This window comes from Shewanella vaxholmensis (assembly GCF_031932135.1).
Lineage (GTDB): Bacteria > Pseudomonadota > Gammaproteobacteria > Enterobacterales > Shewanellaceae > Shewanella > Shewanella hafniensis.
In genome coordinates, this window is record NZ_JAUOEV010000010.1 from 1 (window position 1) to 57671 (window position 57671).

50 protein-coding genes and 1 riboswitch are annotated in these 57671 nt (G+C 46.6%); of the genes, 24 read left to right on the forward strand and 26 right to left on the reverse strand.

Going from position 1 to position 57671, the window contains the following annotated elements; genetic code table 11:
* Positions 1–154: 154 nt before the first annotated feature.
* From Q4Q46_RS10370 to Q4Q46_RS10395, 6 genes are all read right to left on the reverse strand, one after another.
* Positions 155–643: a CSS-motif domain-containing protein gene (locus tag Q4Q46_RS10370; protein WP_311905903.1), complete on the reverse strand. Its 489-nt coding sequence runs from the start codon at positions 641–643 to the stop codon at positions 155–157.
* A 173-nt stretch (positions 644–816) separates the two neighbouring features.
* On the reverse strand, positions 817–1689 hold the full coding sequence (locus tag Q4Q46_RS10375) for a DMT family transporter (RefSeq protein WP_311905904.1): 873 nt from the start codon (positions 1687–1689) through the stop codon (positions 817–819).
* 195 nt (positions 1690–1884) lie between these two features.
* A complete protein-coding gene (gene kdsA, locus Q4Q46_RS10380) occupies positions 1885–2733 on the reverse strand; it encodes a 3-deoxy-8-phosphooctulonate synthase (RefSeq protein ID WP_071938555.1) in 849 nt (282 codons plus the stop codon).
* Between the two features lie 64 nt (positions 2734–2797).
* Entirely contained in the window at positions 2798–4045 is a 1248-nt protein-coding gene (locus Q4Q46_RS10385; RefSeq protein ID WP_014615390.1) for a DUF819 family protein, read from the reverse strand.
* Positions 4046–4199: 154 nt separating this feature from the next.
* Positions 4200–4988 (reverse strand): SirB1 family protein, encoded by a 789-nt coding sequence (locus Q4Q46_RS10390; RefSeq protein WP_006080264.1) that lies wholly within the window; start codon positions 4986–4988, stop codon positions 4200–4202.
* Positions 4988–5383 carry a SirB2 family protein gene (locus Q4Q46_RS10395; RefSeq protein WP_006080263.1) on the reverse strand — a complete coding sequence of 132 codons (396 nt, stop codon included), beginning with the start codon at positions 5381–5383 and terminating at the stop codon, positions 4988–4990. The genes Q4Q46_RS10390 and Q4Q46_RS10395 overlap by 1 nt, the downstream gene beginning before the upstream one ends.
* 119 nt (positions 5384–5502) lie before the next feature.
* Here Q4Q46_RS10395 and Q4Q46_RS10400 point away from each other — a divergent pair, with 119 nt between their 5' ends.
* Positions 5503–5916 carry a GNAT family N-acetyltransferase gene (locus tag Q4Q46_RS10400; protein ID WP_259214898.1) on the forward strand — a complete coding sequence of 138 codons (414 nt, stop codon included), beginning with the start codon at positions 5503–5505 and terminating at the stop codon, positions 5914–5916.
* 135 nt (positions 5917–6051) lie between these two features.
* Here Q4Q46_RS10400 and prmC read toward each other — a convergent pair whose 3' ends face one another.
* The 3 genes from prmC to hemA are packed head-to-tail and all read right to left on the reverse strand — an operon-like array spanning position 6052 to position 9259.
* Complete coding sequence (gene prmC / locus Q4Q46_RS10405) at positions 6052–6900, reverse strand: peptide chain release factor N(5)-glutamine methyltransferase (RefSeq protein ID WP_006080260.1); 849 nt, start codon at positions 6898–6900, stop codon at positions 6052–6054.
* Positions 6901–6902: 2 nt separating this feature from the next.
* On the reverse strand, positions 6903–7994 hold the full coding sequence (gene prfA, locus Q4Q46_RS10410; protein WP_012090152.1) for a peptide chain release factor 1: 1092 nt from the start codon (positions 7992–7994) through the stop codon (positions 6903–6905).
* Positions 7995–8008: 14 nt separating this feature from the next.
* Positions 8009–9259: a glutamyl-tRNA reductase gene (hemA, locus tag Q4Q46_RS10415; RefSeq protein WP_012090153.1), complete on the reverse strand. Its 1251-nt coding sequence runs from the start codon at positions 9257–9259 to the stop codon at positions 8009–8011.
* Between the two features lie 253 nt (positions 9260–9512).
* Here hemA and lolB point away from each other — a divergent pair, with 253 nt between their 5' ends.
* The 3 genes from lolB (at position 9513) to Q4Q46_RS10430 (ending at position 12073) form a co-directional block, all read left to right on the forward strand.
* Positions 9513–10157: a lipoprotein insertase outer membrane protein LolB gene (lolB, locus tag Q4Q46_RS10420; RefSeq protein ID WP_006080257.1), complete on the forward strand. Its 645-nt coding sequence runs from the start codon at positions 9513–9515 to the stop codon at positions 10155–10157.
* A gap of 1 nt (position 10158) precedes the next feature.
* A complete protein-coding gene (gene ispE, locus Q4Q46_RS10425; protein ID WP_311905905.1) occupies positions 10159–11013 on the forward strand; it encodes a 4-(cytidine 5'-diphospho)-2-C-methyl-D-erythritol kinase in 855 nt (284 codons plus the stop codon).
* Positions 11014–11125: 112 nt separating this feature from the next.
* Positions 11126–12073 carry a ribose-phosphate pyrophosphokinase gene (locus tag Q4Q46_RS10430; RefSeq protein WP_006080255.1) on the forward strand — a complete coding sequence of 316 codons (948 nt, stop codon included), beginning with the start codon at positions 11126–11128 and terminating at the stop codon, positions 12071–12073.
* Between the two features lie 198 nt (positions 12074–12271).
* Here Q4Q46_RS10430 and Q4Q46_RS10435 read toward each other — a convergent pair whose 3' ends face one another.
* The gene (locus Q4Q46_RS10435) at positions 12272–14134 is read right to left on the reverse strand and encodes a methyl-accepting chemotaxis protein (protein ID WP_311905906.1); all 1863 of its coding nucleotides are present in this window, start codon (positions 14132–14134) and stop codon (positions 12272–12274) included.
* A 437-nt stretch (positions 14135–14571) separates the two neighbouring features.
* On the opposite strand from Q4Q46_RS10435, the gene Q4Q46_RS10440 reads away from it, so the two are divergent.
* Genes Q4Q46_RS10440 through Q4Q46_RS10450 form a run of 3 tightly spaced genes read left to right on the forward strand, consistent with a single transcriptional unit; the run spans position 14572 to position 16642 of the window.
* Positions 14572–15105, forward strand: coding sequence for an RNA polymerase sigma factor (locus tag Q4Q46_RS10440; RefSeq protein ID WP_300479197.1), 534 nt, complete (start codon positions 14572–14574; stop codon positions 15103–15105).
* Positions 15105–15689 (forward strand): anti-sigma factor, encoded by a 585-nt coding sequence (locus tag Q4Q46_RS10445; RefSeq protein WP_300479194.1) that lies wholly within the window; start codon positions 15105–15107, stop codon positions 15687–15689. The genes Q4Q46_RS10440 and Q4Q46_RS10445 overlap by 1 nt, the downstream gene beginning before the upstream one ends.
* Positions 15686–16642, forward strand: a complete 957-nt coding sequence (locus Q4Q46_RS10450; protein ID WP_311905907.1) for a DUF4097 family beta strand repeat-containing protein — start codon at positions 15686–15688, stop codon at positions 16640–16642. The genes Q4Q46_RS10445 and Q4Q46_RS10450 overlap by 4 nt, the downstream gene beginning before the upstream one ends.
* A gap of 77 nt (positions 16643–16719) precedes the next feature.
* Here the strand turns inward: Q4Q46_RS10450 and rsuA are convergent, their stop codons facing one another.
* Positions 16720–17472 carry a 16S rRNA pseudouridine(516) synthase RsuA gene (gene rsuA, locus Q4Q46_RS10455; protein WP_311905961.1) on the reverse strand — a complete coding sequence of 251 codons (753 nt, stop codon included), beginning with the start codon at positions 17470–17472 and terminating at the stop codon, positions 16720–16722.
* Between the two features lie 77 nt (positions 17473–17549).
* On the opposite strand from rsuA, the gene Q4Q46_RS10460 reads away from it, so the two are divergent.
* The 5 genes from Q4Q46_RS10460 (at position 17550) to Q4Q46_RS10480 (ending at position 22842) form a co-directional block, all read left to right on the forward strand.
* Complete coding sequence (locus Q4Q46_RS10460; protein ID WP_012588521.1) at positions 17550–18104, forward strand: sugar O-acetyltransferase; 555 nt, start codon at positions 17550–17552, stop codon at positions 18102–18104.
* A 263-nt stretch (positions 18105–18367) separates the two neighbouring features.
* Positions 18368–20452, forward strand: a complete 2085-nt coding sequence (locus Q4Q46_RS10465; protein ID WP_311905908.1) for a M13 family metallopeptidase — start codon at positions 18368–18370, stop codon at positions 20450–20452.
* Between the two features lie 227 nt (positions 20453–20679).
* Positions 20680–21465 carry a RelA/SpoT domain-containing protein gene (locus Q4Q46_RS10470; RefSeq protein WP_311905909.1) on the forward strand — a complete coding sequence of 262 codons (786 nt, stop codon included), beginning with the start codon at positions 20680–20682 and terminating at the stop codon, positions 21463–21465.
* A gap of 438 nt (positions 21466–21903) precedes the next feature.
* A complete protein-coding gene (locus tag Q4Q46_RS10475) occupies positions 21904–22311 on the forward strand; it encodes an SMI1/KNR4 family protein (protein ID WP_011845817.1) in 408 nt (135 codons plus the stop codon).
* Between the two features lie 30 nt (positions 22312–22341).
* Positions 22342–22842, forward strand: a complete 501-nt coding sequence (locus Q4Q46_RS10480; protein WP_107403792.1) for a DUF4447 family protein — start codon at positions 22342–22344, stop codon at positions 22840–22842.
* A 148-nt stretch (positions 22843–22990) separates the two neighbouring features.
* On the opposite strand, the gene Q4Q46_RS10485 is transcribed toward Q4Q46_RS10480, so the two are convergent.
* Both Q4Q46_RS10485 and Q4Q46_RS10490 read right to left on the reverse strand, forming a co-directional pair.
* Complete coding sequence (locus tag Q4Q46_RS10485) at positions 22991–23623, reverse strand: glutathione S-transferase family protein (RefSeq protein ID WP_011845816.1); 633 nt, start codon at positions 23621–23623, stop codon at positions 22991–22993.
* A 144-nt stretch (positions 23624–23767) separates the two neighbouring features.
* Positions 23768–26353: a TonB-dependent receptor gene (locus tag Q4Q46_RS10490; RefSeq protein WP_311905910.1), complete on the reverse strand. Its 2586-nt coding sequence runs from the start codon at positions 26351–26353 to the stop codon at positions 23768–23770.
* Positions 26354–26596: 243 nt separating this feature from the next.
* Between Q4Q46_RS10490 and Q4Q46_RS10495 the strand changes: the two genes are divergently transcribed.
* The 4 genes from Q4Q46_RS10495 to Q4Q46_RS10510 all read left to right on the forward strand — a co-directional run bounded on the left by Q4Q46_RS10495 (position 26597) and on the right by Q4Q46_RS10510 (position 31144).
* Positions 26597–27136, forward strand: coding sequence for a PH domain-containing protein (locus Q4Q46_RS10495; RefSeq protein ID WP_311905911.1), 540 nt, complete (start codon positions 26597–26599; stop codon positions 27134–27136).
* 151 nt (positions 27137–27287) lie between these two features.
* Positions 27288–28562: an NRAMP family divalent metal transporter gene (locus Q4Q46_RS10500; protein WP_311905912.1), complete on the forward strand. Its 1275-nt coding sequence runs from the start codon at positions 27288–27290 to the stop codon at positions 28560–28562.
* Positions 28563–28714: 152 nt separating this feature from the next.
* The gene (locus tag Q4Q46_RS10505; RefSeq protein ID WP_006080239.1) at positions 28715–29179 is read left to right on the forward strand and encodes a YehS family protein; all 465 of its coding nucleotides are present in this window, start codon (positions 28715–28717) and stop codon (positions 29177–29179) included.
* A 276-nt stretch (positions 29180–29455) separates the two neighbouring features.
* Positions 29456–31144 carry an NAD-dependent malic enzyme gene (locus Q4Q46_RS10510; protein ID WP_006080238.1) on the forward strand — a complete coding sequence of 563 codons (1689 nt, stop codon included), beginning with the start codon at positions 29456–29458 and terminating at the stop codon, positions 31142–31144.
* A gap of 128 nt (positions 31145–31272) precedes the next feature.
* On the opposite strand, the gene Q4Q46_RS10515 is transcribed toward Q4Q46_RS10510, so the two are convergent.
* On the reverse strand, positions 31273–31707 hold the full coding sequence (locus Q4Q46_RS10515) for a DUF3069 domain-containing protein (RefSeq protein ID WP_006084096.1): 435 nt from the start codon (positions 31705–31707) through the stop codon (positions 31273–31275).
* Positions 31708–31743: 36 nt separating this feature from the next.
* Entirely contained in the window at positions 31744–32268 is a 525-nt protein-coding gene (locus Q4Q46_RS10520; RefSeq protein ID WP_011845810.1) for a phosphatase PAP2 family protein, read from the reverse strand.
* A 155-nt stretch (positions 32269–32423) separates the two neighbouring features.
* Between Q4Q46_RS10520 and Q4Q46_RS10525 the strand changes: the two genes are divergently transcribed.
* Entirely contained in the window at positions 32424–34346 is a 1923-nt protein-coding gene (locus tag Q4Q46_RS10525) for a tetratricopeptide repeat-containing diguanylate cyclase (protein ID WP_311905913.1), read from the forward strand.
* Here Q4Q46_RS10525 and Q4Q46_RS10530 read toward each other — a convergent pair.
* A complete protein-coding gene (locus Q4Q46_RS10530; protein ID WP_259509681.1) occupies positions 34343–35140 on the reverse strand; it encodes a substrate-binding periplasmic protein in 798 nt (265 codons plus the stop codon). The two genes, Q4Q46_RS10525 and Q4Q46_RS10530, sit on opposite strands and share 4 nt — an antisense overlap.
* 175 nt (positions 35141–35315) lie before the next feature.
* Here Q4Q46_RS10530 and queG point away from each other — a divergent pair, with 175 nt between their 5' ends.
* A complete protein-coding gene (gene queG / locus Q4Q46_RS10535; RefSeq protein ID WP_311905914.1) occupies positions 35316–36518 on the forward strand; it encodes a tRNA epoxyqueuosine(34) reductase QueG in 1203 nt (400 codons plus the stop codon).
* A 203-nt stretch (positions 36519–36721) separates the two neighbouring features.
* Here queG and metE read toward each other — a convergent pair whose 3' ends face one another.
* On the reverse strand, positions 36722–38992 hold the full coding sequence (gene metE, locus Q4Q46_RS10540; protein ID WP_311905915.1) for a 5-methyltetrahydropteroyltriglutamate--homocysteine S-methyltransferase: 2271 nt from the start codon (positions 38990–38992) through the stop codon (positions 36722–36724).
* Between the two features lie 200 nt (positions 38993–39192).
* Here metE and Q4Q46_RS10545 point away from each other — a divergent pair, with 200 nt between their 5' ends.
* Positions 39193–40098 carry a LysR family transcriptional regulator gene (locus tag Q4Q46_RS10545; RefSeq protein ID WP_220591102.1) on the forward strand — a complete coding sequence of 302 codons (906 nt, stop codon included), beginning with the start codon at positions 39193–39195 and terminating at the stop codon, positions 40096–40098.
* A gap of 100 nt (positions 40099–40198) precedes the next feature.
* On the opposite strand, the gene Q4Q46_RS10550 is transcribed toward Q4Q46_RS10545, so the two are convergent.
* From Q4Q46_RS10550 to Q4Q46_RS10565, 4 genes are all read right to left on the reverse strand, one after another.
* The gene (locus Q4Q46_RS10550) at positions 40199–40927 is read right to left on the reverse strand and encodes an HDOD domain-containing protein (protein WP_311905916.1); all 729 of its coding nucleotides are present in this window, start codon (positions 40925–40927) and stop codon (positions 40199–40201) included.
* A gap of 280 nt (positions 40928–41207) precedes the next feature.
* Positions 41208–43166 (reverse strand): TonB-dependent receptor, encoded by a 1959-nt coding sequence (locus Q4Q46_RS10555; RefSeq protein ID WP_311905917.1) that lies wholly within the window; start codon positions 43164–43166, stop codon positions 41208–41210.
* Positions 43167–43275: 109 nt separating this feature from the next.
* Positions 43276–43508: riboswitch (cobalamin riboswitch) on the reverse strand.
* Between the two features lie 136 nt (positions 43509–43644).
* Positions 43645–44313, reverse strand: coding sequence for a hypothetical protein (locus Q4Q46_RS10560; protein ID WP_311905918.1), 669 nt, complete (start codon positions 44311–44313; stop codon positions 43645–43647).
* Positions 44314–44528: 215 nt separating this feature from the next.
* Positions 44529–45971 carry an RCC1 domain-containing protein gene (locus tag Q4Q46_RS10565; RefSeq protein WP_311905919.1) on the reverse strand — a complete coding sequence of 481 codons (1443 nt, stop codon included), beginning with the start codon at positions 45969–45971 and terminating at the stop codon, positions 44529–44531.
* Positions 45972–46205: 234 nt separating this feature from the next.
* Between Q4Q46_RS10565 and rihA the strand changes: the two genes are divergently transcribed.
* The 3 genes from rihA (at position 46206) to azu (ending at position 48896) form a co-directional block, all read left to right on the forward strand.
* Entirely contained in the window at positions 46206–47162 is a 957-nt protein-coding gene (gene rihA / locus Q4Q46_RS10570; protein WP_311905920.1) for a pyrimidine-specific ribonucleoside hydrolase RihA, read from the forward strand.
* A 19-nt stretch (positions 47163–47181) separates the two neighbouring features.
* Positions 47182–48093 carry a ribokinase gene (rbsK, locus tag Q4Q46_RS10575; RefSeq protein WP_311905921.1) on the forward strand — a complete coding sequence of 304 codons (912 nt, stop codon included), beginning with the start codon at positions 47182–47184 and terminating at the stop codon, positions 48091–48093.
* Positions 48094–48419: 326 nt separating this feature from the next.
* Positions 48420–48896 carry an azurin gene (gene azu, locus Q4Q46_RS10580; protein ID WP_106651603.1) on the forward strand — a complete coding sequence of 159 codons (477 nt, stop codon included), beginning with the start codon at positions 48420–48422 and terminating at the stop codon, positions 48894–48896.
* Positions 48897–48995: 99 nt separating this feature from the next.
* On the opposite strand, the gene Q4Q46_RS10585 is transcribed toward azu, so the two are convergent.
* A complete protein-coding gene (locus Q4Q46_RS10585; protein WP_259559033.1) occupies positions 48996–50180 on the reverse strand; it encodes a DUF3103 domain-containing protein in 1185 nt (394 codons plus the stop codon).
* Between the two features lie 366 nt (positions 50181–50546).
* Positions 50547–50849, reverse strand: coding sequence for a DUF3622 domain-containing protein (locus tag Q4Q46_RS10590; protein WP_006080221.1), 303 nt, complete (start codon positions 50847–50849; stop codon positions 50547–50549).
* A 370-nt stretch (positions 50850–51219) separates the two neighbouring features.
* Here Q4Q46_RS10590 and Q4Q46_RS10595 point away from each other — a divergent pair, with 370 nt between their 5' ends.
* Positions 51220–52497, forward strand: coding sequence for a glycerophosphodiester phosphodiesterase family protein (locus Q4Q46_RS10595; protein ID WP_311905922.1), 1278 nt, complete (start codon positions 51220–51222; stop codon positions 52495–52497).
* Positions 52498–52589: 92 nt separating this feature from the next.
* Here Q4Q46_RS10595 and Q4Q46_RS10600 read toward each other — a convergent pair whose 3' ends face one another.
* Positions 52590–53156, reverse strand: a complete 567-nt coding sequence (locus Q4Q46_RS10600; RefSeq protein ID WP_006080219.1) for a phosphoribosyltransferase — start codon at positions 53154–53156, stop codon at positions 52590–52592.
* 291 nt (positions 53157–53447) lie between these two features.
* Entirely contained in the window at positions 53448–55214 is a 1767-nt protein-coding gene (locus Q4Q46_RS10605) for an alkaline phosphatase D family protein (RefSeq protein WP_311905923.1), read from the reverse strand.
* A gap of 255 nt (positions 55215–55469) precedes the next feature.
* Here Q4Q46_RS10605 and Q4Q46_RS10610 point away from each other — a divergent pair, with 255 nt between their 5' ends.
* Positions 55470–55895, forward strand: coding sequence for a CBS domain-containing protein (locus Q4Q46_RS10610; RefSeq protein ID WP_011845794.1), 426 nt, complete (start codon positions 55470–55472; stop codon positions 55893–55895).
* Between the two features lie 59 nt (positions 55896–55954).
* On the opposite strand, the gene Q4Q46_RS10615 is transcribed toward Q4Q46_RS10610, so the two are convergent.
* Entirely contained in the window at positions 55955–57316 is a 1362-nt protein-coding gene (locus tag Q4Q46_RS10615; protein WP_311905962.1) for an MATE family efflux transporter, read from the reverse strand.
* Between the last annotated feature and the right edge of the window lie 355 nt (positions 57317–57671).

Below are 57671 nucleotides of genomic sequence, written 5' to 3' on the forward strand. Positions count from 1 at the left end.
CCTAGTAACACTGAAAAATTGTGCTTATCAGAATCGAGCGTCATCACCTCATTTTTCATAAATCCGAGTGACTCTGGAATCGTTTTACCATTGATTGCTAAAGCAACATTCACAACAGCGCTAGGGAACACATCGGGCTGTACAAAGGAATCTACTAATATTTCCCTTCAATAATCACAGCTGCGCCGTGCTTAGATATCGGTTCCCAGTTTGATGCCACTATCGCAGGCACCTCAGGCATAAAAGGCGTGCCGCCAATAATAAACTGGTTAGGTATTTCAAGATTTTCAGTGGTACTGACTATACCTAAAGGAACGTCGATATCACCTGTTTTAGATGAGCAATAAACACGGTGCGAATCATATAGTAAAGCCGAGCGAAAGTAGGGTTGGAACAACATATAGTTGTGTAACTCTTGGCACTCAGTGTCCTTCAGCGCCAATGCATAATGGCTGATTTCATCGGCATGAGAGATCAACGTATCTATGTGGCCTACATAAATAGCTCCCACACCTTTTACTTTATCTTCAAAAAAATACTGTGCAGAGAGATAACTTGCGACAACAGCAATTCCAATTGGAAACAATATGACTGCCAGCCATTGCCATAATGGTAGATTTAATTTTGCTAACTTTTTTCGCATAGTTCTCTGTTTAGTTCCTTAACTCGCACAGCACTCGGTTAAAAATGGTATCAAAATCTAAGCGGCAAGGTATGTATATGTTTGTATCTCAGTTCATATCAGCTTGATATAAACTGGCTAAATCGAGTTTTATTCTAGTATAAAAAACCAGTATGACATCAATGAGTTTTAATCTACTCCCACATCACCAAAATAGCGGCGATAGCGATAAGCACTAATCCAAGCATATCTTTTATCTTCACTTTTTCCTTCAGCCAAAAGGTGGCAATCAAGATCATAAAGAAGACTTCAACTTGGCCTAAGGTTTTAACATAAGGCACAGCCTGCAGCGACATAGCACTAAACCAGCCGATAGAACCTAAACAACTGGCGGTACTGGTAAGTAAAGTTAGCTTGGGACGCTGCCATAACGCTGTCAGTGTGGATTTATCCTTGAGTAACAGATAACTGACTAACAACAGCGTCTGTAAGCTGATCACGAATAACAGCACCCAAGCGGCGCTATGGGGAAAGCCGATATTCAAACACAAACTCGCCTCCCGCACCCAGAGCGATGTCAGCGCAAACGAAGTTCCACAGGCTAAACCAATCAATACCGTATTGAGCGACAGACTTCGAAGACCTTGTTTGGCACTCATCAAAAAAATCGCCACACCACCCAGCAACACACCCGACCAACCTAATGGCGATAAATGAGTGCCGAAAAATACTGTCCCTAATATCGCCGCAACGACAGCTTCGCTCTTTGCTAGCCCTGCCCCAATGGCAAAGTTCTGTTGCTTGAACAGTTTTACCATCAAGCCTGTTGCTAGGATTTGCATCGCCGATGCACCTAAAATAAAACCGATAAAACGGCCGCTAAAATCGGGGATACCGACATCCTGCCAAAGATATAAACCTGCTAGATACACGGCAGCAATAGGCCCTGCCCAAATAAAACGCGCCAAGGTCACGCCCGCAACACTCACCTCTTTACTCAGTTGGCTTTGAAACGCATTACGCCAAGCCTGCATAAATGCCGCCAGCAAAGTTAATAAGATCCACATGTAGGTATTCCCTAAAGAATGAGGTCGGCAATAGAGACGAGAGTAAGGCAAGCCTCATCATAAAAACATTCATGTTTCAGATAGCCATGGGGTGATGGCAGTCTAATTGTTTCTGCTGAAAAACAAAGCCCCGAACGAGTCGGGGCTTTGAGATTTAATCACTAAGTCACTAATTCATTAAGTCTTAGCTTGCGATTACTTGCTGGTATCGATGGGATCGAAAGACTTAACCAAATCATCGATTGCTTTCATCTGCTTCAGATAATTTTCTAACTGATGCAAAGGCAGCGCACATGGGCCGTCGCACTTAGCGTTATCAGGATCGGGATGCGCTTCAATGAATAGACCCGCTAAACCTAGCGCCATACCGCTGCGCGCTAACTCGGTCGCTTGAGCACGACGCCCGCCCGCAGAATCGGCACGGCCACCTGGACGTTGCAGCGCATGGGTCGCATCGAAAATGACAGGGTAACCAGATTGTTTCATCTCATCCATGCCCAACATATCAACGACTAAGTTGTTATAGCCGAAGCTTGAACCACGTTCACACAGGATGATCTCGTCATTACCCGCTTCGTTAAACTTAGTGATGATGTGGCGCATTTCGTGCGGCGCTAAAAACTGTGGCTTTTTCACGTTAATGATAGCGCCGGTTTTTGCCATAGCGACAACCAGATCTGTCTGACGGGCCAAGAATGCTGGCAACTGAATGATATCAACCACTTCAGCAACAGGTGCACACTGGTGCACTTCATGCACGTCAGTGATCAAAGGTAAGTTAAAGGTCTTTTTGATTTCTTCAAAAATCTTCAAACCTTCTTCCATACCTGGGCCGCGGTAAGAGTTGATTGAAGAGCGATTCGCCTTATCAAAGGACGCCTTAAACACATAAGGAATACCCAGTTTTTGGGTCACTTCGGCGTAGGTTTCAGCAATCGACATAGCGAGATCGCGAGACTCAAGCACGTTCATGCCACCAAACAACACGAAAGGTTTATCGTTAGCAATCTCGATTGAACCTAGGTTTATGATTTTATTACTCATCGCAACTTCTCTCTAAAATGCTGGAACCTTTCCCAGCGATGAACTGAATATAGGGCTAAGGCCGCTATGCTGCAACTAGCTGTAAAAGTTGACCACAGAGCCACGCCATGTAAGTCCCTAACGCATAACCAAATACGGCTAACAACACACCAACAGGCGCTAAAGCGGGGTGAAATGCCGCAGCAACAACAGGGGCAGATGCCGCACCGCCGACATTTGCTTGGCTACCCACGGCCATGTAAAACAGCGGGGCTTTAATCAACTTAGCCACCAATAACATAAAGCCGGCGTGCACTAACATCCAAATAATGCCCACTAAAAAGTACAGAGGCGTGTCGAGCACTTTACTCACATCCATGTGCAGACCAATCGTCGCCACTAAGATGTAAAGGAAGGCCGACGCCACTTTTGATGCCCCCGCCGCCTCTAAATGGCGCACAGGGCTGAAGGACATAGCCAAACCAATGGTTGTGACTATCACCACTAACCAGAAGAACTTAGAGGTTAAGCTGTAATCTTCGGTCCAAGGGTAGTTCGCTTCAAAAAATGGTCCAAGGAAATCGGCGGCCATATGGGCAATACCTGTGATACCAAAGCCAACGGCGACAATCAGCATAAGATCGCGCAGATTAGGAATGCGGGCATTTTCAGCGTGATACTTTTCTACTTTATCTTTTAACGCTTCAATTGCTGAGGTATCGGCACCCGTTCTGGCATCAATCTCTTTCGCCTTTGAGGCCATAAACAACAATACGGCCATCCAGATATTGGCGACAATCACATCGACTGTCACCATCACAGAGAAAATATTGCCACCTACCGCATAGATTTCTTTCATCGCTGCTTGGTTTGCGCCGCCACCAATCCAGCTTCCGGCTAAAGTCGTCATGCCGCGCCAAACCGCATCGGGACCATCGACCCCAATCAAAGAGGGCTCGATGATCGACACTAACAGCAAAGCAATTGGGCCACCGATGACGATACCGACAGTGCCGGTTAAAAACATGATTAAGGCTTTCGGCCCTAAACTTAAAATAGCTTTTAAATCAACGCTTAAAATTAATAAGACTAAACACGCTGGCAGTAAATAACGTGACGCCACAAAGTACAGCTGTGAGGTATTACCGTCGATCACCCCAAAGGTATTCAATAAAGAGGGCAAGAAATAACACAATAAAAGGGCGGGAATGAAACGATAAAACTTCTGCCAAAAAGGATGACTACTGCTACTGGTATAAAATACAAAACCTAGAATTGTCGCGAGTATCCCTAACGCCGTGGCATCGTTCGTCACTAAAGCCGTGCTTGTCATGCTAATTTCTCCCTGTTAATACAGTTATTATTTTATTTTTATTAGAGACTTAACCTTTAAGTCCCTGGGTCAAACTTTCATCTGCCCAGTGTTATTATTTTTGCTGATTGGATTGAACAGTTGATAAATAAGAAGAGCCCCGAAAGGCTCTGCTTTAATGGTAAATCTCGGCATGCTCGTTTAATTCTTTGAGCTGCATCTTCACGATTTCGATCACGGGGTCGTGGGGGCTGTTATCGACAAAATGCTGCAAATCAGCAGCGGCCACATTGATACAACCCAGCTGCTGCGCGATAAAGGCTCGCTCACGATTGAGGTGCACATCATCGCTATGCCATTGCAACAGCAGACTGCAACATTCCATCGCCGCCTCAAATTGATGCGACACTATGCAACCGGCTTTTAGCTCATGCAGCATACGCGTCAGCAGTTTTTTCACCGTTGCAGGTTTTAAGTAACTCGCCTTAAGCTCGGCCGCATTACCTAACTCGCCGCGCACTAACACATGCAACTGGTGACGGCTGAGCTCCTTGCCCGTCAAAGGGTCCAGATAACTCACTTCACCGGCAATCTTGCAACGCAGCACCGTATTGCCGGGTAGCAATATCGGTTCAAGCTCAAGATCTAACTGTTTTGCCAGTAACATCAAGACAGTTGCCAGCGTAGTGCTATTGCCTTGGCGGCTAATCAAGCAAGTGCCTAAATCCGCTGCCTCAGTACTAAAGTAATTATCGCGGACACAAAAGCCTAAATCCTCGTAAAACCAATGTAACAGCGCATTAAAACGCTGTTGTTGGTCAACCAAGTAATGACTTAATACGGCTCCCGCCATTTCAAACCAAGCCCATTTAGCGGCTTCTAGTTTAGAAAATCCAAGGTGCGCACCTACATCCAATGCCGACTCGGGCAATGAAATGCCATCTTGCAGAGTGTAGTTACCCATTAACCCAATAATACCGCTTGTTTAAAATGAGCCAATTTAGCAGCATAAACCAACCAGCCTATCGCGCCTAAGTAAGCAAACACTTTGAACAACTTGTTTCTGTTCGCCTTTATAGCAATCGCGCCTAGTACAATATAGGCAACCACAGCACCGATTTTTTCGGTCATCCAAGGATCGACAAAAGGAAATTGCTGGATCATAAAACACAGAGTTAAGCCCGACAGCAGTAAGAAAGTGTCGATAACATGGGGCGCTATCTTGAGCAGTTTCTTCTCCATCAAAGCCGATTGGCGCAGATGCAGGACAAAGCGCACGGTAAGCAGCAACACGCTCAACGCGATAAAGGTAAAATGCAGATGTTTAACCGCAGGATATAGACTGTAAAAAGTTTCCATTACGATACTTATGGCCAGTGACAAAGGCGCTAGTTTACCCTAATCCGTGACGGCATACCAATGCCTATCAGCCTAGATAGTCAGAGCTAACATCATAAAAAATCAAACGAGAAGAGACGATGAATTTAAGCTTAATTAACGATGAATCAACCGAGTTCGCCGATGCCGTAAAACAAAAAATTGTCGAATTTAACCAAGCCCAATGGCAAGGGCTTAGCCGTAAGAATCTCGGCATCAAATTACAAGACGCCGAAGGTAAACTGTTAGCAGGAATAAGCGGCAAAACCTTCGGCTATTGGTTGTTAATCGAGTATCTGTGGGTCGATGACGCCCTAAGACACCAAAAAATCGGCACGCGCTTGCTATTAGAAGCCGAAAGCCAAGCAAAAGCGCGCGGCTGCCAATTTGCCCTACTCGATACTTTAGATTTCCAAGCTAAGCCCTTTTATGAGCGCCACGGCTATCGCGTGCAATGGATACAACAAGCCTACCCAGAAACCGGCAGTAAATTCTTTATGGTGAAAGCGTTGTGATGTTTAAGGTTTGCGATCGTCACCTTAACATCTGCTTAAGGTGATTATTTAGAAAACAAAAACGCCATTGGCGATAACCAATGGCGTTCGTTAAATCGGTATAACTGGATAAATATCTTCACTTAAAGCAGCGCGTTATTCCGCCCATTTACCCATAGTACATCTGTCATTGCTGCCAAAGTCTCGCACTGTAGCGACATTCTCATAGCCCAGTTCGATAAGCTTAGCTCTGAGTCTTACCGCCTGTTCGAAGCCATGCTCGAGCAGGATATAGCCGTTAGGCTTTAAGTAATCTCGGGCAGTGTTGGCAATATAATACAGATCGGCAAAGCCTTCCTCGGCGGCGGTTAACGCGCTTTGGGGCTCGAAACGCACGTCACCTTGGTGTAAGTGTTCGTCAGTCTCATCAATATAGGGCGGATTTGAGACGATTAAGTCAAAGTCACGCGACTTTACCGCGCTAAACCAATCACTTTGAAGAATATCGACCTGCGGCAGCTTTAAGTTCTCACGGTTCGCGATAGCCAAAGCCACGGCATCATCGACTTTATCAACCGCCGTGATTTGCCAAGACTCACGCTCAGACGCTAACGCCAGCGCAATGGCCCCAGTGCCTGTACCTAAATCGAGCACTTTAGCGTAGGTAGAAAGCGGCATATTCAAGGCGGTTTCGACCAGAATTTCCGTGTCGGGACGCGGGATCAAAGTCGTGTCGTTGACGATAAAAGGCAGTGACCAAAATTCGCGCTCACCGACAATATGTGCCACAGGCACGCCCTTTTGGCGTTTCTGTACCATTTGCTGGAAGCGTTTCCACTGCTCAACCGTCAGGGATTTTTCAGGCCAAGTATATAAATAGCTGCGACTTTTATTGAGGCAATATAACAACAAAACCTCTGCATCCAGATGAGCGGATTCAGAGGTTGATGCTAACTGCACATAAGCCCATTGCAGGGCTTCGGCTATGCTAGATTGATCTGACAAAACTATCCCTGCTCGTCAGCCAGTGCGGCTAACTGATCGGCTTGATGCTCTTGCATCAGAGGCAATAAAATAGCATCGAGATCGCCTTCCATTACTTCGTTCAAGCGATATAAGGTCAAGTTGATGCGGTGTTCGCTCACGCGGCCTTGCGGGAAGTTGTAAGTACGTACACGTTCGGAGCGATCACCACTGGCAACCAGACTACGACGGGTCGATTCTTCGGCGCTACGGCGTTTTTCGTCTTCAACAGCTTGAATACGTGCGGCCAGAACACTCATGGCTTGGGCACGGTTCTTATGTTGCGAGCGTTGATCTTGGCATTCCACCACTATCCCTGTTGGAATGTGGGTAATACGAATGGCAGAATCAGTTTTGTTAACGTGCTGACCACCCGCACCCGATGAACGGAAAGTATCGACTTTCAGATCGGCAGGATTGATTGAAATCGCTTCCGCTTCAGGTACTTCATGCAGTACAACCACAGTCACCGCAGAAGTATGCACACGACCTTGGGATTCGGTTTCTGGCACACGTTGTACGCGGTGACCGCCGGATTCAAACTTAAGTTTGCCGTATACGCCTTCACCGCTCACCTTCATGATCACTTCTTTAAAGCCACCATGTTCGCCTTCGTTACAGCTCATAATTTCAATCTGCCAGCGATTTGCTTCGGCATAACGGCTGTACATGCGGAACAAATCGCCCGCGAAAATCGCGGCTTCATCACCGCCTGCACCTGCGCGGATCTCAACGAAGGCGTTTTTATCGTCGTCGGGATCTTTTGGCAGTAAAAGAATTTGCAGTTCATCTTCAAGATGCTCGAGTTTGGCCTTAGCGGCTTTCATCTCTTCCTGCGCCATTTCGCGCATTTCTGCATCGTCTTCTTCCAGCATTTCTTTGGCAGAATCAAGATCAGCCTGCGCTTGCTGATAGGCTTTAAAGCCAGCAACAACGTCTTCTAACTGGGCATATTCTTTCGATAACGCACGAAACCTGTCTTGATCAGAAATGACGCTAGCATCACCCAGCAAAGCCATGACTTCTTCATTGCGCTCGAGCAAGCCTTCCAGCTTGCGGATAACGGATTCCTTCATTTAACTCGCTAACCTTAGTGTTTATCTAATCCAAGCGCTGATCTTAACTGACCGAGAGTATTCAAATCGCCCTGACGACTCGCTGCCGTGAGGGCCTGTGTCGGTGCGTGGATAAGTTTATTGGTCAGGCGATTGGCTAGTTCAATCAATACCTGCTCAGTGTCTGAGCCCTGGGCTAGTTTATTCAGGGCACGTTCTACTAACTCATCTTTTACCGCCATGCTCTGGCTGCGATACTCGCGAATACTGTCGACCGACTCTAAAGAACGGATCCAATCCATAAATAGGAAAGATTGTTCTTCAGTAATTACTTCAGCTTGCTCGGCGGCTTCTTTTCGAGAAGCCATATTCTGTTCAATAATGCTATGCAGGTCGTCCACTGTATACAGAAACGCGTCATCCAAATCGGCGACTTCCGGCTCAATATCCCGGGGAACTGCTATATCAACCAATAACATAGGTTGATGGCGACGCTGCTTTAGCGCTTTTTCGACCATGCCTTTACCTAAGATAGGCAGAGGGCTGGCGGTAGAGGATATCACGATATCGGCTTTTGGGAGATAATCTGGTATCTGTGCCAGTGTAATTGCTGTTGCGCCAAACTCCTCACACATGCCTTGGGCGCGCTCTAACGTCCGGTTTGCTACGACCATAGACGCCACGCCGTTGTCTTTAAGATGTTTAGCAACCAGCTCTATAGTTTCACCAGCACCAATCAACAGCACTTTTGTGGTCGATATCGACGAGAAAATATGTTTCGCCATGCTCACCGCGGCAAATGCCACAGACACTGCGGCGGCGCCGATTTCAGTGTCGGTACGGACTTTTTTGGCGACAGAAAAGGTATTTTGAAAGAGTCTGTCTATTGTTAGTGCAACAGTTCCAGCCTCTTTGGCCTTAACGAATGCTTGTTTTACTTGGCCGAGAATTTGCGGTTCACCCAAGATCAACGAATCGAGCCCAGAGGCCACACGCATCAAATGCCTGACGGCATCCTGACCGTGATAATTATAGAGACAAGGCGCGACGTCCTTATGATCAAGGCCGTGATATTCTTCAAGCCACGCAATAATATCGGCCTCATCGCCGTTGTTGCAATACAACTCAGTGCGGTTACAGGTCGAGACAATAACGGCTTCACCTGAGCGTGTACGACTGGCCAGACTCTTCATAGCGTCATGAATTTTGTCCGGAGAGAAGGCAACTTTCTCACGCAGGTCTACCGTGGCTGTTTTATGGTTAATACCGATTGCTACAAGGCTCATCTGACTCTTTCTAGATTCTTGGCGACTCTCTTAATAAGGGCATTCTACTGAATCGGCCCAACTAAAAACAGAATACGCTTAACAAAACCGAATAAAGGTCTAACTTCTTACCTAAATTTTCTATCAATGATAGGTAAGGCAGGATTTGCCCCGAAGGAGCAAATCTAAGTGACCGCCGATGGAAATTTTACGTTTGGCATTGGTATTCTTTCCAAGCCCTCGTATCATAAGGACTTTGGTATATCAGTCATAGATGAATAATTTGAAGCGCCTCACAAAAACCATTTTCTCTTGTTTTACCTTAAGCGCCCTACTCTTGCTGGCGGGGTGTGAAACCTTGCCGCCGATGACTGACCTAAGCCCAATCACAGTCACGGATGCGCGCCAAGCAACCGCTTGGGAATTACAGGGTAAACTGGCGATAAAAACCCCTGACGATAAGCTCAGCGCTAATATCTACTGGCGCCACAGTGAAGATCGCGACGAACTGACACTCACCACTATGCTAGGTACGACGGTGTTGACGCTTAACTCAACCCCGAACTCGGCCCATTTGCATATCGATGGCAAAGACTTTCGCGACGATAATGCCCAACGTTTACTTGAGCGTGTCAGCGGTTGGTCGATCCCCTTGGCCGATTTACCTTTGTGGATCACAGGCCAAGTTGGCCCCAATGATCAGGTCATCGTACGCGATAGCCAAGGCAAACCTAAACAGCTAACCAATACTCAAACCCCGCCACCTTGGCAGGTCGCATTTTTAAGTTGGCAATCCCAGAGCGGCGCCAGTGTGCCCCATCAATTAAAGCTTGAACGTGGCGATTTACAACTCAAACTACAACTGAATCAATGGCAAGCTCTTGGCAAGCCCGCGATCTTAGTCGGAGAACAACCTTAAGATGCCCGCTGCAATTTCCCGCAATTGGCCTGCGCCAGCCAAGCTCAACTTGTTTTTACACATTAATGGCCGCCGTGCCGACGGTTACCACGAACTGCAAACCTTGTTTCAGTTTATCGATTGCTGCGACATGCTCGATTTTAAGGTCACTGAAACCCCTGAACTGATTTTGCACTCCAATATGTCGGGCGTTGTCGCTGACAGCGATAACTTAATTCTGCGAGCCGCAAAATCATTACAGCAAACCACAGGCTTTAAAGGCGGCGCTGAGATCTGGCTAGATAAACGACTGCCCATGGGCGGCGGTTTAGGTGGCGGCTCGTCCGATGCAGCAACCACATTAGTGGCATTGAACACGTTATGGCATACCCAATTATTAACCGAAGAATTGGCAAGAATCGGCCTTAAATTGGGTGCCGATATTCCTGTTTTTATTCATGGTTTCGCCGCTTTTGCCGAAGGTGTAGGTGAACGCTTACAAGCGGTAAATCCGAGTGAGCCTTGGTACTTAGTCATAGCTCCCGATGCGCATGTTTCCACCGCTGAAGTATTCCAAGATCCACTTTTACCGCGTGATACCCCGAAACTGGCCATAGATACCTTAATGAGCCAACCTTGGGCAAATGATTGCCAAAAACTCGTCGTTTCTAAATACCCTCAAGTTGCCAAGGCATTAGGCTGGCTGCTAGAATATGCGCCGTCGAGAATGACAGGAACAGGCGCATGCGTGTTCGGGGAATTCACACAACAGCAACAAGCTCTCGCAGCCTTGGCGAAATTACCGTCTGAAATGCAAGGATTTGTTGCACAAGGGATGAATATTTCGCCGCTCATCACGCGACTCAATCACCCTTAAACTACTTTCTTCTAGAGTAACCACTTAACGATAACGCCTCGGGTTCCTCCCGTCCCTACATCGTCGTTACTCTAGCCACTAAAATATAAAGCAAACGCCTGAGGTTCATACAGTGCCCGACATCAAGCTCTTTGCTGGGAACGCCACCCCCAGTCTCGCTAAAAAGATAGCCGATCGTCTATTTTGCAAACTCGGAGACGCAGTGGTTGGTCGTTTCAGCGATGGTGAAATCAGTGTCCAAATTAACGAAAATGTACGTGGGGCCGATGTGTTCATCATCCAATCCACTTGCGCGCCGACAAACGACAACCTGATGGAACTCATCGTGATGGTTGACGCGCTGCGCCGTGCATCTGCTGGCCGTATCACAGCCGTTATTCCTTACTTTGGTTATGCTCGTCAAGACCGTCGCGTTCGTAGCGCCCGTGTACCGATTACTGCAAAAGTCGTTGCCGATTTCCTGTCTAGCGTGGGTGTTGACCGCGTTCTGACCTGTGACCTGCACGCTGAGCAAATTCAAGGTTTCTTCGACGTTCCTGTTGATAACGTATTTGGTAGCCCAGTGCTACTAGAGGATATGTTAGCGAAGAACTTAGATAATCCAGTCGTTGTTTCTCCAGACATCGGTGGTGTTGTTCGCGCTCGCGCAGTAGCAAAACTGTTGGATGATTCTGATTTAGCGATCATTGATAAACGTCGCCCACAAGCGAACGTTGCGCAAGTTATGCACATCATTGGTGATGTTCAAGGTCGTGACTGCATTATCGTTGACGATATGATCGACACAGGCGGCACTCTGTGTAAAGCGGCTGAAGCCTTAAAAGAACATGGTGCGAACCGCGTATTTGCTTACGCAACTCACCCAGTGTTCTCTGGCAAAGCGGCTGAAAATATCGCTAACTCAGTGATTGATGAAGTGATTGTGACTGACACTGTTCCTTTAAGCCCAGAAATGTTGAAAGTGGCTAAAGTAACTCAGTTAACTATGTCTGCGGTACTGGCTGAGGCAATTCGTCGCGTAAGCAACGAAGAGTCTATTTCTGCCATGTTCCGTCACTAACTGTTCCGTCACTCATAGTAGTCACTGAACGTTCTGACTAATCTGAGTGGTTCCGATGCACAGTGTGCTGTTTTAACGAATAACTAAGCTTGCAGAGCTAATCACTCAGACATAAAAACGCACTCCTCGGAGTGCGTTTTTGTTAGTGTATTTTCTAAGCTAGCTTTTGCTCATCAGATTAGCATTGGCTTTTAAATATTAGATTTTAAAATTACTGACTGCACGGAATAAGAATTCAGCCTGCGCTTTCAGCTCATCCGATGCCGACGCATTGGCATCGGCCGCATGGGAGGATTCTTCGGCGATATCGCGGATCACCACCACGTTCTTATTCACTTCTGCCGCCACCATGCTTTGCTCTTCAATCGCCGCGGCAATTTGAGTACTCATGTCCATGATGTTACGCACATCTGTATTTATAAGCTTGAGTAAGGCACCGGCACTCGCCGCTTGCTCCGCACTCTCAACACCTTGTTTTTGACTCGATTCCATCAATTGCACAATCGAGCGAGTACGCGTCTGTAAGGTCTGAATAATGTTCGCAATCTCTTGGGTTGACGATTGAGTCCGCATCGCTAAGTTACGCACTTCATCGGCAACCACGGCAAAACCACGACCCTGCTCACCCGCACGCGCCGCTTCAATCGCCGCATTCAAGGCCAAGAGGTTGGTCTGCTCAGCAATACCGCGGATCACATCTAACACGCTACCGATTGTCTCGCTGTCACGTTCCAGCTCATTAACGACCGCAGCCGAGCTATTGAGCTGCTCAGCAAGTGACTGGATTTTATGAATCGTTTGCTCAACTTCTAATTGGCCGCTTTGCGCATTATCGTGGGTCTGACCCGCTTTTGATGCCGCTAACTCAGTTGTTTTAGCAATTTCGTCAATGGTTGCGCCCATTTCTGTTATCGCCGTTGCAACCATATCAGTCTCATTGAGCTGTTGACCTACGCCTTCAGAGGCAAGCATGGCATTTTCGGATACGCGCTTACAGGAGGTGTTAATTGTCGCGACTGACTCAATCACTTGCTCAATCAATTGCTGGAAGCTACTCACCATACTATTGAAATGCTGCGCAATTTCGCCAAGTTCATCTTGCGTTGATGCATCGCATCTCAAGGTCAGATCTTTACTCACTTCGATACGAGCAATGATCTGCGTGATGCGCTCAACCGGGGCGATAATACTGCGGATAATCAAATAGGTAATGATAGATAGCAGCAACGTGATAAAGATAAACACAGCAATACCTACATTAACGCTGCTGCTCTCAGCATCATCAATCGCCTTAAGCGCTAGGTTATGTAAGTCATTCGCGCTACTTTCAATTTGTAGGTTGGCAGCGACAAGACGCGCCATAGTGCCATCTTTCTCGGTTAAACCGAGTTGCTGCTCTTTATTGGTTAAGCTTTTAAAATCTTTCTGATACTGAGTAATAAGCTCTGCAATTTTATTTTGGGTATCGGCATCTAAGCTCGATGAACGTAGCTTGTCATTAAACTTGCCAATGTTGGCATCGAAGGTTTCAACATAACTTAGCTCTCGACGCAGCATAAAATCTTTTTCGTTACGTCTCAGTTGCAGCATAGCCACTTCGAGTTCGAGCTGATTGTATTGCTTCAGCAGCGTTTCAACATTATGCACCGCCGTACGCAATGTGCCGTACAAACCTGTTTTAGGCGTTAAGCCAATTTCCTGCTGTAGCTGCACCACTTCAGAAAAAGCAGCTTGATACTGATTTAAATTACTGTCAAAACTTTCAAGCGATGCCGTCGACACACCGTAATCTTTAAACACTTTCTCTAAATCGGGGACAATACCGTCGATGGCCATGTGGCTTTGTTTATGTAATTCAACATATTTTAAATCCTTGCGAGCGAAGAAATCCTTTTCGTTTTTACGCAACATCAATACATCGCGCTCTAACTCAAGCACACTTTGAGCGGCATGCGAGAGCTCCGACTTAACCGAATTTGAATGGAGTTGTAATCCAAACATGGCAACTAATGCCGAAATAGACACAGCTGCGCTGAGTAACAACTTTGAGCGGATTAGCATAGAAAGTCCCCGAATAAATAACCTATCTTAAAAAGATAGCTGCAAATTAAGCCTTTAACAGCGCCAGTGTAGCAATACATGAAAAGTTCATATCAAATACTCTGATAGCTTGTTGATTAAAAGCTCACATATCGAAAGCACCTCATTATTTCTAGCTTAGTTCATCAAGATACTGTCGGCATATTTTACAAAGTAATGCGTGTTAACCTTGGTAACGATACCGTTTAAACGCCGATAAAAATATTACAATACCAATTGGTATAAAATTAATAACTTCATAAGCTTAACTGTATATTTTCGCGCGGATTCTACTACAGATTACAAAAATGTTACGCTGAATAATGAATCTTAATAAAATATATTTTTTACGACTCCAAACCTTTTGCTGCATTCAGTGCGTCAAAACTACAACACTTAATAATTGGCAGGGAATGACAGTGACAGCAGGGATACTCCCACTCAATAGCGCAATGTCTGACTTTGAACTGGCCACCTTAGCCAGCCAAGGAAACAAAACCGCCTTTAAACTGCTGTATCAAAACTATCACCAACGTATCTATGCCCTATCACTGCGCCTTTGTGGTCATAAAACCATGGCGGAAGACATTACCCAAGAATGCTTTATTTTAGTGTGGCAGAAGTTGCCGCAATTTCGAGGTGAGAGTCAGTTTTCCACTTGGTTACACAGTATTTGTGTCAATCAAGCCTTGAGCAGTATCCGTAAACAACAATCATTTTGGGCGCGATTTATCCCGCTGGAAAATGAAACTGAACCTATGAGTTCAGATGAAAGTTATAGCGGATTAGACAAGTTGATTTTCAAACTGCCGCAGCGGGCTCGCATAGTCTTCGTACTCTGCGCCATCGAAGGTTATCAACACGATGAAATCGCTGACTTACTTGGCATTGCGGTCGGTACTAGCAAGACCCAATACCATAGAGCTAAGCAACTACTACAGGAGATGCTGTAATGACGTTAACGCCGCTTTCCCGTGAACAACAGCTTGAGCAACTGATCAATAGCGCCCCCAAAGAAATGTCGCCCAGCCATGATCTGTGGCAGGACATTGAAAAGCGCATGGACAAACCGCTTATGTCGCAAACGCGCCAATCCCAGCACGGCAGACTGTGGGCAATAGCCGCCTCCTTTATCCTTCTGGTGGCATTGGGGTATACCCAGTTACCCTATTTCAATCCATTAACCACGCAGCAGACAGAGCTTGCTCAGAACTCAGCTATGCCAGCGCAACCAGGGGATGCGGCCTTACAGTTATTACTCACTCAAATTGCAGCATCGCACCAAGTGCAAGTGGATAACCTAGAGCAAACAACGAATGCACTAGCTTGGCAGACCAGCAGCTTTAGCGCGCCCGTTGAGCAAGGTTTGGCTGAACTAAGACGGGCGGCAACTCAGATTTACCAAGCTTTACAAGCAAATCCAACCGATAAACAACTTTGGCAACTCTGGCTTTGGGTGCAGCAGCGTGAGCTCGACCTATTACAACAGGGCCAAAAATTACCCATTAAAAACTCGACACAAGGAAATACCCTATGAGTAACCTCAATCTCACTAAAACCAGTCTATTAGTTTCGACACTCTATTTAGGTTTAATGGGCAATGTGTTCGCAGCGCAAAGCGTTGATAAACAGCTCAGTATTGGCAGCGACACCCAATTGCAGATCAAAGTCCAGCGCGGCGATGTGACGATTCAAACCTGGGATAAGAGTGAAGTCAGTGTCACAGGCACACTCGATGAATTGAGTGAAGGTTTTGTGTTCGAGCAACAGGGAAACAGTCTGAATATCGAAGACAAGATGCCTCGCCACTATAATGGCAATAATGACAAGGGCTCGCAGCTCACCATTAAAGTACCAAAAACAGTAAAACTCAATGCAGACACTATTTCAGCGAATCTGCAAGTTGCCGAAGCCCAAGGTGAACTCGATTTAAATACCGTCAGTGGCGATATCAAAGCTAACAACCTCAGTGGTAAACCTGAGTTAAATACCGTCTCTGGCGATATCACAACCAAAGCACTTGATGGGAAAATCAAATTAGAAACCGTATCCGGCACGATTCAAGACACTGACAGCAAAGGGGAAATGAACTATCGCCTCGTTAGCGGCGACTTAAATAGCCAAACTCAGGCAGAAAAAGTCACGGTGGAACAAGTTTCTGGCGAAGTGAATGCTAACTTTAGCCTCGCAAAGGAAATCGTACTCAGAACCGTCAGCGGTGACTCAAAAGTATCACTGGCGAAAAACTTCAACAGAGCCAATTTAGAAAGTGTGAGCGGCGATATCATAGTGACGTTTGCCGATATGCCAGATGCCAGCTTTGACTTAGACGGTGGTCCAGGTGGCAAGCTCAAAAACACCTTAACCCAAGATGAGCCTAAAAAGCAGAAATACGTGCCACGCGCCGAGTTGTCATTTCAAACAGGCTCTGGCACAGCAAACGTGAAGATGAATACCATCAGCGGTAATCTGATTTTAAAGAAACAGTAATAATAAAAGCTAGTTAGCACAAATAAAAAATGCCGCCACAAATCAAACTCGGGCGGCATTTTTTTATATTAAACTCGTTAGACTGAAGCTATCTCTTCAGGCGTCAAATATCGCCATTCCCCCAGCGCTAAGGCGGGATCTAATTCAATTTGGCCTACACTTTCACGGTGCAATCCTTGCACGTGGTTGCCCACCGCAGCAAACATACGTTTCACTTGATGGTACTTACCTTCAGTGATGGTGAGTCGCACTAATTGCGGCTCAATAATCTCCAGCAATGCAGGCTTAGTTAAGCCATCTTCACCGCGTAATTCAACGCCAGCGGCAAATATTGCAATCAAGCTGGCATCCACAGGATCGGCGAGTTGCACTAAATAGCGTTTACCGCATTCTTTCTTCGGTGAAGTGATTTTATGCGACCACTGGCCGTCGGTCGTGATCAGCACTAGCCCTGTGGTATCGGCATCTAAACGGCCGGCAATGTGCAAGGTTTCAGGCTTTGGCACATCCACTAAGCTCAATACCGATGGATAGGTTTCATCAATCGTTGAACAAATGGTGTCGACCGGTTTGTTGAGCATTAAATAACGTACGCCCACTAAGGCGATAGGCTCGCCCTCGAGACAAACACGCATACCTTCAGTCACTTTAAAGCCCGAGTCTTTGACGACTATGCCATCGCAAGTGATATCACCGCGATGCAGGGCTTTTTTCGCTAATGAGCGAGTCAGTGGGGTACTCTCACAGATAAATTTGTCTAAACGCACGTCAATACTCAACTTCAATAAAGAAAACTGCCATATTATGAGGCCGACCACTTCAAAGGGCAAAGAATTGCTGCTCAGCACACTATGTGTTTCTGTTTAGCCCTTACGCATTAACGACAGTCACCCTAGGGAAAGATGACATGACTGAATTCCAAAAGATGATCACAGGCCAAGAATATGATTGCCTTGCCAACGAACTATTAAGTTTACGAGCTCAGCAGCAACGGCTGAATCGACAATTAAATCAAATGATTGACCAAGATACCCCAGAGTACAGCCAACTCTGTCAGCAGCTCATTCCCCATAAATCACCAGCCGCAACGATATCCACGCCGATTTTTATCAGTTATGGCGCCAACCTATCCCTTGCTGACAAAGTGTTTATCAATGTGAATGTCACCTTGCAGGATAATGCACCTATTTTTATTGGCGAGCAGACTATGGTCGGCCCCAATGCACAATTTTATACCTCGAGTCACCCACTCGATGCCGAGCTGCGTTGCTCAGGTTTAGAAACCGCTAAAGCAATTAAGGTCGGTAAACGGGTATGGATTGGTGGCGGCGCTATCATAATGCCAGGCGTCACTATTGGTGATGACGCCATCATAGGCGCAGGTGCTGTGGTCACAAAAAATGTGGCCGCCAAAACCGTGGTCGCAGGTAACCCCGCGAAGCCGATCAGGCTGCTAATTTGATTGCGTGTAAAAAATGCGAAAGCTAAGTACTCGCTTACCTGAAAAGGCTTGCATACGGTAACTTTGCCGCTAATGAGCTTAAGACTGTAACTGGTAACCTTTAGTTACATATGACTCAAGATAAATCCGCGATAAAAACTGTAATGACCTTGTTTAGATTCCTAGTAAGGCATTAACATAGTTCATTGCGCCTGAAGCAATCCCATTTTGCAAAAAATAACAGCCCCAATAATGGGCACAATAATAAACTCGAAGGAAACGACATGAGAAAAGTACTCATTGGGGGACTGTGTGCCTCACTTATCGCAGGCCTTACTGCCTGTAATGACAAGCCAGCCGACGTTAAAGCACCTGAAACCGCTAAAACAGCCACCGCAGTTGCTGTGACTCAGGTACTGGGTTCTGGTATTGAATTCGCTAATTTTGATAAAGCGGTTCGCCCACAAGACGATTTCTACAAATATGTTAACGGCACTTGGCTGAAAAACACTGAGATCCCAGCCGATCGTACTAGCATTGGCGCTTTCTACGATTTACGTGAAAAATCACGTGACGACGTAAAAGCTATTATCGAAGAAGTAGCAGCAACGCCCAATCTGGCCGTTGGTACAGATGAGCAAAAAGTGGCCGATTTATATCGATCATTTATGGATACTGACACGCTCAACAAACTGGGCGTGACACCAATCCAAGGTGAGTTCGATGCCATTAATGCCTTAAAAGATAAAAATGAATTAGTGAAGTACTTCGCCCACAGCCAAATCGCTGGTGCGGGTACGCCTATAGCATTTTATATCGATATCGATGCGAAAAACTCTAGCCGTTACGCGACTCATCTCTATCAATATGGCCTAAGCCTGCCAGAAAAAGACTACTATTTTAACGAGTCAGAACGTTTCGTTAATATCCGTAAAGCGTATGTCGCTCACATCGAAAAGATGTTTACTCTTGCTGGTCTTGCTAATCCTAAAGCCAGCGCTGAGTCTATCCTTGCCCTAGAAACAGCGATTGCCTCTAAGCATTGGGATGTGGTTGAAAACCGCGACAGCACTAAAACCTACAATCTATATCAAGTGAAAGATTTGCCAACACTGGCACCGGATATCGATTGGACTGTCTACTTAACAGCGCTTGGCGCAGACAAGCAAACCGACATCATCATTAACCAGCCTAGCTATATCCAAGGTCTGAACGAGGTTTTAAAAACGACCGATTTAGCCACTTGGAAAACCTACATGCAATGGCAAGTGCTGACGCATGCGGCGAACTATTTGAGTGAAGCGCTGGACAACGAAAACTTCGATTTCTTCTCTAAAACCTTAAACGGCCAAGAAGAGCAAGAACCGCGTTGGAAGCGTGGCGTAGCCTCTGTTAACGGCATGCTGGGTGAAGTTGTCGGCAAAGTGTACGTTAAACGTCACTTCACGCCTGAAGCCAAAGACCGTATGCAGGCACTGGTGGAAAACCTTCGTGGCGCTTACGGCGACAGCATCAAAGATTTAACCTGGATGAGCGACAGCACTAAAGTGGCTGCTGCGGATAAGTTAGCCAAATTCAACCCGAAAATCGGTTACCCGAACAAGTGGGAAGATTACAGCAAGCTGAGCATCAAGGCTGACGACTTAATCGGTAACGCTATTCGTGCCAGCGAAGTTGAACATGCTAAGTCATTAGCCAAACTGGGCGCGCCAATCGACAAAGACGAATGGCACATGACCCCACAAACGGTTAATGCTTACTACAACCCAACCATGAACGAAATCGTCTTCCCTGCGGCCATTCTGCAACCACCATTCTTTAATTTGGCGGCTGATGATGCAGTCAACTACGGTGGTATTGGTGCCGTTATCGGTCACGAAATGGGCCATGGTTTCGACGACCAAGGTGCTAAGTTCGATGGCGAAGGCAACATGCGTGACTGGTGGACTGAGCAAGACTTGAAAGAGTTCTCTGCCCGTGGCCAAGCGCTGATTGCACAATACGACGGTTACTTTGTGTTTGACGATTTGCACGTCAACGGTGGTTTAACGCTAGGTGAGAACATTGGTGACTTATCAGGTGTGACTATCGCATACCGCGCCTATAAGAAATCACTCAATGGTCAAGAAGCACCGGTCATCGATGGCTTAACAGGCGATCAACGTTTCTTCATCGGTTTCACTCAAATTTGGCGCGCGAAAGCCAAAGAAGAAGCGATGCGTAACCGCGTAGCGACCGATCCACACTCACCTGCGGAATTCCGCGCTCTGGGTGCTCTGTCTAACATGCCTGAGTTCTACACCACATATGATGTGAAACCCGGTGATGCTATGTATATCGCACCAGAAAAACGCGTAAAAATTTGGTAAGCCAGATTTAAATCGCCGCTCGGCTGCATAAGCTGAGCAACAACAATGGCGCTCACTGTCACAGGTGGCGCCATTTTTATTTGGCTAAACTCCTCAATCCTGAGTGATGAATGTGAACCCATGCGCAAGATGAACAAGTCTTAATGATTGATTCAGCTTTAATTAAGCAAAAGAAGCCTATGGTGAATGGGTGACCTGTACAACTCACCCATAAGGAAGTAGGCCGCATGACTAAGTTATTTCGTACCTTTTTTATTTTTCTACTCTTATTATCGAGCCGCGCTGGTGTAGCAAATTCTCTCGACGTCAGTGACACAAAAACAGAACGTGGTAATTACAGTGCAAGACAGGCACAAAACCACGATCTACAAGGTCTATACGCACTCAGCAGTCAGACCTTTGATGCGCCTCGTCAAGCCTCGAATGACTTATCCGTTCTCCATCACCAAGCCTATGATGCTCAAGCTGAGCTGGCTCAGTTGCTTACCCGAATTGCCCATCATTCACAGACGCAAGTGATTATTCCTCCGGTGAAGAGTTATCAAAGAGCCGCCGATAAAGTGGCGACAAAATTTAACGGTGACGCCAGCCAAATTACCGACCTGGCAAGGGCAAGTATCGTGACCGACAGCATTCAAGATCTGATGCAGGCTTACCAAGCCTTGAACGAGCAGACCCAAGTGGTGAAACAAAAGAACCGCTTTGCCGAACCCAAAGCATCTGGCTATCGCGATCTCAACTTGCTGGTGCGTTTACCCCAATCGGGCATGATTGCCGAGGTGCAATTGCATTTGCAGGATATCGCCGATATCAAAAACGGCCCAGAGCACAAGGTATATGAAAAAGTGCAAAGGATTGAGGCCAATGCCCGTAAACAGCAAAGATCACTCAGTGAGTTTGAGCTGGCACAGATTGCCCAATTACGCCAAGAATCACACAAGCTGTACCACAAAGCATGGCTTAACTATAAGCGAGTCGATGAAGCCAGTTTATTAAGAGTCTCAGTCGCTTAACCCACAACCGCTTCCACTGTTGCGCTGGTCTCCTGCAAAGGTGCCAGCGCTTTTTTTATATTTTACAGCGCCTGAAAAACCATATTAAAAATCAGCTGAAAAAAAGCACTCTCTCGCATCGAACGTCTTTTTAAGTCGATACCCAAGCAACCTGAAGATACGAGTTTCAGAGTGCCTAGGGTGCTTCAATTCAAGGCGCATCAATGACAGAATGTCGGCCACCTTTTGAATTGATGCAACACGGAAGTGAAGTGCCCTAGGCACTCCTTCCTGGCGAGCTTTAACGCACTTTATGCAGTGTTGACTATTTTTAACTTAGCCCGCTAGGTCTGCAAATAGCCGCCTTGCCTAAAGTGCGTTAAATTCTCGCTGAATCCTGCATCTTCAGGTTGTTTGGGTATATAATCCCGCGCCATAGCCCTATCAGCAGGAAACGCCATGCACGACATCATTGAGCAACTCCAAGAACGCAGCGAAACTGTTCCTGTACCACTCGAATTACCCACATTTGAGCAGCTCGTCGAAGTCGAAGAGCAAATCCTGATTTCATTACCACGGGAGCTAAAAGAATACCTGCTGTATGCCAGTGATGTGATTTACGGCACGATAGAGCCAGTAACTGCATCGGATCCCTACTCACACACCTATCTGCCTGAAGTCACTTGTTATGCTTGGTCTATCGGCATGCCAAGGGACATGATTGCCATTTGTCAGCAAGGCGATGCCTTTTACTGTATCGACCAAGATGGCCAAGTGCATTTCTGGAAAAACGGCGGCTTTACCGATATCTATTGGGAGTCGTTCTGGGAATGGGTTGAAGAAATCTGGCTAAAGATTAAATACTAATTTTACTTTCATTGCATTGAGAACACGATTATGTCTAAAAACATTGGCTTGAATGCCATCGAAATGAGCTACTTACGCCAATCACTGAGCTTAAGTGCGGCTCAAGTTGGCACGCTAACTAACCATAGCGAAGCCGATGTATTAGCCTGGGAAAGTGGTGAACAAGCGGCACCTGAGCTGGCGCAAAAGAAACTGCTCGATATTGATGACATCATTGAGATGCAAGTACTTAACACCTGCGATGGCATTGAAGAATTATTTAAAAAAGAACCTAAGCGTCATTTAGCTTTCGTGGTGTACCCCACTCAAGCCACTTACACTCAATACAACCCCGAATTTTTAAGTTCATTGCCTTTTACTGAGCTGTACAACACGGCAGCTTGGCGCATCAAGAAAGAGTGCAAACTGGTCCTAGAAGTCGACGTCAGCTTAATCGCACTGGACGTGGAAGCCTATAAAGCCTTCCGTGAACCGACCAAAATGAGCGAAAGCCGTGAAAGCCGTGCTAAATGGGCCGCGACTCAGCTATAAGCGTGTAAATCCAGAAGCTTAGTACTCGCATTAACAGCAAGGGCAGATATCACTATCTGCCCTTTTTATATTCTCATAATGATTTTCAGATAATGGTGGGAATGCACCTGAATCATTCAAGGCTAAAATAATCAGCTACTCTGCCTGATTAACCCTTAGCAGCCACCACAGCATCCATCTTCTGCAAAGCCGATTGACGCGACGGCAGCGCAGACAACCTATCGCGATAAGCGGCGAGTTTGGGCGGAATGGCTTGTTCAAACAATGTACCCCACATTAAGGTATGGGCCAATAAAATATCCGCCACCGAAACGTCATCACCGAGCAAAAAATCACTTTCAGGCAACATGGCTTCGGCCAATGCAGCCGCCTTATCAAACTCCCATACCGCACAAGGCATGATCTGCGGATGACGCTGCTCCTCCGGTAAAGCAAACTTATGCTTACCCAAAGTCCAAAGCGGCTGCTCAAGCTCAGTAATGATGAAGCTCACCCATTGATGGTGCAAACCCGATGCGTTACTCCCTGCGGGTGGCAACAACTTACCCTCGCCATACTTTTCTGCTAGATAAAGGCAAATCGCCGCTGATTCAGATAACACTAACTCATCATCAGTTAGCACAGGCACTTTACCGCAGGGATTTATCGCTAAAAATGCCGCGCTGCGATGCGCACCTTTGGTCATATCCACAAAGGAAAAATCCCAATCAACGCCCAACTCTTCCAACACCCAAGCAACTCGTAATGCGCGACTGCGCGGTGTGCCATATAAAGTGATCATTGCAACGTCCTTTTAGTCCGTTTAATTCGTGTCCTAACGAAGATACACTGAGTTTGCGTTAGTGCAAATCTGCCCATAAAAAACGGCGCTTAATGCGCCGTTTCGATTTCACTACACTTTGATATAAAGCACGTAGGCTTAATATTAGAAGTTCATAGTGAGTTTAGTGTAGATGTAGCGACCCATAGGGTTATGTACTGAAATAACATAGCCGTAAAGGTCGGTATCACCGTCACCGATCGCAAATGGTGGCTCTTCGTCAAATACGTTGTTTACACCCAATGTCAGTTTGAACATTTCATTGAAGCGATAAGTACCTGACATGTCGACTAAGATTTGAGCATCAACCATACGAGACTTGTTGCTTTCGAAGTCGAGGACGCCATCAAAATTGATATCTGGTGTATCTTCAAACTCGCCGATATAACTCAGATTAATGTTGGCGGCAAAGTTATCCATAGTCCAGTTAGTAGTAAGTAACCAGCGATGTTGAGGGAACTTGTACTCACCGGTGTAATCTAGGCCATCTTTTTCGAAACTATGTAAATAACTGTACTCAAGTCCAAATTTCAGATCACCATAGCTATCCAACTCAACGCCATAATGACTCGAAACATCCATCCCTTGCACATCTTGTGAGCTTAGGTTGATAAAGCTTGAATGGATGATACTGATTGGACCTAAAGTCTGACCCACCTGTGGAGCTAAACGCTCACATACAGTGCTGTTTTGATCATTACAATTTGCGGTATAGATATCGCCTAACGGCTGTTTATCGATTTTGTTATCTTGTGTAATGCTATAGATATCAAAACCAACATCGAATTTCTGGCTTGGCGCCCAAATCATACCGACGTTCCAAGTTTCGGATTCCTCAGCATCCAGCTCCGAGTTGCCTTCAAATTCAGTGTTGTAATCTAAAGCTTCACAATCAACACTATCAGCAGCGCAGCGGTAAGTATCAATGAAGAAACTACTTTCACGCGATGGACCAAGACCTATTTGTGCTAAAGAAGGTGCACGGAAACCCGTAGACCAAGAAGCACGCGCCGTTATCTCGTCAGTCACTCCCCATTGGAAGGCAACTTTAGGGTTAGTCGTTGAACCAAAATCACTATAGTGATCATAACGACCAGCAAGTTGTAGCTCGAAGTTATCCGTTACCGGAATAGATAATTCAACATAAGCTGCATATTGCTCACGTGATGCCGCCGCAGAGACTGCTTCAGTACCAAAAATCAATCCACGTTGGAACTGTTCATCGGGCACATCGCTGACATCTTCTTCACGATATTCAGCTCCAGCCGCCATCATAATATCGCGACCAGCAAGGGTAAATGCTTGACCTGAAATGTTAGCTGCATAGGAAGTCATGTTTGACAAACCTTGGCGCACTAAACTAGTGGTAATGTCATCAATGACATCTTGGGAGTTCATGGTGCCACCGAAAGGATTATAGCGACCCGCATCGATTTCACGTTGTAAATAATCGGTTCTGACCCAACCTTGGCTGCGATCCCCCGTTTGAGTGGACTCACTGCGACCTTTTTGCACCGAAGCTTCCCAGTCCCAATCTTTAACTACGCCACGCAAACCTGCGACTAAACGAAGAGTATCAGACTCGATATCCCAACGACGCGCACCCGCATCAACGGTGCGGAAGCGACCAATTTCAATATCTTTCCCCCAAGGGCTATTTGGGTGAGTTCCTGGTACGGTTAAGCCTGCATCCTCATCAAGAGGTGTTGGTGCACCGCCCGCTTCCGACGTGTTGTGCTGGGCAGCTAATTCAAGGAAAGCAGTTAAATCATCATTGAAATGATATTCGAATTGCCCAATAGCTCCCACTCGTTCTGCAGAAGGAATAACAAGGTTATATGGCCCATAATCAAATACACAGCTGCCGCTTGGCGTCGCCCGATCAGGTGGACAGGCTGGATCTATGGTTTTCACCCCATCAACATAAAAATAACCAGGAAAACCACGGGAAGAACGGAAATCCTCACCGCCATAAGGAGTCTGATCTGCACTGCCGAAACGGCCTAAATCAGTCGCAGCTAAGGTACCATTTTTAAAATAATCGAGAATAACGGAGGCACTGCCCTTATCAGACTTCATCCCCCAAACCATGTTCGCCGTAGTTTCATCGTAACCCGTACCTGAAGCATCACCGTAGCCGAGATTGACTTCAATACCCTCAATGTCTTTCTTCAGGATAATGTTGACCACACCGGCAATCGCATCAGAACCATAAATAGCCGATGCACCGTCCTTGAGTATGTCGATACGTTCGATCGCTGAAACAGGGATATTATTGATATCAACGAAAGAATTAGTAATACCTTCAGCAAAAGCACTCGCAGCAACCCGACGACCGTTAATCAACACTAAGGTCGCATCAGGACCTAAACCACGCAAACTGATAGACGCGCCACCGTTGGCAGTTGAATCTTGGCTATTACCACGGGTAGAAAACGCACCAGCACCGTTCGCAGGCATACGTTCGAGCAATTGCTGTAGGTTATCGAATCCCATATTAGCAATATCGTCTTTGCTGATCGATTGGATCGGGGAAGGGCCTTCGATATCTGTACGTTTAATACGAGAACCCGTCACTTCAATACGTTCAACTTTTTCTGCGCCTTTATCGGCAGCATGGGCTATTGTTGGCGCAAATGCTAAAGCAATCGCGATGGCACAAGCACTGGGTAGAATCTGAGGTCTGTTCATACATATCCCTTGTTTTATCTATTTTATTAAAATTATATTAACCATTAGAAAACCATAAATTAACAATACACAAGGTAATGAGTTACAAACCAAAGTCAATGGGATCATAATGAAAGTTAAACTTTTGTTACATGTTGAGACAATATGCTTTCCTTCTGCGAGAATCAAAAAGGTCTAGGCACTAGAAAATTCAACTAACGAGACAAATCGTGGTACTTGAATATCAGAATTTAAGGAAGAAACATGGAAGACAAGATCATTCATCAAGCAGAGTTTGAGTCCAATCTAGGTTTGTATTGGTTGCTTTCAGGGGCCGCCTATTTCAGCCTCAGCATAGTCGGCATTCCCTTGTTATTGCTTTGGTTTCCAATCGGGCTGTGGGGAACTCGCCGCTATATTCGCAATATGAGTGCCGAGCTCACCAGTAATAAGTTGATTGTGCGCCGCGGAATATTAACTCGTACCGAAAACTCTGTACCTTTGGACAAAATTACCGATATGGCATTGATCCAAGGCCCAATTATGCGCCTATTTGGCCTGCATAAACTCACGGTAGAAACCGCAGGGCAATCGGGCGCAGGCGCCTTGATAAGCTTAGTCGGCATAGTTGATGCGCCTCAATTTAGAACCAGCGTATTAGAACAAAAAGAGCGTCTTACTCAGCGCCCACATTCAGCGAGTCCATCTGTACAACCTGATGATGCGTTATTACAAAACGTAGTCGAGATGGCAGCAAGCCTAAAACGAATTGAAGCCTTGCTCAGCCAAAAATTAAATAGATAAATTGAATAAAACGACTTTCAGTTCAATCACTTTCCCTTTAATGTTGAGCCACTCACTTAGCGTTAGCACAGCTTTAGCATGAGCGCAGCCTTAACATAAGGGCTTGTTCGATTCCCCAGATTAATTTTCAACAGGTACTTTTAATAACGACATGACTGAATCCTCGACAACCTCCCCTTCATCCTCTTGGATAACACACCTGACGCTTGGCATTAAAGCTATGGGGCCCGGTGTGCTTATGGCCGCAGCGGCGATTGGCGCATCGCATTTAGTCGCCTCGACTCGGGCGGGCGCCGAATTTGGCTGGCAATTGGCTTGGGTCATTTTAGGGGTGAATTTACTTAAGTATCCCTTCTTTGCCGCTGGCGCACGCTACACCGCCGCCACAGGGGAGAGTTTACTGCACGGTTACTTCAAACAGGGCCGAGGTTATTTGCTGCTATTTACTGGACTGAATGTGATCGCCGCCGTCGCCAGCACTGCGGGTGTTTGCATGCTCACCGCCGCTATGTTGACCCAATTTATTCCGCTTCCCATCGATTGGTTAGCCCTGCTGGTATTGCTGAGTTCTTTGGCTTTGCTGATTTTAGGCCATTATCAACTACTCGATAGACTCACTAAGATCATCATGTTCGCCCTAACCCTAACCACCTTAATTGCCGTGACCTTAGCTTGGGATCATGCTCAGCCATTAGCGAGCAATTTTGTCTCTCCCTCACCTTGGCAATGGGCCCATGTGGGATTTTTGGTCGCCATGATGGGCTGGATGCCGGCACCAATTGAAGTGAGCGCTTGGAACTCCCTCTGGTTGCTCGAAAAACAAAAAAGCCAGACGGTCACAAAAGCGCAGGCGCTGCTCGACTTTAACTTAGGCTATATCATCACCGCGATCCTCGCGATCGTGTTTCTGTCCTTGGGCGCCTTAGTGATGCACGGCAGTGGTAAGCACTTTTCTGATTCAGGCGCACAATTTGCTAATCAATTGATCAACCTTTACAGCCAAGTGATGGGTGGTGAAAGTCGTTATCTTATTGGGATTGTGGCTTTTCTCTGTATTTTTAGCACCACAGTAACCGTTATCGATGGCTACAGCCGCACCTTAGATATGGGCTGGCAATTACTCACCTCAAAGGCCAGTTCAGACAAACGCCTCACAGGGATCATGCTCGCCATCAGTGCCTTTGGCTTATTGCTGATCCTCTTCTTTAAAGGCGCACTGTTGCCGCTACTTGAGTTTGTGATGATTTTGGCCTTTATGACCACTGTCATTTTTGCTTGGTTAAACTACCGCTTAATGACCAGCAAACAGCTCCCCGAAGCCGATAGTTATGGCACTAAGATGAAGCTACTCTCTTGGTTGGGCATAAGTTATCTGCTGATTTTCGCGGCACTGTTTATCTATTGGTACAACGTCATTAAAAGCTAATTGCCAGAATGGTATCAATGCTATTTATGTCAGAGTCATAAATAGCATTCGCTACGCAGCGTTAAATTCCTGCTAAATTCTGCTTTTGAGGCGGTTTGGGTATATAATACCGCCTCTTAAACCAGACAGCGCAGCCGCGCCAAGAGATGACCATGATTAATAATGATATTTTGCGCCGTTTGCGCTTCGTGTTTGATTTCAACAATGCCAAAATGATTAAAATTTTTGCCAAAGCTGGAAGAGAAGTGCCAACAGAAGAGATCATTGCTCTGCTGCACAAAGAAGAGGAAGAAGGTTACAAAGCCTGTAATGACACCACTTTATGTCAGTTCCTAGACGGCCTTATCATCGAAAAGCGTGGCCTACGTGAAGGTGCAGAAATCCCAGCGCCAGTATCGCGTTTAAACAATAACTTAATCTTCAAAAAACTCAGAGTTGCCCTCGAAATGCGTGAAGAAGACATAGTTGCAGCCTTGGCTCTAGCCGAAGTGCAAATGTCAAAATCAGAACTGAGCGCGCTGTTCCGCAATCCGGATCATAAGAATTTTAAAGAGTGTGGCGATCAAATCCTGCGTAACTTTATTCGCGGCTTATCACTTAAGTATCGCGGTGAATAACGCAAAACATAAGTTTGTCACATCAAACGCAGCTTAGGCTGCGTTTTTTTTATATCCAATTTAAGCTATGCCTAAAGTTGCTTAGGCATAAACAACAGCATAACAATTCCATCTGAAGTACCTCATAAATCCTGTTTAAAACAGCTGACTTTTTTACTGCTGCAAAAAAAACCACAAATACCTCGTTCCACGGACAACAAAGATCACATTTCATGATAACCTTACGTGACTTACAGCACGTATTGACCACTTAAACAATAACTCAAAAGGTTACCCATGGACGATAATAAACGCCCCCTCTATCTTCCGTTTGCAGGACCTGCCATTCTTGAAGCCCCGCTGATTAACAAGGGCAGTGCATTTTCTGAAGAAGAGCGTATTTTCTTTAACCTCGAAGGCTTAGTTCCCTATGCCATTGAAACGATTGAGGAGCAGGCTTCCCGCGCCTACGATCAATTTAGAAGTTTCAACAACGACTTAGACAAGCATATTTACCTACGTAATATCCAAGACACTAACGAGACCTTATTTTATCGTTTAGTGCAAAATAACATCAGCGAGATGATGCCCATCATCTATACGCCGACGGTAGGTTTGGCTTGTGAACGTTTCTCGAAAAACTATCGCCGCAACCGTGGTTTGTTTATCTCTTATCCGAACAAAGATAGGATCGATGACATTCTCAATAACTCGACTCGCCAAAAAGTTAAAATCATCGTTGTTACCGACGGTGAACGTATTTTAGGCCTTGGCGATCAAGGTATTGGCGGCATGGGGATCCCTATTGGTAAGCTGTCACTCTACACTAGCTGTGGTGGCATCAGTCCGGCTTATACTCTGCCTATCACTTTAGACGTAGGCACAGATAATCCGCAGTTGTTAGAAGATCCTATGTATATGGGCTGGCGCCATCCGCGCATCGGTGGCGAAGAATACGCCGAGTTTATCGAAGCCTTTATGCAAGCTGTACATGTGCGTTGGCCAGACACTTTGATCCAATTCGAAGACTTTGCCCAAAAGAACGCCATGCCGATCTTAGAGCGTTATAAAGATCGCTATTGCTGCTTTAACGATGATATTCAAGGTACCGCTGCCGTTGCCGTCGGTTCATTGCTGGCCGCTTGTAAAGCTGCGGGTACTGAATTAAATCAACAACGCATTGCCTTCCTTGGTGCGGGTAGCGCAGGTTGCGGTATCGCCGAAGCTATCGTGGCGCAAATGGTGTCCGAAGGGATCAGCGACGAGCAAGCTCGCACTCAAGTGTGCATGGTTGACCGCTGGGGCTTATTGTTAGACAACATGCCTAACCTGTTGCCATTCCAGCAAAAATTGGCGCAGAAATGCACCAATATCCAAAACTGGAGTAATTTCAGCGACAATATTTCGCTATTGGATGTGGTTAACAACACTAAGCCGACCGTGCTGATTGGCGTGTCTGGCGTACCGGGTCTATTCACCGAAGAAATTATTCGCGCTATGCACAGCCATTGTGCCCGCCCGATTATTTTCCCACTGTCTAACCCAACCAGCCGTGTTGAAGCGACACCAAAAGACATTTTGCATTGGACTTCAGGTCAAGCATTAGTCGCCACGGGTAGCCCGTTCGAGCCAGTAGTGGTTGATGGTGAAACCTTTGAGATTGCCCAATGTAACAACAGCTTTATCTTCCCAGGTATTGGCTTAGGTGTTTTAGCCTCAGGTGCCCGCCACGTTTCCGATGCCATGTTAATGGCTTCTAGCCGCGCACTCGCGGAATGCTCACCACTGGCGATCGACGGTAGCGGCCCATTGTTACCTAAACTGGAAGATATCCACGCGGTCAGTAAACACATCGCTTTCGCTGTGGGTAAAGTTGCAGTTGAACAAGGGTTAACGCTACCAATGAGCGATGAAATCTTACAACAGTCAATTGAAGGCAATTTCTGGAGTCCAGAATATCGCCGCTACAAACGCACTTCGTTCTAAGCATAGCGTTGCCGCGACTTGAGTCGTGGCAAAGCAGCTTTAGCTAAGCGTTTGAGCCAACAAAAAGCCCGTCACTGCAAAGTGACGGGCTTTTGGATTTTCAGACTCAGCGCTTATTTCAATAAAAACTAAGGCGCCATCACCTGTTTAAAGCTATTGAGCATAGAGCGATCGGTACGTGCTTTTTTCAATTTACGTAGACTTTCTTTGAGCGACTCATCGGCTAAACGGGTAAAGATACCGTTATATTCTTGCTCTTGGATTTCACCATCAGTATCGGCCTGCTCAGAAATCTCTTGGGCAACACGGCTCAACTGCAACCAAGCATTCGCGATATAAAAACCATGGAATGCGGCTTGCTCCATGAGATTACGCGCGCTGGCAGGCAAGGATGCCCAAGCTTGGCTAAATTTGCCCTCTCTGTCTTCCAACAGTTCGGCGCACAGGCTTTGATATGCGGCTAATAATCCGTCAGGTAGTTTTGCCATTGGCAGCACTTTATTTGCGACATTGTAAGAAATCTGCTCGGCAGTTTCACGGTAAACAGCTGATAATTCACTCATAAAAAATCTCGATTAACATTCATTCAAAAAATAGACTTAAAACTGGCCACTCACATATAAACCATAAACGCCGTTACCCGCTATTGGTGTGACAGTAATACCTTCATAGGGCTGAGTAAAATACCAACCCGCTAGCGCACCAATTGCAGCACCCGCTAACACATCTTCTAGGTAATGTTGGTCGCTCGCCACTCGGGTATAGCCAACATACGATGCAGCGACATAGGCGGGTAAACCATATTGCCAGCCATAACGCTGCTGAATAAACGTCGCCGCCATAAAGCTATCTGAAGTATGACCCGATGGGAACGAATCGTCGCCACTACCGTCGGGTCTGTCTTTGCTCACACCATATTTTAGGCCTTCAACAATTAATCGACTCGATACTGCCGCCTGAATTAACTGCCAACTGCCGTCGTAACCGTCTTCATAGAATAATGTCGCGCCCATTGCCGTTGCGGGGAGCAATAGATGCAATACATCGCCCGAGGTTTCTAAATCTGAGCCCGCCCAGCTCGCGCCGCTCATCATGAGTAGGGCAGCACAAAGTAATTTTTTCAAGGGTGATTCCTTTTTAGGATGATTTCCAAGGCGAAGTTTATACCTTGATAGCTAGCTGAATGCAAAATTGCTATGCATCTATATTCAAAATGAACAAACAAGTTATGCTAAGCTCATTATTAGCTATTGATTTCAATGCGAACAGGAAACCTTTTTTGCTACGTCCACTTATATCTTTATCACTTACCTTTTGGCTGCTTCTACTGCCGCTCAGTCAGGCTATGGCAGAAGAAAAAACTCAGGTTGATAAGATATTTGAAAGATTTGAGAGCGGTGAACCCATGACCCGCGAAGCGCTCACGAGTAATCTAACGCTATTGAGCAAGCTGATTGCAACCGATGATATCCCCCGCAATGAAAAGCTGCAGCTACTTAAATGCTGGAATCAAAGTGCCGAAACGGATACTGACATAGCACTAGCTGTTAAAAATACGAGTCAAACACTGACCAATATTCCGCCGACCGCCTATCCGCATTTCATCACCGACCTCATGCTTTGTCATTCTTGGTTTTTGCAGTTAAATGGTGATGTAGATAGCGCGATGGAAGGTTATAACCTCAGCGTTAAGCGTGCCTATGAGCATGAAGATCTTAAACTAATTGCCGACTCACGTAGCCTTCGCGGCGCCCTGTATTCCTATATTGGCGATTTTTCTGCCGCATTAGACGACCTCATAACAGCGCAAGATCTCTACGAGTCACTGAATTTAACCGGCTGGGCTAACATCAATCTTGCCGATATGGCCACCAGCTTTAGACGTTATGGCGATCCCCAAAGTGCGATCCGTTATTACACTAAACTCAAAGCAGTTTATTTAAAGAACAATAACCAAGAACAGGCAATGAATGTCACCTCAGAGATAGGCCTTGCCTTAGATGAACTGGGTGAACATCAACAGGCCATAGATAACTTCTTGCTAAGCTACCAATACTTTAAGGAACATCAGCTGGAAAAAGTGGCCGCCACTATGGCGACGGATATTGCCTTTAGCTTAATCAAACTCCATCGTCTTAATGAAGCGGAAAAATATTTAACTGAAGCCGCTGCTGTGATTAACGAAAAAGATCATGCCGCTTATAGCTTTATGAAGCTCTTTATGGGCAATATCAAGTTTCAGCAAGCACGTTATAAAGAAGCGCTTACCGAACTCGAACAAGGGGAAAAAGCCTTTCGAACCCTGCAAAATGATCGGGGACTCACTCAACTATTACAGCTAAAAAGTGACGTCTATGCGGCCATGAATAATTTACCTGCGGCCTATGGCGCATTGCAGGAATTTGTAGCCCTCACCAAAAAGATCGACGACAACTCCTTCTCCCATCAAACCACAGAATTAAAAGTGAAGTTTGATACCACTAGGATTGAATCTGAAAATCAGCGCTTGATTGAAAACCAAAACCTTAAAGAACAAGAACTCGCGCTACTCGAGAAGAATAAATCATTACAACACATTATTTTATTATTGACGGGCTTTATCCTGACAATAGTGTCGATATTTGCGTATAAACAAGTACAGAGAAATCGCCAGCTGCAGGTCATTGCCCTTACGGATTACCTCACCAAACTCCCTAATCGTCGGCATATTTATGCCCAAGCCGCGCAGTATTTTCAGCAAGCCTTAAAACAACAAAGCCCTTTTTCGGTGATTATCTTTGATGCGGACCACTTCAAGAAAATTAACGATAACTTCGGCCATGAACTGGGCGATCGCGCCTTACTGACGATCGCAAGCGCAGGTAAAGCCCTAACGGGTAATAAAGATCTTATTGGCCGTATCGGTGGTGAAGAGTTTTTAATTCTCTTACCCAACACGGATGCTGAACGTGCTTGTGAACTTGCCCATCAGTTGCAAGCTCATATTAGCCGCCTAGGCGCAGAGGATTTACCCACTGAACTCAAATTGACCGTTAGCGCAGGAGTCGCAACCTTAGCGCCGCAACCAAATACTGAAAATACTTATCAAGACAGAGACTTTGCCAGCCTACTGAAACGTGCCGACGATGCCCTTTATGAGGCTAAAAATGCGGGAAGGAATTGTGTTAAAGCTGCCAAAAATGAGGCTACGTGCGAGAATTAAACGCTTTTATGCCAAAACACTTGATGCTGTAAGGGCGGTGGCAAAGCGCCAAACCATGTCTGATATAAACGACTAAACTCCCCTGAGTCTTTCATTTTCTCAAGCTCTGTTTGCCAACTCGTGACCGTAGCCGCCGACGTCCCTTTAGAAAAGGCTAAATAGAGATTAATCTCAGATACGACATACACTTGGCGTATATCTGCCTCACTTGCGCCCACTTCTTCAAGTATCTGCTTAACCGCAAGATCCGCTTGGCACCAGAAACGAATTCGAGAGAACAGTAATTGCTTAGCCGATTGCTGCGGAAAACTCGCCACCAGCAAGTTATCCACACCGGCTTGTTGTAACAGCTGCGCCCCAGCAGATTCTCGATAAACCCCCACAATATCTTTAGATTGAAGTTCGGCAAGTTGATCGAGTGCAATGGGATCTGCCGCCCTCGCATACAAAGCAATTTTGCTGGTTGCAATCGGGCCGATAAAATCGAAATGATCTTCACGCTCGTCATTAATAGACGTCGCAAAAAGTAAGACATTCGCCGAAGTATTGGCAATCGAATACGCCCGTGCCCAAGGTAACACATCAATTTTTTCACTCTGGCCCAGTCTCGATTGCAAGATATTGACTAAGTCCACCGCAAAACCTTGGGGAACGCCATCTTGCTCGTAACTCATTGGAGGCCAAGCTTCGGTCACCAATTTCAACTTATCAGGTACCGCAAAAACAAGATTAGGCATCAGGCCTAATAAGCTCATCGCAAGAAAACACGCCCTAAGGGGAAACGCACTCAGCATACGGATACCAAACGGGAAACATTAAACCTAATCATAGACTCAATCCCTGCTGCAAATAAACATATGCCCAAAGAAAATAGCCTCTCATTCATGCTCACTGAGTAAACTCGTCCGTAACAAGTGAAAACTTGCTATCATATTGCCACCTAGCCAAGAGCCTCACTGCAATGAATCCATGTCGACTTTAGCCAATCAAATCCCCAACCAATCCTATGCCAGCACGCTGTCGCGGCTCGCGTTGCAAATAAAAACGTGGGGAAAAGCACTCGGATTTGCACAAGTTGGCATTTGCGATACAGATTTAACGGCCGAAGAAGCCAAACTCCAAGCATGGCTAGACAAAGGGTTTCATGGCGAAATGGCGTATATGGCCACCCACGGGATGATGCGCGCTCGCCCGCAAGAATTGCATCCGGGCACAGTGCGAGTGATATCCGTACGGATGGACTATTTACCACCCGAAGCAGGCTTTGCCACAAATCTCACCGATCCCAACTTAGGTTATATCTCCCGTTATGCGGGTGGCCGCGACTATCACAAGTTGATCCGCGCTCGGCTTAAAAAACTGGGAGATCAAATCAGTGCAGAGTTAGTTGCGCTCGGTTTCGATGCCGCCGATTTCCGTCCCTTCGTCGACTCAGCGCCAGTACTCGAGCGCCCATTAGCCGAAAAAGCCGGTATAGGTTGGACAGGTAAACACTCACTCATACTCAACCATGAGGCGGGTAGTTGGTTCTTTTTAGGTGAGCTACTGATCAATTTGCCTCTGCCTGTGGATATTCCAATCCAAGAAGGCTGTAACAGTTGCGTCGCCTGCATCACCTCCTGCCCAACAGGTGCAATCGTAGAACCTTATGTGGTCGATGGCAGACGCTGTATTTCCTATCTCACCATCGAGCTGCAAGGCGCTATTCCTGAAGAATTTAGGCTACTTATGGGCAATCGCATCTATGGCTGCGATGATTGTCAGCTCGTGTGCCCCATCAATCGCCAAGCGCCACTCACAGCCGAAACCGACTTCCATATTCGTCCCCAGTTAAAACAGCCCGACCTTCTCAGCCTTTTTGCTTGGAGCGAGGCCGAATTTCTAAAGCAAACCGAAGGCAGCGCCATTCGCCGAATTGGTCATAAACGCTGGCTACGTAATATCGCAGTCGCGCTGGGTAACGCCCCCGCAAGCCCAAGCATTATTGCCGCACTTAACGCCCGCAATGACAGTGACGATATCGATGAGATAGTGCGTGAACATATCGAATGGGCGCTCAATGCTCAGCAATCGCGCCTTGCCGACACCGCCGCAACTGAACAACAAAAAGCGCGACGCAAAACCCAACGCATGGTGCGTATTATCGAAAAGGGTTTACCGCGAGATGCTTAATTTTTCCCCAATAATTATCTATGTTATTGAATAGCTGAGAATCGCTATTAGCCCATCACTGCGATTAAACATTAATATTGAACATTACCAATCGACCTTCGCGTTTGCCTAATTTGCAAATGAAACAAGACAACGGATGCATCAGCATCCGTTGTCTTTTTACTCACTAAGCTCAGTTTAAAACTCTCACTCAAGCATAAATATTAGCCAAGGCGGCGACGCAGTTCGCGGGTAGCATCGACCATGTTTTTCAATGCAGGTTCGACTTCATCCCAAGTGCGGGTTTTTAGGCCACAATCTGGGTTGACCCACAGTTGACGCACGGGTACTTTCTGCGCGGCTTTCTCAATTAAGTGCACCATTGCCTCCACACTTGGGGTGTTTGGTGAATGAATGTCATATACACCGGGGCCAATTTCATTTGGATATTCAAAATCTTCAAAGGCGTTGAGTAACTCCATCCGCGAACGCGACGTCTCGATTGTGATCACATCAGCATCCATGGCAGCAATCGCGGCAATCGTGTCGTTAAACTCGCTGTAACACATGTGGGTGTGGATTTGAGTCTCATCAGTCACGCCAGCAGCGCTGAGTTTAAAGGCATTCACCGCCCAATCTAAATAGGTTTGCCACTCACTTTGTTTCAATGGCAAACCTTCACGGAAGGCAGGTTCATCAATTTGAATAATGCCAATCCCCGCATTTTGTAAATCGACCACTTCATCACGAATCGCCAGCGCCAGTTGTGTCGCAATCGCATCGCGGCTGATATCTTCACGGGCGAATGACCAATGCAGAATTGTCACAGGCCCCGTCAACATGCCTTTTACGGGCTTGTCGGTAAGACTCTGGGCAAACTCAGCCCACTCGACTGTCATGGCTTTTGGACGACTCACATCGCCGTAAATCAAGGGTGGCTTAACACATCGTGAGCCATAGCTTTGCACCCAGCCATTTTTACTAAAACCAACGCCGGCTAACTGCTCGCCGAAGTACTCCACCATGTCGTTACGTTCGGCTTCACCGTGCACGAGTACGTCGATACCCAGTTTTAGTTGGCGTTCGATAGTATCGCGGGTCACTTGCTGTAACTGCTCTGTATATTGCGCATCGTTGAGCTCCCCCTTACGCCAGCGGCTGCGTAGTCCGCGGATTGCCGGTGTTTGTGGGAACGAACCTATGGTAGTGGTGGGTAACAGAGGTAAATGGTATTTTTGCTGCTGCACGCTTTGGCGCACACTGAAATCACTGACACGCTCGTAATCCGCAGTGGTTAATGCCGCAACACGCTCAATCACTTGCTTATCTGCAGCCTGCGCTTTGGCTTGACGACGAGCGATACAAAAAGTACTGATTTTTTGTGCTTCATCCGAATTAGGCGCCAACAATAATTGGCGAATTTTGCTCAATTCCAACAGTTTCTGCTTAGCAAAGGCTAACTGCTTACGCAGCACAGGTAATAGTTTGACTTCAACATCTAAATCGACTGGGCTGTGCAGCAATGAACATGATGTGCCAATCCACAGACGATCGCCTAAATCACGCGCCACTGCGCCAATACGCTCAGCAATCAAATCGATTTCTGCCGCCCACACGTTACGGCCATTAACCACGCCCACCGACAAAATTTGCTCACTGCGCAACGCATTTGCAAACACAGCCAGTTGTTCTGGCGCAGTAACTAAATCTAAGTGCAAACCAGCAACAGGCAAGGCAGATACTAGGGCTTGATGATGCACAATACCGCCATAATAACTCGCCAAAAGAACCTTGACGTTTATAGTGCTTAGCGCTTGATAAGTCTCTGCTATCGCCGCTTGCCACTGCGCGTCTAACTCTAATGCCAACACAGGCTCATCTAACTGCACCCATTCCACACCTTGGGCGGCGAAACGCGCCAAGATGTCAGCATAAGCTGTTAATAAATGAGGCAATAAACTTAACTTATCGAACTCTTGACCCACAGTTTTAGCAAGGTGCAAGTAACTAACAGGGCCGAGTAGCACAGGTTTTGCTTTATAGCCTAGCGCTTGCGCTTCGCTGACTTCATCAAAAAACTGCTCGTAAGCAATCGAAAACTCTTGGTTTTGCGTCAGCTCTGGCACCAAATAATGATAATTAGTATTGAAATATTTGGTCATTTCAGAGGCTGGCGCATCTTGGCCTGTCGGCGCTCTGCCGCGGGCAACGCGGAATAAAGTATCGAGATCGATAGCGCCTTCACCACGATGACGCTCAGGGATGGCATTCAAGGTCGCACTCAGGGTTAATACTTGATCGTAAAAGGCAAAATCCCCCACGGGCACTTGCTCGACGCCCGCTGCGGTTTGCCACTGCCAATGGGTACGGCGCAGTTCACTCGCTACTTCACATAATTCGGCTTGAGTACTCTCACCACGCCAGTATTTTTCTAAGGCAAATTTCAATTCACGTCGACGCCCGATACGGGGAAACCCAAGACTATTTAATTGCATACCCTATCTTCCTTTATTTGAGATAAGCCAAATTCGGCACTTGCACCCACCAGATTGTGTTCTCTTGGCACTTTTCAGTATTTCCGCCTTGATAAATAACAATGGGCGTCTGGACGTCTAGAAGTTTATTGTGTTAGTCTCTATTCCAGCAACCGAATTGATTTCAAGCACAACATGAGCGAAATTCACCTGGAGTGAACATGATCGAACTAAGACATCTGCGAACCTTAATGGCCCTGAAGGAAAGTGGCAGTTTGGCGGGCGCAGCCAAAAAACGTTTTGTCACTCAATCCGCCCTCTCCCACCAAATAAAGGAGTTGGAGCAAAGGATTAACTCGCCTATTTTTGTGCGTAAAAGTAAGCCGCTGTCATTCACCCAAGAAGGTGCGCGTCTGCTTCATCTCGCGGAAGAGATTTTGCCTAAGGTGCTAGAAACCGAGACAGATCTTAAGAATGGCCTTGAAACCGAAACCAATCAGTTACGTGTCGGCATTGAGTGTCACAGCTGTTTTCGCTGGTTAATGCCTGTGATGGAGCAATTTAGACAAGAACATCCCCAAGCCGAGTTAGACTTGTCGAGCCGTCACTTGTTTGACTCGCTCAATGCCCTAGAAATGGGCGAACTGGATATAGTGCTGACCTCAGATCCTGTGCCTGGGCATTCACTTGCTTATCAGCATTTGTTTGATTTTGAAGTAAAGTTAGTGGTTGCTAAAGATCATCCGCTAGCGAAAGAGCCCTATGTCACCCCTAAGCAATTAGCGCGTTTACCGATAATTAGCTATCCCGTACCGCTGACGCGTTTAGACATTTATCGCCACTTTTTAGAACCTGCGGGCATAGAAGCGGGTGAGCAAAAAACCTGTGATTTGACCATGATGTTATTGCAACGTATCGCCTGCAAAGATGGTATCGCTGCCCTGCCGAACTGGTCGATAAATGAAGGTCACGGCTTAAGCCTTACTACGGTAAAGCTAGGACAAGAAGGCTTAAAACGGCCTCTATTTGGCGCCTATCGCCGCCATAGTGCTAACTCAACATTGATCCAAAATTGGTTACAACTGGTGGCGAGTGAAGGTTTATCTCGCCAGCAGAAGACAAATTAATACCGGTAAAATCTAATAAAGAAGCCTGCGAATGCAGGCTTTTTTATTGAATTAAATGGTTATTTTATTCGTTCAAACCGTTATTTGTCGCATCTAAATATTACAGCGGATTCATCAATAGACCACGCATAGACAATACGCGGCGCAGGATTAAACCAGGGGAATTCGAATTACGGGTCTGACGCAAATTATGGGCAATCATAAACTCTTGGCGTAAATCCTGATCTAAATCTAACGCTTCGAACGCTTCAATGGTTAATGTCTGCTGTTGATTATCAATCAATGACTTGATTACACTTAAAGGGAATGATTGTTCGGCATTAGCATTTAAATAGGCAAATGCGGTCAGTGCAATAATTTGGCCGAACACACTGAACAGGGCCAAGGTTTGCACTTCATCAGCATCAACCTCGACGCCTTCCATATCCGCTAAACTGTCCACCGCATCCGTTGCAATATCTTCAGTCAACTTCCAATAACCTTGGACCAACTTTTTATAGGGCTGCGGCAGCTCATCGAGACGCTCTTTCAGATAAAACGTAAAGGCATAGCGATAGATATTCACTTGACCTAAGCGGATCAAAGCTTCTTTCAAGGAGCGAGTTTTATGATTTTCCACTACAGCTGCCTGTGCGGAATTGCTGCGCATTAACATGTGCGCCGCCAATGCGGGGTCACTCGAGATAATGTCGATCACGTTACGAATGTCGCCTTCAGCAAGGATCGCTTTTTTGAGTGGTATTAAAATCCCTCGGCGGCCAATCACTTGCTCTTCGTTCGCAATGATAGCTCTAACTTGAGTAAAAACCTGTTGCTCAAGATCAGTCATAAGACACTTTGCACCTGTTTATTAACAATAAGATGATTCGGTTACAGCTCACATCATACCTAAAATACTAAGAATTTCAGCCATAAACAGCAGAGTAAAACATAAATTACTACTGTTTAGTTATTGCTGCCCGCTAATCACTATAGATAACGACAATTAAACCACTCTACTGAAACGATATTCAAGACTATACCTATTTTAAGATTTATTCCTTGAACCAAGCCTAAAAAATATAAAGCCAGACTGAGTCTGGCTTTATCGATAGCTGGCGAATCAATGCCTAGAAGCGATAACCAAGGGTAAAACGAATATCGCGGCCTCGACCAGAGTAATAACTATCACCCCAAAGGCCACCGTAATAGCCTGCGCTGACATAGTCTTTATCAAATAGGTTATCGATACGCAGGCTGGCAAGCCAAGCATCACGGTTGTAGTTCAAGGCTAAATTACCAAGCACGTAACTAGATAACTTATCGCCTTCGTTACCGTTATTGCCTTCAATAAAACGATCACCCGTGTAGATAGCTTCGGCAAACACCTGGAAATGCTCAGCAAAATCCATGCTGACATAACCGCGCCCTGTGTGTTTTGCCACCCAAGACAGCTCTTTGCCATCATTGATACCGTCAGTAAATTCAGCATCGATATAGTTATACTCTAGCCCTAGTTGTACTGCTTTAGTCACCTGCCAATCCCAATCGGCACTTGCGCCATAACGACGTGAAGCGTCAGCATTGACATTTGCGCCATCGAAATTACCACCAATAGGTTTAGTGGCGCTTGAGTCATACACAATTTCATCTTCTAAATCGAGACGGTATAAGCTCACTCGTAGGGTTTGGCTAGCAAGAGTCCAATCCCAACCCGCTTCATAGGAGCGACCCGTCTGCGGCTTTAAGCCAAGTACACCAGGCGATGTATAAGCTTGCTCATCCACTTTGGCAAAACGGAAGTTTTCATCGCCACGTAGATAGAATCTGTGATCTGTATTAGGACGGTAGTTTAGGCCGAACTCGAATGCAGTAGCATCTTCATCTAAATCGATACCACTAGGATAAACTTTGCGATCGACTAACTCGTCGGTCACCCGCGCATATCGCCCACCCACAACATAACTTAGGGTATGACTTAATGGCACAGTGGCTTGTAAGTAAGCACTTTGTGTTTGCTGCACATTACTGCGCGCCATAGTGTCAAAATCAGCCTTACCACGGCTAATGTCTAAACCTGTGACTAGGTTTAGCTCACCTTGACGCGTACTGTAGTTAGCTAACGCTTTAGGACTAAACATCAACAGTGATCGCGTATTACGGCTCTGTCCCCAGTTCAATGATGACACTAAGGTATCGCTGTAATCTAAATCCGCCGCCAGCGCCCAGTTTTGATTGAGCTGATGCTGGTAACCCGTACGCGCCGCAGTGGTCATTTCGTGAGAATATTGCTTATCGTTCCCAGAGTCACGTGGGTTGTCTTTAAATTGATCTTTTGTAAGCGAGCCAGGATTTTCACGGTCATCATCGTAATAGCTGGTTTCAACGAAGAACGAGTCTGTGGCCGTTTTATATTGAATGCGGCCAAGAATAGAGCCGGTTTCGTTAGCATTATGTTTGCGATAGTTGTCACCTTGGTTGTAACTACCGGTGAAAAAGTAACGCCAATCTTTGTTGATCGCGCCAGACACATCACCGCGACCTTCATAGGTATCAAAGCTGCCGCCGGATAACTGTACGCTACCGCCGGTATTTTCAGGGGATTTAGTGACAATATTGATCACGCCGCCCACGGCTTGGTCACCATAAAGCACACCCGCACTACCCGATAAAATTTCGATGCGCTCGACTTGGTTAAGCGGAATGGCATTAAGACTAGGGGCAGCAATATCGATATTATTGAGGCGACGACCATCAAGTAAAATCAGCGTGTTATTCACAGCAGTGCTGGCGCTAAAGCCACGCATCGCAAAACTAGTACCGATGTTATTATCTGAAATTTGAATACCACTTTGACCGCGTAAAACCTCAGTCACACTAGTGGCACCGCTCATTTCAATCGCCGCAGCGTCAATCACATTCACATTCGCGGCAATATTTAACGGGGTATTGTCAGAGCGGCCGATCACGACAAGATGCTCGTCGACTTTCGCTGTGCTGCTAGCGTCAGCCGCCATAGCGGGCGCGATAACGGAAAAACTGCAAAGGCTACCGATCAGCAGCGCGATTTTGGTTGGATTTGTTCCCATTTTACCTTTAACTCCTGCAAGGAAAACGGGGCATTAGCGCCACGATACTGTTCATTCAGTAAAAGATACTGACAGTGACTATCGCATTTTGAGGTCTGCCCACCGAAATCTCAAAAACACCTTTAGGGCCGGTCTCCGGACTTAGGCTATGTTAATCCGTAAAAATAGAATTAACGCGAGACTGACCTTTAACATTCTGACTATCGGGTTCTGTCTTGAACACACCAATCAAACGCGGTCTTCTCTCACCTTTTACCGTTGCGGGGGCAGTGCCAGAATTTCACTGGCTTCCCGATTATCTCGCGGCTTTCGCACGCAAGCACCTCAGAAGGTTGACTAAAAATTTGATTCATAGGGTACAGCCATCAATAAAACAGCGATACTCCCTTAAGGCTCAGCACATTATAGAGCCTGAGCGCGCGCATTATAGACGTCTATACGGATGAAAGTCCATCAAACTCAAGCGAGCGTCTACAGCCTACTTCAAGGAGAATGGGACTAAAGTGGAAATAAAATCTTGGCTATTATCCGCCTGCAGCGGCGGTTTATCGGCAGAAAAAACGGCACCTCGCATCGACTTATGCAACAGATACAAATCTTTATTGCCACTAACAACCGTATAGTAGCCAATTTCCCCTTGAGGAGTTGAAGCATAGGCTTTGGAATTCAGTGCCGTCACACCGTGCATATTGGGCATGGCTGTACAGCCTAGAATGGCATGAAATCCAGCGTGCCCATCGACTTCGTTGTCACCGAGCTTCTGGTACACCACTTCGCCGTCACAGGTCGATTTATAGGTCTCGGCCATCGCATCTAAGAAGCGCTCAGGGCTAATACTCTCGGCCATATCCTTAAAACCCTGCACGCAAAATAGTGCACTCCACTGGGTTAATGCTTCCTGCTCAGGCACATATTCTGCCATAAACATGCCTGCTTGCTCCTCATGATAAGCCTGCTTCCAGCCCGCAGGCAGATTGAACCCTAATTGCTGACCAAATACCGGCAATACATGGGTATGAGCAGCGCCGCTTTCGCTCCGAGCTATATCTAATGTGGCTTGAACTGGCTCTGAGCCAATTAAGCTGCAGAGTAACAACACACTGGCACCTTGAAACAATCCAATAGGTGAACACAATGCTAATTTCATACTTATCATCCTTGTATCGCACTTATAACTAATACTAATTAATACGACATCATGAAATTGAACAGAAAACACCCAGCATTCTAGCGAATAACCCAGATTGAAAACAGTCAAAAGCTTAGATTAACTGCCACTTTGAAAGAAATAATCACTGTCACGGCTTGAATAACAGAGAAATACTCCGTTTATCTGCGCCGTGATGGTAAAAAAGGTTAGTGCTATTCGCTAAACAACCACATTTTTACTTCAGGTTTAGGCCTTTCCTGACTCAGAATCGCCTGCCGTTGCTCTGGCGTTTCGCATTGGATAACAGGGGTAAAATCCAGCGGCTTAATCACCAACGAATCGGCAGGCGGTACCGAAGATTTAGCGAACATCTCGTTATTCATCGACCAAGAGACCCATTCCCCCTTTTCACTGATCCCGACATAACCCTCACCCGCCCTCGCTAACCAAGTTAATCGCGGGATGCGTTCTATGAGCTTCTCGACATTTTCTAGGTTAGCCCTATAGCCTACTGGCACGACTTTGCCGTCAGGACGGGTGAATACAAATGATGCTGAACCTATGGTGATTTTGCTTCCCTCCTGCCAATATCGATTGAGGATCTCTTGGGCATAGTGAAAACCATATAGATAGGCGTAGTCACTGTCATCGACGAGGATTTGAGGTACGGCATTGTCACGCAGCAACAGAAATCCCGTGCCGACACTGACAATACTGTTCACGCCTTTAATATCCGTTTGTTTGAGCCAATCGATACCGCAGTTCGTTTCATTGCCCCAAAAGTGCGCCTCTCCCGCCGGACTTAAGATTGCAAAAGCACAGCTATTTGACGTAATACTCACAACATCCTGTAGCGCACTGCGAATAGGGTAAATATCGCTACTCTGCCCCCAAGTCACGACACTGCCATCCTTTTTCAAAGCGGCATAGGTCCCTTGGGTATACTCAACACGCACAACATCCATTAACTGCGGCAGCAGCTTTTTCATATTGGTTGAACGTTCAACTTGCCCCCAAATCACAGTGCTGCCGTCTTTCTTAAGTGCCGTAAAACTTCGTCCTTCGGCAAAGATATCAACTATATCTACCAGTTTATCCTGCACATGCTGGCTATTGCCGCCTTCGGGCCCATAACCCCAAGTGTGCACTTTTCCACTGGCATCGAGTGCGGCTACCGCCTCACGGTTAGCATAGAGTTTAGTGATGTTTGTCATACGGCTTTGCAGGGCTTTGTCGAGACTCAGTTTCCCTGCACGTCCCCAGTACACCACAGTGCCATCTTCACGCAGGGCGGCAAAACCTTCCTTTACAGGCACGACTTGTTTAATGTGTTTAAGCTCCGCAGCAACTTCGCGGCTATCGCCGCCGCTAAAACTATTTCCCCAAGTGATCACATCGCCATTTTGGGTGATGGCAGCCACTGCCATATCATTTACTATCACGGAACTTACTGCCGGTAAATCACAGGGAATATGGCGATACTGCGGACTCGGTTTTTCCTTAAATTGGATGAGTTTACCGTTATCAAACTGCAGCAATGACTCGTTATTACTTTCCACTATGGCCATAGGTTGAGGCTCGCTACAGCCAGAGATTTGCATGGCAACCATGCCCGCGAGTAAAGCCTTAGGCCAAGTGATTCGATGGGTGAGCATTACTTATTTCCTTGTATTTGCTTGGAGATGTCATTCAATGTTGTGCAGCAGACAGAGCGAAGATGGAATAACCTAACATCGCCTAATGTCAAAAATGGGCAGAATTCTAGCAGCTTGTTGATAAAAAGACGAAAACGCTCACAGTTTGCTCTGCAAGTACCCTCCACAGGCTAGCGCCTAACTTATGGCATGCTATTCTAAGCATCCAGTACCGCTGTTTAAAGGAGTAACAGTATGACTCGTCACATCATTCTTGATTGCGATCCCGGCCATGACGATGCTATCGCGCTGATCTTAGCCTTAGCTCACCCAGACCTCGTTCCCCTTGCCGTCACGACTAGCGCTGGCAATCAAACCCCAGATAAAACCCTCAACAACGCCCTGCGTATCTTAACCCTGTTAAACCGTGGTGATATCCCAGTCGCGAGCGGTGCCACTAAGCCGCTAACACGTGAACTGATTATCGCCGACAATGTTCATGGCGAGACAGGCCTCGATGGCCCCGCATTGCCCGAACCGAGCTTCAACTCACAAGCCATAACGGCCGTTGAACTGATGGCGCAGCAAATCCGCCAAAGCACACAGCCAGTGACTTTAGTGCCCACAGGGCCGCTGACTAACATTGCTCTTTTACTGGCGAGTCATAGCGAGCTACACCCTAAAATCGAGCGTATTGTGCTAATGGGCGGCGCAGCCGGTGTCGGCAATTGGACGCCTGCCGCCGAGTTTAATATTTTTGTCGATCCCGAAGCCGCCGATATTGTCTTTAAGTCAGGCATTCCCATCACTATGTGCGGGCTCGATGTAACCCATCAAGCGCAAATCATGGATGCAGACATAGAACGGATTCGCGCCATCCCAAATCCAATTGCTCAGTGCGTCGCCGAGTTATTGGATTTCTTTATGATTTACCACAGAGATCCTAAATGGGGCTTTATTGGTGCGCCTCTGCACGACCCCTGCACTATCGCTTGGTTGCTCAAACCTGAACTGTTTGAAGCACAAGATTGTTGGGTCGGGATTGAAACCCAGAGCGAGCTGACCTTAGGCATGACAGTGGTTGATCGCTATCAACTCACTGGCAAACCCGCCAATGCGACTGTGCTGTTTGGGCTCGACAGACTCGGTTTTGTCGATTTACTGGTAGACAGTTTACGTGTCTATGATCCAACTTATCTCAATCGCAGATGAAAATAACAGTGAGTTTTCTATGAGCCAGATACTCGTTATCGGCAGTGCGAATGCCGACCATGTGATGAAATTTGAGTACCTGCCCGCAGCAGGGCAAACCTTGATGAGCCGAGACTATCGACTCGAACAAGGAGGTAAAGGAGCCAACCAAGCGGTCGCCTGCGCGCGTTTAGCTAAATCAGGCACCCGCACTGACTTTATCTGCCACCTCGGCCAAGACAGTATCGGCGATGATATGCGTCAAAGCTGGATCAAAGATGGCATCAGTACAGAAGGTATTAGCCAGATAGCGGAGCAGAGTACAGGCACAGCGATGATTTTTATCGGTGATAACGGTGAAAATACCATAGGTGTTGCTGCGGGTGCCAACGCCACTCTTTCACCCGATGATTTAGAAAATCACTATGCTCTGTTTGCGAATGCGCAGTACTTGTTAGCGCAACTAGAAACACCTGCTGCCACAGTGGCAAAAGCACTAAAAATGGCCAAAAACCTTGGCGTGACGACGGTATTAAATCCCGCCCCAGCGACCGCCCTTGGCCACGATGTACTCAAATGGGTTGATGTGATTACGCCTAATGAGACTGAAGCAGAGGCTTTAACTGGCGTTGAAATTAACCATCTCGATGATGCTCAAATGGCTGCGCAGCTTCTGCACCAGCAAGGTGTAGGAATTGTAGTGATCACTTTAGGCAGTCGCGGCGCATATATCAGCAGCCCAGGTTTTACAGGGCTAGTGCCCGCGCTTGAAGTGCAAGCCATAGACACAGTCGCTGCAGGGGATACCTTCAACGGCGCCTTAGTCGTTGGCTTGAGCGAAGGCATGTCGATTGCCGCCGCTGTGGGATTTGCTAATGCGGCCAGTGCTATTACAGTGACTCGCCAAGGCGCACAGCGTGCTATTCCCTATCGACAGGAGCTTTCGTACTAAAAAAGTAAGCGACTTTGAGTTAGACGTCCTGAGTCCGCTTATCTAAATTATCATTTATAAATCATAGCTATAAATCAGATCCATTAATGATAATCCGCGAGTATTTAGTTGGTTCCAGCTCAGTACTCGCTCGTCTATGTTTACCGCTAGCGATTTTGCCGTTACAGAATTTTGCAGTCACAGAGAATGCAGTACTCAAACGAAAGTTGCATATACATAATTTACACGCTGATTTCATTCCCATTTAATGAAGATTGCTTATTCTGGTTGGCGCATGTCCGAGTCAAAAGGACTCGGCTACCCTTGTTCAACTAAGGAAGTACCAGATGAAAGCAAAAAGCACAGCTTTACGTAACGTGACCAGCACTAGCCTAATCGGCCTAGGATTATTATTCGCTAGCCAAGCGAGTGCCAACGAATGTGAACTGAAAATTGCCGCCACTGATGCAATGCAATTTGACACTAAAGAGCTGTCAGTACCTGCAAGCTGTAAAGAAGTGACCTTAACCTTAACCCACACAGGCACTTTGCCAAAAGCAGCGATGGGCCATAACTGGGTATTAACTAAGGCAGCCGATATGTCAGCCGTCGCAACTGAAGGTATGAGTGCCGGTCCTGATGCAGCCTATGTTAAAGCGGGTGATACGCGCGTTATCGCTCACACGCCATTAGTGGGCGGCGGCGAATCAACATCTATTACTTTTAGCACTGCTGGCATGAGCGCTACCGAAGCTTACCAATTCTTCTGCAGCTTCCCAGGTCACTGGGCGATTATGCAAGGTAGTTTCAAGCTAAAAGCTTAAGGTGAATGGCTTAGCCTAACGTTAAGTGATAAAAACACAAAAGCGGATCTTAGGATCCGCTTTTACATTCCAGCCATTGCATTTAGCCGCAATAATTCATCAGGGCCTTGGTTGGATAACTAATGGCGCAAAGCTCGTCATCGCATTACCGTTAGCCCCGTTCAAGTTAGGATATTCAACCCCTTCCTGTAAAGTGTAATACACGTCGACAAAGTCATCGTCATTGGTGAACCAAGCATCCGGCATCACACTTAAAATACCATTGGTGATTTGCGGGATCAGCGCATAACCCTGAGCTTCAGGATCGGGGATCGACTTTAAGATCTGCTCCGCCGCTTCCAACAGCTTAGTGGCCAACACTTTATAGTTAGTGCCATCGTCATGCTCCATTAGGATCATGTCTGCAGCCGCCCAACGATAACGCTCCCAATGGATGATGATTTGATTCGGATAATAGGTCGTATCCGCATAATCTAAATAGGGCATTTCGACGATATCGAGCACAGGTTCTTCACGGCTCGGGTCAATCCCTGTCACTATGCCGTAAATCTCGGCACGACCAGAAATCCACGGCTCATGGTCATCCTTCAAGGATATTTGTTTGATCACTGTGGTTGAAATAGGCTTGTCTGCCACCGCCTGTGTTTGCGCACGGCTCAGTAGCACGCCATCTTTTTTCGCCGATTGTGCTTCGGCAAATGTCGCCCGCATCACCTCTAAGCCAGCCACAAAGGCTTTTTTACTATCGATACCGACCACAAACACCGGCTGCTGCGGTAGGTTATACACGTCTAATTGATGAACTTGTCCATGAATATCAAAGGCTTCAATATAATCCCACTGACTCTCGTCACCATCGGGCTCATAGGCAAATAAAGGAGACTCACCTTGCTGCCATGGGGTTAACATGGTTTCATCTGCTAGACGCACTTGCACCAGAGAATCTGCTTTGGCACTTAAGCCCTTCACTCGGCGAATCGACGCATCGGCTTTGGTGATCACATTATCATTGAGCCTATGCTGAGACAGAATGTCATCGGCATTTACTGCCAACTGATACTGGTTTATTTCAGTCTGTAAGATAGGCGCAAGCTGCGCATATTGATGGCTCAAATCTAACGCCAATGCCCGCTTAGTATTGGTTAACTGAGCTTGTGCATCCAAAGTCGAATCCTTTAGCGACGCTTGTAGCAAGCGTAACGCCTCTCCATCTAAGGCTTGGCCATAACTCATGGTTGCCGAAGCCGACAAACACAGCAATAAACTGGATTGAAGTAGTTTCATAGGAGTTCCCTTACCTTAATAAAATTAAACGTGTGTTCGAATTCTCTACATATGAGCACAGACCCGAATCCAAGTAAACCAAACGATAATAATTATCGTTATTTATTAATGGTATAGAATACGCAATAGCGCTGAAACTCTCTAAAAACAAGACTATAGCGATAACGGCTCTCAATTGACCAAAACGTGCGGAGTGAACAGGAAAAAATGCGTTGATAAGCTCAAAGAGGTTGAGCGACAAAAACACAAAAGGCGGATCCTAAGATCCGCCTTTTGTTATTCATAGCCAGAGTGACGTTTCAGAACGCGTCATGCGCGCCCTAACAGTCACACTAGCTTGATAAGACAATACTAAACGAGTGAGTGTTACTCTTCGTCGAAATCATCTTCATCAAGATCTTCGGCATCAGTTGCCGCTTCAGCTGCTAATGCTGCCGCTAATTTTGCTTTAGCTTGTTTCTCTGAACGACGCTTGTTGCGCTCAGTTAACGTGCCTAAAAACACTTGTAATTCAGTCAAGCCCCAAGCTTGCGCTTCGGCTTCGGTCGCAAAACCATCATGGCTCTTAGACACAACCGTTTTAGTTGATGTCATGCGACGAGTGATTTCAGTTTTCCAACCTTTGTCGCCCTGTGTCACGCGAAAATCGTATTTTTTGCCCTTGCTCATTCTGCTCTATTTCCTAAATGATGCTTGTCACGTTTGTCTTATCAAGCGAACCAAACGCTCATCATAAAACAAAAGGAGCGCAGTGTACTTGATTTCGGCCCAGAAAGATCGCCCAGATGAAAATATTCATGCCAGTTTCATCGACTCGCCCAGTGGAGTCAATTCTCAAGTCTAAAACAACACTGCGCATATATCCCGCTCATCCTCTGTCTATGGCTGTTTATCGCAAGCTAGCGTGCTTTAGATAATCGTCGTGCAAACGGTATATATTCTTGTTTATGTCATAAAAATTGGCTTTTTTAGTCACATTAACACTTTAGAGTTTCTGATTAATATTAATAAGTTACATCATTACTCATAGGTAAATCTGATGAAACTACGCCCTCTTTCGTCGCTCTCACTCGGCCTGTTAATTGCCACCAGCGCTTTATTAGCCGGTTGCAATAGTGACGATAACAACACAGAAGTCACGCCACCGACCAGCAAACCTGTTCCAGCTCAAGTGGGAGAAAGACCTTTATTCCTCGTGCGTCAAATGCAAGACAGCACACTTAAAACCCGCTTAGAACAATGCACCACTGACAATTTTTATCGCAGCGAGTTTTCCATCGGTCACCGTGGCGCACCAATGCAATTCCCTGAGCATACAAAGGAATCCTACCAAGCGGCTATCGATTCGGGCGCTGGCATAGTTGAATGTGATGTCACCTTCACCGCCGATAAAGCCTTAGTGTGCCGCCACTCACAGTGCGATCTTGCCAGCACGACCAACATTTTAGCCGTGCCTGAACTGGCCAATAAATGTTCTAGCCCATTCACTCCTGCTGATGCCGCCAATGGCGTCAGCGCATCGGCGACCTGTTGCACCAGCGATATCACCCTCGCCGAATTTAAAACCCTCAAGGGTAAGATGGAAGGCAGCAATCCTAAAGCGACCACTGCGGCCGAATTCATCAATGGCACTCCAAGCTGGCGCACCGATCTCTACGCTGGCAATGGTACCTTGATGACCCACGCCGAAAGTATTGAAATGTTTAAAAAAGCTGGCGTGAAGATGACGCCAGAGCTCAAAGCCGCCAGCGTATCTATGCCATTCGATGGTTTTACTCAGCAGGATTACGCGCAAAAAATGTTAGATGAATACACGGCGGCTGGCGTCGATGCTTCGCAAGTATTCCCTCAATCATTTATCTTAGATGACATCAAATATTGGGTCGCCAACGCACCTGAGTTTGCGAAACAAGCCGTATTTCTCGATGACAGATACGATTATAACAGCGCTTTCGATCCACAAAATTCAGCCACTTGGTCACCATCAATGGCAGATTTGAAAACCCAAGGTGTCGAAATTATTGCGCCGCCACTCTGGGTTTTAGTCGCCTTAGATGCGGACAAAAAGATCATCCCTTCGGAATACGCTAAGGCCGCCAAAGGCGCGGGGCTTAAGATCATCACTTGGTCGCTGGAACGTTCTGGTTTATTAAAAAATGGCGGCGGCTTTTATTATCAAAGCATTACCGAAGCCATAGATAACGAAGGCGATACCTTTGAATTACTCGATGTGTTAGCTAAAGATGTCGGTGTGATTGGAGTGTTCTCCGACTGGCCCGCCACTGTGACTTACTATGCGAACTGTATGGATTTATAAGTCATCGATATAGAAAACAAAAAATGCGTTAACGATTAATCGTTAACGCATTTTTTTATTGCGAAAATAGTCTATATCTCGCCGCGAGCAAGCTATTTAAACAGGTGCTGGATATTCTTTAAATCGCCCTTGCCTTCGGCAATTTCTTCCGGCGTTAAACCTGTGACTTCATGCGGGAACACTAACCAGTCTTCAGAGGCATGGATGTAATAGTCAGGTTTTAAAGGCACTGCGGTATTTTTTGGCTTGTAATAAGGGCAAGCGATACGGATATCGGTTGGCATATTCAGGCGCATCAACTGACCGAGTTTTTCTTTTAATGCATGGATACTACGGCCAGAGTCAAACACGTCATCCACAATCAATAAACCGTCGCTTGCGTTCGCATTTTCAACGATGTAATGCAGGCCGTGAACTTTGATTTCTTTGCTTTGCTTGTCGGTACCGATCCCATAATAGGAAGAAGTACGCACGGCAATGTGATCGGTTTCTACTTGTTTAAAGTCGAAAAATTCCTGTACCGCGATCCCGATTGGAGCGCCGCCACGCCAAATACCCACGATAAACTGCGGACGAAAGCCACTCTCATACACTTGCGAAGCTAATAAAAATGAATCTTCCAGCAATTGCTGCGCGGTAACAAAATACTTTTCTGACATGACACAGTCCCCATCACATTGATTTTATTCTTAGGTCGTTAAAGCAAAAGCTTATGACCCCTGTAAGGTCTGTTCGGCGGGTAAAGGTTCCCAAAACACTAAAACAGCTTTGCCTTAGCAAGTGTAGGCAGCCGCCGAATTTTGGGAGCGAATTTTATACCAAAAAAATGCGATGTGCTGCAGTAATAGTAAGAACTTGCGTGACAACAGACATTTATTTTGCCTTTTTAGGCAAAAAGCAACAAAAAGGCCACTCTAAGGTGGCCTAAAAACAGCGAATAAATACCTGCGTTAAACGATAGGCGTAATCACATGCTCGCCCACTTTTGCCTTGGCGCTATAACCACGTGCCGTTGCCGCTTGGAAATCCTTCGATAGAATGGTATCCACATAATGCCAGTCGCTGCGCACCTCATCAGCGGTGAAAGTGAGCGTCATAAAGCCGCGATCTCTTAAGTTAGCGTACTTAAGATCTGGCACTAACTCGACGATCGCCGCCTCAGTCGCAGGGATCTGCTCAGCGGGCAGATTCAAATAGTACTCAAGACCTGGTGAAGACACTGAGCTGGTCGCAAACTCCACCCCAACGGTATCGCCATTCACATCTTTAAGCTCGTTAGCCCAGGCATTATGGGTATCACCCGCGATCACGACTAGGTTGAGGTTTTTCGATTTAGCCGTACCTAAAATCACCTCACGCTCATAGGCATAACCGTCCCAAGCATCTAAGTTGTATGGAATGGCAGGTAATTGCAGCAGTGCGATAACTTCTGGGGTTAATAAGGCTTGATTAGCCTGAAGATATTGTAACTCTTGGGCGGTCAGCGTGGGATCATTTGCCGCCGCACGCGCCGCTAGCTTAGCTAACGCACCTAACATGGCATATTGGGGAATGCTCATCTGCTGAGTCGCAATCGCCGCCGGCAATGACATCTTGCCCATCAAAATCTGTTGCCCTAACACCTGCCACTTGCCCGTTGCTTGCAGCAGAGTGCCCTGTAGCCATAATAATTGCGTCAGACCCAGCATAGTGCGAGTGGTCGAAGTCACATCGGCAAGGAAACGCTCGCCCGCAAACGAACCCGTTGTCGGATCCATATAGTCGGCATAATCGAGCTGTTTATCACGGGCCAATACACGGGTATCGAGCATGTGCAGGTCGACAAGATTACCGTAACTGAAACTGCGGTAAATCTCTTCATGGTTCCCTTCGCGCCATGGACGAATAGGCAACCATTCGAAATAAGCTTGCAGTGCCGCCTCTTTGCGGACGGCAAAATCGCCTTCGCCTTCATTATGATTCTCGGCGCCATCACGCCAAGTATCGTTGGCTACTTCGTGATCATCCCAAACTGTGATAAAAGGCACTTTCGCGTGTAACTTTTGCAGGCTCGCATCGGTATGGTACTGACCATAACGGGTGCGATAATCGCCCAATGTCAGCAACTCAGTGGCCGGTAAGACTTCACGGCCAAGCTCTGCAGCATGCTCACTGGCATAACCGCCACGGGCATATTCATAGATGTAATCGCCTAAATGCACCACGGCATCTAAATCATCCTGCGCCGCCGCTAACTCATAGACGTTAAAGTATCCGGCAGGAAAGTTCGCACAGGACATCACGGCTAATTTGACTGAGCTTACGTCACCCTCAGGCAGAGTACAGGTTTTACCCACGACAGAGGTTTTATCACCTGTCATAAAGCGGTAAAAGTAGTTTTGACCTGCACGTAAACCGCGGGCATCAATCTTAACCGTGTAGTCACGGCTTGCATTAGTGACCATCTCACCCGTGGTCACTAATTGACTAAAGGCAGCATCGCTTGCCACTTGCCAGCTCACTTTTACATCGCCCTCAGACTCAGGCGTTACACGGGTCCAAAGGATCACAGCATCAATCGCAGGATCGCCACTGGCAATCCCATGTAAAAATTGTGCAGGTACAGAATTATCATCATTACTATCGCTACAGCCCATCAAGCCGTAAGAGATCACAGCAACGCCAACACCTTTGGCCGACATAGCCAAAAAGTCACGACGAGTTACGGTACGATTCATTATTATTATTCCTTGTTAGATAAGGCTTCACTGGTATGAGGTCTAATGAGACCCCGATTGTGAGACATCACTGTTACACATTTGTGACATCTTTGTCAGCCTTTTATGATTTCTATCAATTCAAATACTTATACTGAATGGCGTACTTTATTTATGCAGGACTGGCGCAGCGAACAAGGAAGCTGCTAACATCGGTGCAGGCTAACGCAGCGTGTTAAATGCACGCCTAAGAATGGCAAGAAAAGGAATTTAACAATGAAAGTCAGCGATATTATGAGTGATCAAGTCATCTGCATCAGCGATGGCGCCAGTTTGAAAGATGCCCACCATCTGATGCAAACCCGTGGCGTACGCCACTTACCTGTGATTTCTGAAATTGATGGCACCCTCGTTGGCGTACTCACCCATAAAAAGATGATCGCCAGCGTGATGACTATGTTGAACAAGTACGGCCAAGGCGCGCTCGAGCGCAAAGAACGATACACGCCGATCACAACCGTGATGGACCAAGACTTTCAGCATCTTACCGCCGACGAGCCTTTAACTGTGGTGGTGGAATATTTTATCGAAAACAAACTCGGCTGCTTACCCGTCGTCGATGCCGATAAAAAGGTGCTCGGTATCGTCACGTCATCGGACTTTATCAAGCTGTGCCGTACCCTGTTGAAGCAGCAAAGTTAAGCTTATCAAACAAAAAGCGCAGCCTATGTTTGCTGCGCTTCCAATTCACCTCACCAAAACTACACTGCAGTCGCAGCGGGTATGCGAGTAAAACGCTGCCAGCGACCCGAGCGCCAACGGTGTACCATAATCAATCCACGCACCCACTCATCTGCCGCAACGGCAAGCCAAGCGGCGAGTACGCCATAGCCTAAGTGAAGGCCAAAGAACCAAGCCAATAATACCCCTATGCCCCACATGCTAAAGAGGCCAACCCGCACAGGGAACGCCACATCACCCGCGCCTTTTAATGCCGAAATAATCACCAGATTAAACACCCGCCCCGTTTCGAGCGCGATTGAACCTGCAAGCAATAACGCCGTCAGTTGAATGACTTCCTCGTTCTCACTTAGCCAGCCAACAATAGTGAATCGCTGCCAGTAGAATACTAAGACGATACCAAGGGAAACCATAAAGCCCACTAGACAGTAACGCTGCACCCGAGTGGTGATTTCATCGAACCATTGTTTGCCGACATAGTATCCGGTCTGAATTTGCGTCGCCTGCCCGAGCGCCACCGCAAAACAATAAATAAACCGGCTGATGTTTAGGCCATAGGTATAAGCCGTGAGCGATAAAGTCCCCATTTGACTGATAAAATAGATGATGGTCATCTGCGCCACATTGTAAGACAACATCTCACCGGCATTGAGTAGGCCGATACGCATCACACTCCAATAGGTGCTGCGCGGTAATAATTTAAGACGTTGCAGTGGCAGCGGGATCTTTTTATAGCGGATCACCATCAGCATGATCACAGCGCCGATGATCTGGCTGGTGACGGTGGAAATTGCCACCCCTGTTACCCCATAAACAGGCAAATCAAAGGGAGAATACAGGGCAATATAGTTACCGATGACGTTCATCAAGCCTGTGCTTGAGGTGACTAACATGGCCGAGCGGGTAAAGCCGTAACTCCTTAAAATCGCGGCAAAAGCGATGTTCATGACCAAACCTATACTCAAGCTGCCACAAATCACTAAGTAGTCATATCCAAAGCCTGCCACATCGTGTTCAAGCGCAAACAGGCCGATAATCCCCTTAGCGCCGAAGAACATAGAGGCGCCCATGATCAAGGCGAGTCCTAAACTCAATGCGACACTTGCCACCCCGATATCGACAGCCTGTTGCGACTGGCCTGCGCCATTGTTCTGGCTAATCAAAATGCTCGCACCTGTGCTCACCATCATCGACATAACCATCATGAAGAACATCAGCTGAGTCGTGAGTCCCACCGCCGCTACCGCGTTATCGGAATAATGGCTGAGCATAAAAATGTCGCTGATCCCAAGCAGTGATTGCAGCAAGGTCTCGACAAAAATCGGCCAAGTGAGGGCGACTATGCTCATGCGTTGTTGCAATGTTTTGGGTGCTTTAGCCACGGAGAATTCCTGCAAATAGAGTACGGATAACGATGTGAGCGCTGGCTCAATGTGTCGCTCAAACGGCATCTTGGCAACCTATATTTCAGCCAAGATACTGAAAGCAACTTTCACAAATAGACATCAAAGTGCTATCGAACGCACAATCAGGCGGAAATCTAAGCGCATCCAGCCTAAGGGTCAATTGAATTGGTAATTTTCTTACAAGTCGCCATACAACTCAATCTGTATTAATGAAAATATGCCGACTGCAACCGTATTCATTACTACGTTAATGGCAGAGCTAAAAACAGGACTCATCACAGTGTGTGAATTTAGACTAACAAGCATCTAATTAATGAGTACAGAGCCAGAG

Bases quoted from the DNA above. Each gene is read 5' to 3' on its own strand.
- Q4Q46_RS10370 (WP_311905903.1), bottom strand. From the start codon at position 643: ATGCGAAAAAAGTTAGCAAAATTAAATCTACCATTATGGCAATGGCTG.
- Q4Q46_RS10375 (WP_311905904.1), bottom strand. From the start codon at position 1,689: ATGTGGATCTTATTAACTTTGCTGGCGGCATTTATGCAGGCTTGGCGT.
- kdsA (WP_071938555.1), bottom strand. From the start codon at position 2,733: ATGAGTAATAAAATCATAAACCTAGGTTCAATCGAGATTGCTAACGAT.
- Q4Q46_RS10385 (WP_014615390.1), bottom strand. From the start codon at position 4,045: ATGACAAGCACGGCTTTAGTGACGAACGATGCCACGGCGTTAGGGATA.
- Q4Q46_RS10390 (WP_006080264.1), bottom strand. From the start codon at position 4,988: ATGGGTAACTACACTCTGCAAGATGGCATTTCATTGCCCGAGTCGGCA.
- Q4Q46_RS10395 (WP_006080263.1), bottom strand. From the start codon at position 5,383: ATGGAAACTTTTTACAGTCTATATCCTGCGGTTAAACATCTGCATTTT.
- Q4Q46_RS10400 (WP_259214898.1), top strand. From the start codon at position 5,503: ATGAATTTAAGCTTAATTAACGATGAATCAACCGAGTTCGCCGATGCC.
- prfA (WP_012090152.1), bottom strand. From the start codon at position 7,994: ATGAAGGAATCCGTTATCCGCAAGCTGGAAGGCTTGCTCGAGCGCAAT.
- hemA (WP_012090153.1), bottom strand. From the start codon at position 9,259: ATGAGCCTTGTAGCAATCGGTATTAACCATAAAACAGCCACGGTAGAC.
- lolB (WP_006080257.1), top strand. From the start codon at position 9,513: ATGAATAATTTGAAGCGCCTCACAAAAACCATTTTCTCTTGTTTTACC.
- ispE (WP_311905905.1), top strand. From the start codon at position 10,159: ATGCCCGCTGCAATTTCCCGCAATTGGCCTGCGCCAGCCAAGCTCAAC.
- Q4Q46_RS10435 (WP_311905906.1), bottom strand. From the start codon at position 14,134: ATGCTAATCCGCTCAAAGTTGTTACTCAGCGCAGCTGTGTCTATTTCG.
- Q4Q46_RS10445 (WP_300479194.1), top strand. From the start codon at position 15,105: ATGACGTTAACGCCGCTTTCCCGTGAACAACAGCTTGAGCAACTGATC.
- Q4Q46_RS10450 (WP_311905907.1), top strand. From the start codon at position 15,686: ATGAGTAACCTCAATCTCACTAAAACCAGTCTATTAGTTTCGACACTC.
- Q4Q46_RS10460 (WP_012588521.1), top strand. From the start codon at position 17,550: ATGACTGAATTCCAAAAGATGATCACAGGCCAAGAATATGATTGCCTT.
- Q4Q46_RS10465 (WP_311905908.1), top strand. From the start codon at position 18,368: ATGAGAAAAGTACTCATTGGGGGACTGTGTGCCTCACTTATCGCAGGC.
- Q4Q46_RS10470 (WP_311905909.1), top strand. From the start codon at position 20,680: ATGACTAAGTTATTTCGTACCTTTTTTATTTTTCTACTCTTATTATCG.
- Q4Q46_RS10475 (WP_011845817.1), top strand. From the start codon at position 21,904: ATGCACGACATCATTGAGCAACTCCAAGAACGCAGCGAAACTGTTCCT.
- Q4Q46_RS10480 (WP_107403792.1), top strand. From the start codon at position 22,342: ATGTCTAAAAACATTGGCTTGAATGCCATCGAAATGAGCTACTTACGC.
- Q4Q46_RS10485 (WP_011845816.1), bottom strand. From the start codon at position 23,623: ATGATCACTTTATATGGCACACCGCGCAGTCGCGCATTACGAGTTGCT.
- Q4Q46_RS10490 (WP_311905910.1), bottom strand. From the start codon at position 26,353: ATGAACAGACCTCAGATTCTACCCAGTGCTTGTGCCATCGCGATTGCT.
- Q4Q46_RS10495 (WP_311905911.1), top strand. From the start codon at position 26,597: ATGGAAGACAAGATCATTCATCAAGCAGAGTTTGAGTCCAATCTAGGT.
- Q4Q46_RS10500 (WP_311905912.1), top strand. From the start codon at position 27,288: ATGACTGAATCCTCGACAACCTCCCCTTCATCCTCTTGGATAACACAC.
- Q4Q46_RS10505 (WP_006080239.1), top strand. From the start codon at position 28,715: ATGATTAATAATGATATTTTGCGCCGTTTGCGCTTCGTGTTTGATTTC.
- Q4Q46_RS10510 (WP_006080238.1), top strand. From the start codon at position 29,456: ATGGACGATAATAAACGCCCCCTCTATCTTCCGTTTGCAGGACCTGCC.
- Q4Q46_RS10515 (WP_006084096.1), bottom strand. From the start codon at position 31,707: ATGAGTGAATTATCAGCTGTTTACCGTGAAACTGCCGAGCAGATTTCT.
- Q4Q46_RS10530 (WP_259509681.1), bottom strand. From the start codon at position 35,140: ATGCTGAGTGCGTTTCCCCTTAGGGCGTGTTTTCTTGCGATGAGCTTA.
- queG (WP_311905914.1), top strand. From the start codon at position 35,316: ATGTCGACTTTAGCCAATCAAATCCCCAACCAATCCTATGCCAGCACG.
- metE (WP_311905915.1), bottom strand. From the start codon at position 38,992: ATGCAATTAAATAGTCTTGGGTTTCCCCGTATCGGGCGTCGACGTGAA.
- Q4Q46_RS10545 (WP_220591102.1), top strand. From the start codon at position 39,193: ATGATCGAACTAAGACATCTGCGAACCTTAATGGCCCTGAAGGAAAGT.
- Q4Q46_RS10550 (WP_311905916.1), bottom strand. From the start codon at position 40,927: ATGACTGATCTTGAGCAACAGGTTTTTACTCAAGTTAGAGCTATCATT.
- Q4Q46_RS10555 (WP_311905917.1), bottom strand. From the start codon at position 43,166: ATGGGAACAAATCCAACCAAAATCGCGCTGCTGATCGGTAGCCTTTGC.
- Q4Q46_RS10560 (WP_311905918.1), bottom strand. From the start codon at position 44,313: ATGAAATTAGCATTGTGTTCACCTATTGGATTGTTTCAAGGTGCCAGT.
- Q4Q46_RS10565 (WP_311905919.1), bottom strand. From the start codon at position 45,971: ATGCTCACCCATCGAATCACTTGGCCTAAGGCTTTACTCGCGGGCATG.
- rihA (WP_311905920.1), top strand. From the start codon at position 46,206: ATGACTCGTCACATCATTCTTGATTGCGATCCCGGCCATGACGATGCT.
- rbsK (WP_311905921.1), top strand. From the start codon at position 47,182: ATGAGCCAGATACTCGTTATCGGCAGTGCGAATGCCGACCATGTGATG.
- azu (WP_106651603.1), top strand. From the start codon at position 48,420: ATGAAAGCAAAAAGCACAGCTTTACGTAACGTGACCAGCACTAGCCTA.
- Q4Q46_RS10585 (WP_259559033.1), bottom strand. From the start codon at position 50,180: ATGAAACTACTTCAATCCAGTTTATTGCTGTGTTTGTCGGCTTCGGCA.
- Q4Q46_RS10590 (WP_006080221.1), bottom strand. From the start codon at position 50,849: ATGAGCAAGGGCAAAAAATACGATTTTCGCGTGACACAGGGCGACAAA.
- Q4Q46_RS10595 (WP_311905922.1), top strand. From the start codon at position 51,220: ATGAAACTACGCCCTCTTTCGTCGCTCTCACTCGGCCTGTTAATTGCC.
- Q4Q46_RS10600 (WP_006080219.1), bottom strand. From the start codon at position 53,156: ATGTCAGAAAAGTATTTTGTTACCGCGCAGCAATTGCTGGAAGATTCA.
- Q4Q46_RS10605 (WP_311905923.1), bottom strand. From the start codon at position 55,214: ATGAATCGTACCGTAACTCGTCGTGACTTTTTGGCTATGTCGGCCAAA.
- Q4Q46_RS10610 (WP_011845794.1), top strand. From the start codon at position 55,470: ATGAAAGTCAGCGATATTATGAGTGATCAAGTCATCTGCATCAGCGAT.